The organism is Enterococcus sp. DIV0682 (assembly GCF_051712685.1).
Taxonomy (GTDB): Bacteria; Bacillota; Bacilli; order Lactobacillales; family Enterococcaceae; genus Enterococcus; species Enterococcus faecalis.
The window spans coordinates 683874-741544 of sequence record NZ_JBIOPK010000001.1; the positions used below are offsets into that span (position 1 = coordinate 683874).

General features: G+C 36.6%; 51 protein-coding genes, 1 riboswitch and 2 other annotated features (2 of these 54 cut by a window edge). Of the genes, 43 read left to right on the forward strand and 8 right to left on the reverse strand.

Annotated elements, in window-relative coordinates; translation table 11 throughout:
- A protein-coding gene (locus IGK96_RS03340) for a bacterial Ig-like domain-containing protein (RefSeq protein ID WP_438755829.1) crosses the window boundary here: on the forward strand, positions 1 to 1625 show its final stretch. The gene continues 1768 nt to the left of window position 1, outside the view; 1625 of the gene's 3393 nt are visible here — the last part of the coding sequence; its start codon lies off the left edge, out of view; its stop codon occupies positions 1623 to 1625.
- 351 nt (positions 1626 to 1976) lie between these two features.
- On the opposite strand, the gene IGK96_RS03345 is transcribed toward IGK96_RS03340, so the two are convergent.
- Both IGK96_RS03345 and IGK96_RS03350 read right to left on the reverse strand, forming a co-directional pair.
- Positions 1977 to 2303 carry an AzlD domain-containing protein gene (locus tag IGK96_RS03345; protein ID WP_002398013.1) on the reverse strand — a complete coding sequence of 109 codons (327 nt, stop codon included), beginning with the start codon at positions 2301 to 2303 and terminating at the stop codon, positions 1977 to 1979.
- Entirely contained in the window at positions 2290 to 2997 is a 708-nt protein-coding gene (locus IGK96_RS03350) for an AzlC family ABC transporter permease (protein WP_070415722.1), read from the reverse strand. Before IGK96_RS03350 ends, IGK96_RS03345 begins: the two co-directional genes overlap by 14 nt.
- 213 nt (positions 2998 to 3210) lie before the next feature.
- On the opposite strand from IGK96_RS03350, the gene IGK96_RS03355 reads away from it, so the two are divergent.
- The 16 genes from IGK96_RS03355 to IGK96_RS03430 all read left to right on the forward strand — a co-directional run bounded on the left by IGK96_RS03355 (position 3211) and on the right by IGK96_RS03430 (position 21689).
- Positions 3211 to 3762 carry a helix-turn-helix domain-containing protein gene (locus IGK96_RS03355; RefSeq protein WP_002374279.1) on the forward strand — a complete coding sequence of 184 codons (552 nt, stop codon included), beginning with the start codon at positions 3211 to 3213 and terminating at the stop codon, positions 3760 to 3762.
- Positions 3763 to 3874: 112 nt separating this feature from the next.
- A complete protein-coding gene (locus IGK96_RS03360) occupies positions 3875 to 5206 on the forward strand; it encodes a hypothetical protein (protein WP_002407190.1) in 1332 nt (443 codons plus the stop codon).
- Positions 5207 to 5381: 175 nt separating this feature from the next.
- The gene (locus IGK96_RS03365; protein ID WP_085443209.1) at positions 5382 to 9686 is read left to right on the forward strand and encodes a bacterial Ig-like domain-containing protein; all 4305 of its coding nucleotides are present in this window, start codon (positions 5382 to 5384) and stop codon (positions 9684 to 9686) included.
- A gap of 196 nt (positions 9687 to 9882) precedes the next feature.
- On the forward strand, positions 9883 to 10584 hold the full coding sequence (locus IGK96_RS03370) for a bacterial Ig-like domain-containing protein (protein ID WP_438755833.1): 702 nt from the start codon (positions 9883 to 9885) through the stop codon (positions 10582 to 10584).
- Complete coding sequence (locus IGK96_RS03375; protein ID WP_002356635.1) at positions 10585 to 12021, forward strand: helix-turn-helix domain-containing protein; 1437 nt, start codon at positions 10585 to 10587, stop codon at positions 12019 to 12021.
- 243 nt (positions 12022 to 12264) lie between these two features.
- Positions 12265 to 13452, forward strand: a complete 1188-nt coding sequence (locus IGK96_RS03380) for an FtsW/RodA/SpoVE family cell cycle protein (RefSeq protein WP_002367107.1) — start codon at positions 12265 to 12267, stop codon at positions 13450 to 13452.
- Between the two features lie 24 nt (positions 13453 to 13476).
- Positions 13477 to 13836 carry an arsenate reductase family protein gene (locus IGK96_RS03385; protein WP_002359675.1) on the forward strand — a complete coding sequence of 120 codons (360 nt, stop codon included), beginning with the start codon at positions 13477 to 13479 and terminating at the stop codon, positions 13834 to 13836.
- Positions 13837 to 13841: 5 nt separating this feature from the next.
- Complete coding sequence (locus IGK96_RS03390; RefSeq protein ID WP_011109554.1) at positions 13842 to 14156, forward strand: glycine cleavage system protein H; 315 nt, start codon at positions 13842 to 13844, stop codon at positions 14154 to 14156.
- 53 nt (positions 14157 to 14209) lie between these two features.
- Positions 14210 to 14457 (forward strand) — a binding site (T-box leader).
- Between the two features lie 113 nt (positions 14458 to 14570).
- Positions 14571 to 15608, forward strand: a complete 1038-nt coding sequence (locus IGK96_RS03395) for a methionine ABC transporter ATP-binding protein (RefSeq protein ID WP_002364465.1) — start codon at positions 14571 to 14573, stop codon at positions 15606 to 15608.
- Positions 15601 to 16287: a methionine ABC transporter permease gene (locus IGK96_RS03400; protein WP_002356640.1), complete on the forward strand. Its 687-nt coding sequence runs from the start codon at positions 15601 to 15603 to the stop codon at positions 16285 to 16287. Before IGK96_RS03395 ends, IGK96_RS03400 begins: the two co-directional genes overlap by 8 nt.
- 14 nt (positions 16288 to 16301) lie before the next feature.
- Positions 16302 to 17120, forward strand: coding sequence for a MetQ/NlpA family ABC transporter substrate-binding protein (locus IGK96_RS03405; RefSeq protein WP_002411086.1), 819 nt, complete (start codon positions 16302 to 16304; stop codon positions 17118 to 17120).
- A gap of 347 nt (positions 17121 to 17467) precedes the next feature.
- Entirely contained in the window at positions 17468 to 18283 is an 816-nt protein-coding gene (locus IGK96_RS03410; protein WP_010816669.1) for an isoprenyl transferase, read from the forward strand.
- Positions 18280 to 19080 carry a phosphatidate cytidylyltransferase gene (locus IGK96_RS03415; protein ID WP_002397120.1) on the forward strand — a complete coding sequence of 267 codons (801 nt, stop codon included), beginning with the start codon at positions 18280 to 18282 and terminating at the stop codon, positions 19078 to 19080. The genes IGK96_RS03410 and IGK96_RS03415 overlap by 4 nt, the downstream gene beginning before the upstream one ends.
- 763 nt (positions 19081 to 19843) lie before the next feature.
- Entirely contained in the window at positions 19844 to 20494 is a 651-nt protein-coding gene (locus IGK96_RS03420; RefSeq protein ID WP_070415969.1) for a diphthine--ammonia ligase, read from the forward strand.
- Positions 20495 to 20581: 87 nt separating this feature from the next.
- Positions 20582 to 20809 carry a hypothetical protein gene (locus tag IGK96_RS03425; protein WP_070415968.1) on the forward strand — a complete coding sequence of 76 codons (228 nt, stop codon included), beginning with the start codon at positions 20582 to 20584 and terminating at the stop codon, positions 20807 to 20809.
- Positions 20810 to 20957: 148 nt separating this feature from the next.
- The gene (locus IGK96_RS03430; protein ID WP_070415967.1) at positions 20958 to 21689 is read left to right on the forward strand and encodes an HAD family hydrolase; all 732 of its coding nucleotides are present in this window, start codon (positions 20958 to 20960) and stop codon (positions 21687 to 21689) included.
- A gap of 24 nt (positions 21690 to 21713) precedes the next feature.
- Here IGK96_RS03430 and IGK96_RS03435 read toward each other — a convergent pair whose 3' ends face one another.
- From IGK96_RS03435 to IGK96_RS03455, 5 genes are all read right to left on the reverse strand, one after another.
- Positions 21714 to 22826: an SHOCT domain-containing protein gene (locus IGK96_RS03435; protein WP_085443211.1), complete on the reverse strand. Its 1113-nt coding sequence runs from the start codon at positions 22824 to 22826 to the stop codon at positions 21714 to 21716.
- A 101-nt stretch (positions 22827 to 22927) separates the two neighbouring features.
- A complete protein-coding gene (locus IGK96_RS03440; protein WP_010707301.1) occupies positions 22928 to 23479 on the reverse strand; it encodes a DUF5067 domain-containing protein in 552 nt (183 codons plus the stop codon).
- Between the two features lie 222 nt (positions 23480 to 23701).
- Positions 23702 to 24493, reverse strand: a complete 792-nt coding sequence (locus IGK96_RS03445; RefSeq protein ID WP_085443212.1) for a TPM domain-containing protein — start codon at positions 24491 to 24493, stop codon at positions 23702 to 23704.
- Positions 24490 to 25635 carry an ATP-binding protein gene (locus IGK96_RS03450; RefSeq protein WP_085443213.1) on the reverse strand — a complete coding sequence of 382 codons (1146 nt, stop codon included), beginning with the start codon at positions 25633 to 25635 and terminating at the stop codon, positions 24490 to 24492. Before IGK96_RS03450 ends, IGK96_RS03445 begins: the two co-directional genes overlap by 4 nt.
- A gap of 103 nt (positions 25636 to 25738) precedes the next feature.
- Positions 25739 to 26971 carry an SPFH domain-containing protein gene (locus tag IGK96_RS03455; protein WP_002356656.1) on the reverse strand — a complete coding sequence of 411 codons (1233 nt, stop codon included), beginning with the start codon at positions 26969 to 26971 and terminating at the stop codon, positions 25739 to 25741.
- Positions 26972 to 27178: 207 nt separating this feature from the next.
- Between IGK96_RS03455 and pbp4 the strand changes: the two genes are divergently transcribed.
- From pbp4 to IGK96_RS03490, 7 genes are all read left to right on the forward strand, one after another.
- Positions 27179 to 29221 carry a penicillin-binding protein PBP4(5) gene (gene pbp4, locus IGK96_RS03460; protein ID WP_104846656.1) on the forward strand — a complete coding sequence of 681 codons (2043 nt, stop codon included), beginning with the start codon at positions 27179 to 27181 and terminating at the stop codon, positions 29219 to 29221.
- 115 nt (positions 29222 to 29336) lie between these two features.
- Positions 29337 to 30056 (forward strand): tRNA (adenosine(37)-N6)-threonylcarbamoyltransferase complex dimerization subunit type 1 TsaB, encoded by a 720-nt coding sequence (tsaB, locus tag IGK96_RS03465; RefSeq protein ID WP_002370459.1) that lies wholly within the window; start codon positions 29337 to 29339, stop codon positions 30054 to 30056.
- Positions 30028 to 30582 (forward strand): ribosomal protein S18-alanine N-acetyltransferase, encoded by a 555-nt coding sequence (gene rimI, locus IGK96_RS03470; RefSeq protein WP_002387121.1) that lies wholly within the window; start codon positions 30028 to 30030, stop codon positions 30580 to 30582. The genes tsaB and rimI (IGK96_RS03470) overlap by 29 nt, the downstream gene beginning before the upstream one ends.
- A gap of 8 nt (positions 30583 to 30590) precedes the next feature.
- Positions 30591 to 31055, forward strand: coding sequence for a ribosomal protein S18-alanine N-acetyltransferase (gene rimI / locus IGK96_RS03475; RefSeq protein ID WP_002359702.1), 465 nt, complete (start codon positions 30591 to 30593; stop codon positions 31053 to 31055).
- Complete coding sequence (gene tsaD / locus IGK96_RS03480) at positions 31052 to 32098, forward strand: tRNA (adenosine(37)-N6)-threonylcarbamoyltransferase complex transferase subunit TsaD (protein ID WP_002374298.1); 1047 nt, start codon at positions 31052 to 31054, stop codon at positions 32096 to 32098. The genes rimI (IGK96_RS03475) and tsaD overlap by 4 nt, the downstream gene beginning before the upstream one ends.
- Before the next feature lie 42 nt (positions 32099 to 32140).
- Positions 32141 to 32344, forward strand: a binding site (T-box leader).
- A gap of 72 nt (positions 32345 to 32416) precedes the next feature.
- Positions 32417 to 34108, forward strand: coding sequence for an arginine--tRNA ligase (gene argS, locus IGK96_RS03485; protein WP_002367081.1), 1692 nt, complete (start codon positions 32417 to 32419; stop codon positions 34106 to 34108).
- 155 nt (positions 34109 to 34263) lie between these two features.
- Positions 34264 to 34764: an HD domain-containing protein gene (locus tag IGK96_RS03490; RefSeq protein WP_002356666.1), complete on the forward strand. Its 501-nt coding sequence runs from the start codon at positions 34264 to 34266 to the stop codon at positions 34762 to 34764.
- A gap of 80 nt (positions 34765 to 34844) precedes the next feature.
- On the opposite strand, the gene IGK96_RS03495 is transcribed toward IGK96_RS03490, so the two are convergent.
- Positions 34845 to 35177, reverse strand: coding sequence for a helix-turn-helix domain-containing protein (locus tag IGK96_RS03495; RefSeq protein ID WP_016618386.1), 333 nt, complete (start codon positions 35175 to 35177; stop codon positions 34845 to 34847).
- Positions 35178 to 35355: 178 nt separating this feature from the next.
- Between IGK96_RS03495 and IGK96_RS03500 the strand changes: the two genes are divergently transcribed.
- The 19 genes from IGK96_RS03500 to IGK96_RS03590 all read left to right on the forward strand — a co-directional run.
- A complete protein-coding gene (locus IGK96_RS03500; RefSeq protein WP_010707303.1) occupies positions 35356 to 35634 on the forward strand; it encodes a hypothetical protein in 279 nt (92 codons plus the stop codon).
- Positions 35618 to 39868: a SpaA isopeptide-forming pilin-related protein gene (locus IGK96_RS03505; RefSeq protein WP_104674523.1), complete on the forward strand. Its 4251-nt coding sequence runs from the start codon at positions 35618 to 35620 to the stop codon at positions 39866 to 39868. Before IGK96_RS03500 ends, IGK96_RS03505 begins: the two co-directional genes overlap by 17 nt.
- 28 nt (positions 39869 to 39896) lie before the next feature.
- Positions 39897 to 40040, forward strand: coding sequence for a hypothetical protein (locus IGK96_RS03510; protein WP_002400869.1), 144 nt, complete (start codon positions 39897 to 39899; stop codon positions 40038 to 40040).
- Positions 40037 to 41287 (forward strand): glycosyltransferase family 2 protein, encoded by a 1251-nt coding sequence (locus tag IGK96_RS03515; RefSeq protein ID WP_002400868.1) that lies wholly within the window; start codon positions 40037 to 40039, stop codon positions 41285 to 41287. The genes IGK96_RS03510 and IGK96_RS03515 overlap by 4 nt, the downstream gene beginning before the upstream one ends.
- Positions 41288 to 41337: 50 nt before the next feature.
- A riboswitch (Fluoride riboswitch) is annotated at positions 41338 to 41407 on the forward strand.
- A 76-nt stretch (positions 41408 to 41483) separates the two neighbouring features.
- Positions 41484 to 42749 (forward strand): voltage-gated chloride channel family protein, encoded by a 1266-nt coding sequence (locus IGK96_RS03520; protein ID WP_064687312.1) that lies wholly within the window; start codon positions 41484 to 41486, stop codon positions 42747 to 42749.
- A gap of 49 nt (positions 42750 to 42798) precedes the next feature.
- Positions 42799 to 43077 (forward strand): UPF0223 family protein, encoded by a 279-nt coding sequence (locus IGK96_RS03525; RefSeq protein WP_070415964.1) that lies wholly within the window; start codon positions 42799 to 42801, stop codon positions 43075 to 43077.
- Positions 43078 to 43860 carry an inositol monophosphatase family protein gene (locus IGK96_RS03530; protein ID WP_002384205.1) on the forward strand — a complete coding sequence of 261 codons (783 nt, stop codon included), beginning with the start codon at positions 43078 to 43080 and terminating at the stop codon, positions 43858 to 43860. It abuts the gene before it with no gap.
- A 220-nt stretch (positions 43861 to 44080) separates the two neighbouring features.
- Positions 44081 to 45916: a translational GTPase TypA gene (gene typA, locus IGK96_RS03535; protein WP_002356682.1), complete on the forward strand. Its 1836-nt coding sequence runs from the start codon at positions 44081 to 44083 to the stop codon at positions 45914 to 45916.
- A 74-nt stretch (positions 45917 to 45990) separates the two neighbouring features.
- Complete coding sequence (locus tag IGK96_RS03540; protein ID WP_002400865.1) at positions 45991 to 46806, forward strand: glycerophosphodiester phosphodiesterase family protein; 816 nt, start codon at positions 45991 to 45993, stop codon at positions 46804 to 46806.
- Positions 46807 to 47124: 318 nt separating this feature from the next.
- Positions 47125 to 48894 carry a DNA helicase RecQ gene (recQ, locus tag IGK96_RS03545; RefSeq protein ID WP_002400864.1) on the forward strand — a complete coding sequence of 590 codons (1770 nt, stop codon included), beginning with the start codon at positions 47125 to 47127 and terminating at the stop codon, positions 48892 to 48894.
- A 226-nt stretch (positions 48895 to 49120) separates the two neighbouring features.
- Positions 49121 to 49426, forward strand: a complete 306-nt coding sequence (locus IGK96_RS03550; RefSeq protein WP_002356684.1) for a YlaN family protein — start codon at positions 49121 to 49123, stop codon at positions 49424 to 49426.
- Positions 49427 to 49429: 3 nt separating this feature from the next.
- Complete coding sequence (locus IGK96_RS03555) at positions 49430 to 50638, forward strand: FtsW/RodA/SpoVE family cell cycle protein (protein ID WP_002356686.1); 1209 nt, start codon at positions 49430 to 49432, stop codon at positions 50636 to 50638.
- A 32-nt stretch (positions 50639 to 50670) separates the two neighbouring features.
- Positions 50671 to 54099, forward strand: a complete 3429-nt coding sequence (locus IGK96_RS03560; protein ID WP_033626118.1) for a pyruvate carboxylase — start codon at positions 50671 to 50673, stop codon at positions 54097 to 54099.
- A gap of 16 nt (positions 54100 to 54115) precedes the next feature.
- Complete coding sequence (locus IGK96_RS03565) at positions 54116 to 55240, forward strand: CAP-associated domain-containing protein (protein ID WP_080474160.1); 1125 nt, start codon at positions 54116 to 54118, stop codon at positions 55238 to 55240.
- A complete protein-coding gene (locus IGK96_RS03570; protein ID WP_002356689.1) occupies positions 55237 to 55671 on the forward strand; it encodes a YlbF family regulator in 435 nt (144 codons plus the stop codon). The genes IGK96_RS03565 and IGK96_RS03570 overlap by 4 nt, the downstream gene beginning before the upstream one ends.
- A complete protein-coding gene (locus IGK96_RS03575; protein ID WP_002359714.1) occupies positions 55661 to 56011 on the forward strand; it encodes a YlbG family protein in 351 nt (116 codons plus the stop codon). The genes IGK96_RS03570 and IGK96_RS03575 overlap by 11 nt, the downstream gene beginning before the upstream one ends.
- 59 nt (positions 56012 to 56070) lie before the next feature.
- Entirely contained in the window at positions 56071 to 56664 is a 594-nt protein-coding gene (gene rsmD / locus IGK96_RS03580) for a 16S rRNA (guanine(966)-N(2))-methyltransferase RsmD (RefSeq protein WP_002414371.1), read from the forward strand.
- Between the two features lies 1 nt (position 56665).
- A complete protein-coding gene (gene coaD / locus IGK96_RS03585) occupies positions 56666 to 57157 on the forward strand; it encodes a pantetheine-phosphate adenylyltransferase (RefSeq protein WP_002356693.1) in 492 nt (163 codons plus the stop codon).
- Positions 57144 to 57671, forward strand: partial view of a SepM family pheromone-processing serine protease gene (locus IGK96_RS03590; protein WP_002399203.1) — the start only. It continues 543 nt past the right edge of the window; 528 of the gene's 1071 nt are visible here — the first part of the coding sequence; it begins with the start codon at positions 57144 to 57146; the stop codon falls past the right edge of the window. The genes coaD and IGK96_RS03590 overlap by 14 nt, the downstream gene beginning before the upstream one ends.

Sequence of the window (57671 nt, forward strand, 5' to 3'; positions counted from 1 at the left end):
ATGAAATAGACTTCAGTAAAATCACAGTAAGTGGCGAAGTAGATACGACTAAACCTGGGGAATATCCAATTACGTATAGTTATGAAGGAATTAGCACTGCAATTACAGTAACTGTAAAAGAAAACAAAAGCAGTATCAAAGGGCATGATTCAACAATTTATGTAGGCGAAAAATGGACGGCTTCAGATAACTTTGATAGCGCATTAGATAAAGATGGTAACGAAATAGACTTCAGTAAAATCACAGTAAGTGGCGAAGTAGATACAACTAAACCCGGGGAATATCCAATTACGTATAGTTATGAAGGAATTAGCACTACGATTACAGTAACTGTAAAAGAAAACAAGAGCAGTATCAAAGGGCATGATTCAACAATTTATGTAGGCGAAAAATGGACGGCCTCAGATAACTTTGATAGCGCATTAGATAAAGATGGTAACGAAATAGACTTCAGTAAAATCACAGTAAGTGGCGAAGTAGATACGACTAAACCTGGGGAATATCCAATTACGTATAGTTATGAAGGAATTAGCACTACGATTACAGTAACTGTAAAAGAAAACAAGAGCAGTATCAAAGGGCATGATTCAACAATTTATGTAGGCGAAAAATGGACGGCTTCAGATAACTTTGATAGCGCATTAGATAAAGATGGTAACGAAATAGACTTCAGTAAAATCACAGTAAGTGGCGAAGTAGATACAACTAAACCCGGGGAATATCCAATTACGTATAGTTATGAAGGAATTAGCACTACGATTACAGTAACTGTAAAAGAAAACAAGAGCAGTATCAAAGGGCATGATTCAACAATTTATGTAGGCGAAAAATGGACGGCCTCAGATAACTTTGATAGCGCATTAGATAAAGATGGTAACGAAATAGACTTCAGTAAAATCACAGTAAGTGGCGAAGTAGATACAACTAAACCCGGGGAATATCCAATTACGTATAGTTATGAAGGAATTAGCACTACGATCACAGTAACTGTAAAAGAAAACAAGAGCAGTATCAAAGGGCATGATTCAACAATTTATGTAGGCGAAAAATGGACGGCCTCAGATAACTTTGATAGCGCATTAGATAAAGATGGTAACGAAATAGACTTCAGTAAAATCACAGTAAGTGGCGAAGTAGATACAACTAAACCCGGGGAATATCCAATTACGTATAGTTATGAAGGAATTAGCACTACGATCACAGTAACTGTAAAAGAAAAAAAACATGACAATGAATCAATTATTATAGTTCAATATGTAGATGAAAAAGGAAATAAAATAGCAGATGATACTATTATACGTGGTAAAATTGGCGATAAGTATGAAACTAAAGCAAAAAAAATTGATGGTTATATTCTAAAAGAAGAACCGGAAAATAAGAATGGGAAATTTGTTAATACTTTAACTAATATAAAATATATATATACAAATAGAAGCGACGCAACTGACAAAAATAAAGACATAGACACGAATAAAAAAATATTTAAGAATGAAAAATTACATTCTAGCAAAACATATAAAACACTTCCTAAAACTAATGAAGATTATTCAGTTGGTTCAACTATTTTAGGTGTAGTAATATTATTAGGAACTACATTTGTATGGTTTTTTAGAAGTAAAAAGTAATTTTTTATAAAAGTACAGGTAAAAAGTCAGTAAAAAAGTATGCAAATTTAATCTTTGTATACTTTTTTACTTTTAGGCAAACCTCAGCTTAGTTTCTATGTATTAAGTTAGACGTACTAGGGGGCATAGAGTTAATAAGTAGTTATTTTTAGATGACTAAAAATTGCCTAAAATGTATTTTATTCGATGTAAATATTGGATTATTTGTAAAAAGAGATTAATAAAAAAGGATTTGACATCATGGTATTACTTTTTATTTACTCGTAACGCGTAGGTCACAGGTTTGATCCCTGCAGCTGGCATCTAAAAAAACAGACAGGCACTACCATCTGGTAGTGCCTGTCTGTTTTTTTAGATAAAATTTTGGATTAGTGCAAATGAAGCAATGCCTACCAGTACAATAATCAATAAGTTTTTAGAGAGTATTGCGGCTAAAATGGTAGGAAATGAAGCGAATAAATAAGGAAGATTGAGGCTTGGTAAATGCCCTATTCTTTGTTCAAATAAGCTACTAAACCATAAGGCGGACATAATCACAATGGGAACAAAACTTAGATATTCTAATAATTTCTGTGGCAGACTGATTTTTTTTAAAAGTAAAAATGGCAGTATTCTTGAAAGCCAGGTTGCAACGGTACAGCCTAAAATTGTTAAAAAGAGATACTCAGAAGAAGGCATGTTTTATCATCACTCCTATTCCACAACCGATTAACGTGACAACTAAGACAATTAAATTACTGGGAATAAAAATTAGACCAATAGACATCAACCCAAAAGTAATCAGGACCATGATGAGTTGTAAAGCGATTTTCATGGAACGATCACTAATTATCTGCAGATAGAGTAAACCAATGAACATAGCCACGACCGCAAACTCAAGACCTAATGCTTGAGGATTTGCAATAAAGCGCCCTAGATAGGCACCGATGATCGTCGAAAAAACCCAAGTCGCATAGGAAATCAAATTGGTAGCATTAAACCACTCAAAGCTTAAACGTCCTTTGGTGTGATTTAATTTATTCATTCCTAGTGCAAAACTTTCATCCGTCAGTAAGGTTCCCAACCAGAGATTTTTACCGAGAGATTCGGCTTTAAAGTAAGGCGCAATGGTCATTCCCATAAGAATCATACGCGCATTTACTAAGAAAGTCGCTAACACAATGGATAAAATAGGGCTGCCACCAGTCAACATACTAACCGTTACAAACTGAGCAGAGCCTGCAAAAATAAAAAACGACATCGCACTAACAATCAGAGGGGAAAAACCTGCTGCTTGTCCTACGATACCAAAAGCAATGCCAATACCAATATAGCCAAAAACCGTTGGCAAGGCTTCACGAATGCCAGTACATGCATCTAATTGGTGGTTCATTCTCTTTTTTTCCTTCTTTCTGTATAAAATTTAAACACGTGTGTCTGAAAATCTAGACCTTCGATAATAAGACACAACGAGCGAATGAGCGTTTTCATTATTAACCACTCCTTTTGAACAACTAAGATATATATTGTATAATACAATAAAGAATACTTTTGTTCAATATATTAAACTTTTGGATAATAAAAAGAAACAGAAGGAGCAACTATTTTGGAGATTAATACAATTATCGGCAATAATTTAAAAAAAATTAGACAAGAAAAAAAACTTACGTTGGATGAACTAGCTGGGATAACCGGAGTCAGTAAAGGGATGCTTTCGCAGATTGAAAAAGGAACCACCAATCCTACTATAAATACAATTTGGAAAATAAGTAATGGACTCAATGTTCCATATACGTATTTATTAGAAGATGACTATGTTAAAGAAAATCCCGTGGTTAAAAAAACTGAGACGGTAACACAACATTCTGAAGATCACTCCTATCGAGTCTTTAATTACTACTCAGACAACCAGGAAAGAAACTTTGAACTCTTTCAGTTTGAATTAGATCCAGGGAAAAAGTATCAAGCTGTTGGGCATTCAAAACGTTCGACAGAATATGTCATGGTTATTCAAGGAGCATTAGCTATTGAAGTGGGCGGTCAGAGATACCTTCTTCCAAAAGACGCCGCTATGTATTTTGATGCTAATCAAGTACACACGTATATAAATGACGGAACAGAGAAAGTCCAAGCAGTCGTCATTAACTATTATACGTAACACTGGAAAATAAACATTAGGAAATTGCTACATCTGTTATTTTATGGACAAAAAAAGTAAACAATGCTACCCTAAAAATAATAGAAAATGAAAGATAAAAGAAGAGGTCAAAATGAATAAAAAAATTGAAAGTCTTGGTAATACAGCATTAAGTTTACTAAGTAATACGATTATTGTTGTGCCTTATTTACTTTACATTCAATTGAGTGATGGACACAACCTTCTAACAATTTTACCATTTGTCTTATTTTATACATTGCGTATGACAGGCATTTTTCTGGTTCGAGGAATTAATTTGTCTTTGACTAGTCTAGGTCTACTAAAGATTTCTCTATTGTTAGGCTTGGCAGGCTCCTTAATTGGGATCGCCGGCGCTTTTTCTTTCCCGCTTTATAGTATTTCAGGAATGTTGTTAGGACTTAGTGGGGCGTTGTTGCCACCAAGTAATCAATCAATTCGCTTTTTCTTGAAAGAAGAAGGTCAAAAAATCAGTCATAGCAATCTTTTAACGACAGTCTTATTGACCGCTGTTTTATTTGGCGCTTTATTTTTTAAAGCGACTGAGATTGGACTGGCGTTATTGGTGTACGCGCTCTATTTTCTGGTTGCTTTAGTAGCAATCAAGAGCTATCCTGTTTCATTAAACGAGCTAGAAGAAGAATCAGCAGAAGTTTCACGAAAAGAATTAATTCTGTTTGTTATCTTTTTTGTGTTATTACTTTTATTAAGAAGTGGTCGCTTATTAACGAATGCGGTGGAATTTGATTATGCGATTGTTGGCGCCTGCTGTTTCTTTGTGGTGGCTGTCCTTTTCGTTAGTCATTATGGCAAACGCGGCGCGTATAAAGTATCGCTAGAAATGAATCTTGCGACCTTGATTAACGGGATTGTCGGGAACTATTTATTTTTATTTGGTTCCATTTATGTTGCAGGGGTTTATGGCAGAGCTCATATGGGCATCTATCTCTATTTACCTTATGTTTTAGGGATGATTTTTGCAATGATTGCAGCTAGTAAAACGAAACAATGGTCAAACAACATACCAATGGTTGGTCTGGCGGGAAGTTTGGGAATATTACTTCTTACCTCGTGGACTATTTTAGGCCTGTTTCTCTTGAGTTTTTTCAAAAGCACATTGAACAGCTTTTTAGCTAGGCGATATTATCAAGAGACAGATTTGCCAAAAGATAGCCGCATCCTTATCAAATATACAACACAAACAAAAGGGAGTTTATTCCATCAATTTATTTTGATGGCGCTTATGTTAGTCACTGTAGTAGGCAAAGGTGGCACGACACAATTTTTATTAGAATTGACTGGCGGCAAAGGCATTTCAATGCAAACAAGTCAATTTTTAACTTTCATTAAAAATAGTAACTCGCTCTTAGTGTTATTGTTTATTGCAGTTTATTTCGTGGTCGTTTTTCGTCAAAAGAAACGATAATTTACAAATATTAATAAAAAAATACTTGGAAAAACAGTGATTGTAGCTGATTTTCCAAGTGTTTTTTTATGAAAAGATGTTTTTTTTTTTCGAAGATTCAAAAAAAATTAATCAATTGTTTCATTTTTAACAAGCTATTATTAGGTTATATGAATTTTATTGAAAGGGGATTAGTATGAAGAAAAAAACTTTTTCTTTTGTGATGTTGAGTATACTTCTCGCACAAAATTTCGGGTTTGCCGTAAATGCCTATGCTGTAACAACGACAGAAGCACAAACAGAGACCACTGATACAGCAAAAAAAGAGGCAGAGTTATCGAACTCAACACCATCTTTACCTTTAGAAACAACGAATACTTCAGAAATGAATCAACCAACTGCAACAACTGAATCGCAAACCACAGAGGCGAGCACAACAGCTTCCAGTGGTGCTACACCATCTGAACAACAAACAACGGAGGACAAGGACACCTCACTTAATGAAAAAGCCCTACCAGATGTTCAAGCGCCAATTACAGATGAACTACTTGACAGTATGAGTCTTGCGCCGATTGGTGGAACAGAATACAGCCAAACAGAGGTTCACCGCGAATTAAATACAACACCGGTAACCGCTACGTTCCAATTTGCTGTTGGAAACACAGGTTATGCACCTGGATCAGTTTATACAGTTCAATTACCAGAACATTTAGGTTATTCAACTGTTAGCGGAGATGTGACGGGCATTGGCGCAACTTGGGCAGTCGATGCGGCAACCAAAACATTAAGTATTACGTTTAATCAACGAGTTTCAGATACTTCCTTTAAAGTAGAACTAAAAAGTTATCTAACAACAGAGGCGAAACCATTAATCAAAATTGAAACTCCAGGAAAAAATAAAAAAACCTACTCGTTTGATTTATATGAACAAGTGGAACCAATTCAATATAACGAACGAACCAGAACGACAGGGTTAGATGGCGAAATTTTTTATAATTTAGACCGGACGTTAACTGGCAATCAAACATTAGAATTATTAACAACAGAGACGCCAGGCGCTGTCTTTGGAAAACAAGATAACTTGGAACCTCAAGTTTTCAGTTACGATGTCGATATTAATGGTCAAATTTTACCAGAAACGCAAACCTTGTTAACACCTGGCAAAGATTATATATTAAGCGATAATTCGCTAGGGCGGATTGCTGTAACCGTTCCAAACATGAATCAACAAAAAGCCTATTCCTTATCGATTAATCGGACAATTTATTTAGAGAGTGTTTCGGACTACAGTTATTCATTTTATCAGCAATATCCAACAACCAAGTTAGGTTCTCTTTCGTTAAAAAATACGACAGGAACGAATAAAACAACCGATTTTACTGCTAAGACGAGTCAAACAAGTAAAGTAATTGCTGACCGTGAAATGCGTAGTATATCCTATATCAGTTTTCGAAGCAAAGGGAAATATTATGTAACAATTTATGGCACGTTAACAGAAACAAAAATGGGTCAACAAATCGTATTAGAAAGTACAAACGGTCAAGAAATTAAGAATCCTAAATTTATGGCGTATGGTCCTTTATATGAATATGTAAAATTGGAAGACTATTTTGATATTAAAACTGAAGGGGGCAAGCTTATCTTAACGGCCACAAAAGATAGCTATTTAAGAATAAATATTTCTGATTTAACAATGGATTTTGACAAGAAGGACATTAATCTATCATTAAGTACCCCTGTAATTGGTCCCAATAAAGCCATTCAATTAGTATCCGATCAATATATTGAACCAATCGCTATGTTAAATCCTACGAATGCGGAAGCGACATGGGGAAATTATGATCGAAACGGTGCTTATATGAGTGATACCGAAATAGCTGTAGCAGGTAGTAAGGCCAACCCCATTGAAAATTTAGAGATTAAAATAAAGCATCCGCAATATCTATCTGTTAGAGCCACAAAAGATATTTATTTTTCATATTATGTTTTAGGGAAAGATTATACAGTCACACCAACCTCAGATGGTTCGATCATTAAGTTCACTACGCCAATTACAAATGAACTTGAAATTCCAATTGGCTTTAATTACGTGCCAGATAGTTTACCAAAAGATAAAAGTATTCCTTTTGATAAAATTCCTGTGACAATGAGTGCTGATGGCATTTCCCCTATAGAAACAGAAGTAAATACCAATCGACACATTGGTTCTGAACGAACACTTCAAAGTAGTAAAAATCAATTCCTTGTCAATGCACGAAATGATTCTTTTGACTCACTAAGCGTCCGTACAAAAATTCCAGCTGGCGCCGATGTTCTTTTTGATATTTATGATGTTTCAAACGATCAGGTAGATTCAATTTATCCACAATACTGGGATCGTGGCTATTATTTTGATAAACCAATGTCACCAGACAGTCCTGGATACCCAACGATTACTTTTGACGAAAATACCAATAGTTACACGTTTGATTTTGGAAAAACCAACAAACGTTACATTATTGAGTATAAAAACGCCAATGGCTGGATCGACGTGCCAACTCTTTATATAACAGGGACAGCTAAAGAACCACAATCGAATAATAATGAAAGGTCTGCTTCGGTTTCTGTTCAAAATGAAGCGTTAGACATTTTGAGTGCAACACAAGCGGCGAATCCAACATTAAAAAATGTAACAAAAACGACAGTAACAACAAAAAATATTGATAATAAAACACATCGTGTGAAAAATCCAATGATTGAATTAACACCAAAAGGCACAACCAATGCTCAAATCGATTTGAATTCTATTACCGTGAAAGGTGTGCCAGAAGATGCTTATTCATTAGAGAAGACTACAAACGGTGCGAAAATTATTTTTAAAGACTATACATTGACAGAAAACATTACGATTGAATACAATACTGTCTCTGCAAACGCTGGCCAAATCTATACAGAAACAACAATCGACTCTGAAACATTGGACCAGATGTCTGCTAGCAAGAAAAAAGTCACCACTGCGCCAATCACATTGAAATTCTCAGAAGGTGATGCGGAAGGCATTGTTTATTTAGCAACTGCCACATTCTATACGCATAACATAGAGGATGAAAACCAAGCAATTGCGAAGGTTTCTTTTGAACTAATTGATAATGTCACGCATACAGCAACCGAATTTACAACAGATGAAAAAGGTCAATACTCCTTTGATGCCATCATGACAGGTGATTATACTTTGCGAGTAACGAATGTACCGCAGGAATATTCCGTGGATGAAGAGTACTTGACAGGAAAAGCCATTAAGCTGGTCAAAGGAGACAATCAACTAAAAATTCCATTAACGAAAACAATTGATCACAGTCGTTTACAAGTCAAAGATACAACGATTTATGTCGGCGATTCATGGAAACCAGAAGAGAACTTTGTTTCAGCAACAGATAAAACAGGCCAAGATGTCCCATTCGAAAAAATCACTGTTTCAGGTCAAGTTGATAACACCAAAGCAGGCGTTTATCCAATCGTATACAGTTACGAAGGTAAAGAAGAAACAGCTAATGTGACTGTCAAACCCGACCAATCTAAGTTAGAGGTTAAAGATACAACGATTTATGTTGGTGATAAATGGAAACCAGAAGATAATTTCGTTTCAGCAACAGACAAAACAGGCCAAGACGTTCCTTTTGAAAAAATTGACGTTCAGGGAACAGTGAATGTTGATAAAATAGGCGATTATGAAATTGTCTATAAAAATGGCACAAAAGAAGCGAAAGCAATCGTTCATGTCCGTGATGATAGTCAGTTAGAGGTCAAAGATACAACAATTTATGTGGGTGATAAATGGGAAGCAGAAGATAACTTCGTTTCCGCGACAGACAAAACAGGTCAAGACGTTCCGTTTGAAAAAATCACTGTTTCAGGTCAAGTTGATACTAGCAAAGCGGGCATTTACTCAATCATTTACAGTTACGAAGGTAAAAAAGAAACAGCTAATGTGACCGTCAAACCCGACCAATCTAAGTTAGAGGTTAAAGATACAACGATTTATGTTGGTGATTCATGGAAACCAGAAGATAATTTCGTTTCAGCAACAGATCGTGACGGTCATGCTATATCCTTTGATAAGGTTCAAGTAAAAGGGAAAGTTGATACAAAGAAAACAGGAGAGTACCAGATTTCCTATACCACTGAGCCAGTTAATGAAACCAAACCAGCTGTGCAGTCACGACTTTTCTCAATGTTTTCAAACGAAACACCTCGTCAATTAACGACAGTAGCAACTGTTCATGTGATTGATCGTAATCCTACACCGCTACCAGATAAAAATGAGAACAACCAGACTAGTTCCTCAACGAATCAAACCACGATAAAAAGTAGTCAGTATGTCACACACATTGTGAAACCTGACAAGCAAGGACGTTATCCAAAAACGGGAGAACAAACTAATGGTTTATATCGTGTGCTAGGACTTGTTGTATTACTTATTGTGATTATTAGTGGTATAGTCATCAAGAAGAAACGAAAATAATTAAATGAGCGTGGGGCAAAAGTTTAAAGTGACTTTTGTTCCACGCTTAAAAGATGAATAAGTGCATGAATGAGGGTAGCTGTTTCCTTGGAAAATAGGAAGTTTTACAAGTTACTTAGTTTAAGAACACCTATTAGCAGGTTTTTCTGTTAAGATAGTTGTTTTTATGAAATAGTTTGGAGGAATAATAAACGAGATGAACCAGCGAACTATTTATTATGGTAGTATCGGCACAGCCTTATTTCTTTCTTCAGGAATGTTAATTGCTTCAGTGAATAGCTATGCCAACGAAGTGACAACACCAGGCAAATACACCGTGACTTATGAAGTAGATGGCAAAATTGAAACAGCAACCATTACGGTCAAAGAAAATCAAACGGAACTTAAATTAAAAGACACGTTTGTAGGAGTTAATCAAGCATGGTCACCATTAGACAATGTTGTTTTTCTAAAAGATAAAGAGGGATGCCCTCTAAATTTAGAAAATGTAATTATAGAAAATAATGTAAATACTCAAAAAGTAGGCCTTTATTTTGTAACCTTCCGTTACGAGTCATACCTTTCTATTGCGAAGGTGTATGTCAACCCTACTAATTTTGCTGCAGAGGGGAATATGCTTGCAGAGCTTCCTTATAGTCAAGCAATGATTGGGCCAGAAAGACCAATTATTGCCTCAAGACAGGACAAGGAGCAACAAACAAAACAGGAGAAAAAGAAAAATAAAATTGAACAGGAACGAGTAAATAAAAAGGTGCTGTTAAATGATGAGTTGTTGAAAAAAATAGATACGATAGCCCCAGTGGAAATTACTGGAGGAGCGGCAAGTGGGTCCTCTCAATTTGGCACCACTTTAAGCTTCCTGTCAGGCTCACTTTTGTATGGAACAAGGAGAGTTTAAATGGAATTCTTGTTATTAGATGATCGGGAAAATTTAAAATTAGCGATTATTAGAAAGTTAGAGCAACAATATTCATTTTCTGAACGAAAAGATCGTTTATGTAAGCAATTAGCTATTTCTCCTTATTTGCTAGAACGGAACATAACAGAAATCAATGCAGATTTGCAACGCTTTGGTCTGATTAATGAGATGGAAATCAGTGAAAAAAATAATGAAATTTTGTTATCTCAAAGCCTTCGTATTTCTTCAAGTATTATTGAAGAATATTATTTAAAAGACTCGTTAGAATTTAATCTATTAAAAACGATTTTCTTTCATCAGTTTACCTCAATCAAAAAATACGGTGAAAAGCACGGGATGAGTCGAACGGTTGTATACAAAATTGTTGACCATATCCGGAAAGAATTAGGTCAATACGGTATTAAGTTATCCAAAAATTTACAACTTAGCGGCAATGAAATGGCGATTAGACAATATTTTACTATGCTTTATTACCGAATTTACAAAGATTCTGAAGAATTATATAATCAAACAGATCTTCGCGCAGTGAACCAATTATTGGCTCAATTGAAAGGCTCTTATGAAAATATCACTAATTTTCATTTATTTAAACATTATGTATTGGTGGCGTTAGAACGAACGCAGAGAAAAGCTAATTATTTTTTATCCCAAGAAGAAAATCCATTCGCTTTTGATGAAGAAAGTTCGATTTATCAAGAAATTCAAAGTTGGATCAACGAAGTGATGAAGGCGACTCATGCAGAGAAAAACGCAGAAATTCAAGGAATTATCGGCAATTTATCGGTCTATCAAAGTGAACTTATTTCGGAACATTTGCTGAGTTCTCACAATGAGGCAATTACGGCTACGAAAACATTATTCTTTTCTTATATGCCGTTTACAATTTCGGACGAAGAATTTTATCAAGAAATTGTTCCGATTATTTATCAACATCGTTTTATTACGCCGTTCATCGATATCACCTTACGAATTATGGATTTAGAATTTTTTCAGGAACGCTACCCAATTGTTTTTAATAGCTGTCGTCAGTTTTTATTTGCGTTGGATTGCTCGGCGTTTGAGTTTAGTAAGCTTTCTTTATTTTTTGATTTGCTATTAGTGTTATCCCGTCTTTATGACCAAAGGAATGAAAAAAGCACGATCAATCTTTATGTGAATTTTACGCAAGGAGAAAAATATACTCAGTTTATCAAAGAACAAATCAAAATATTCGAATCTTTCAGCATTCACTTTCATTCAGCGATTCGACCAGATACGGATTTAGTAGTTTCAGATTATTTACCAAAAACATTATTTTCAGTAAAATGTTTAATTTGGCTAGCGCCCCCGCGAGCCAGTGACTGGCAAAATTTTGGCAACGAAATTGTCCGAATTAATAAAGAGCTACAACAAACGAAACAAAGAAAAAGCGAATAAAAACAGTCGCAACGTGTTTTAGTTGCGACTGTTTTTTGTTACTGACTGTTTATAGTAAACTTTCTCATTATCACTGATGTAAAAAATTTTAAATAAAAGCAAAATAGGATTGAAGAAAAAGAAAAAATTGCTAGTGAAGGACCAATTCTCTAAAGTTTTTCTCAAATATAGTAGAATTCCTTTCTTTTCTTCTGTGAGAAAGATATAATAAAAAACGTATGAACAAAGGAAAAGGGATGACGAATGAATAGAAAAGAGAAAACAAATTTAGATAGTCGAATTGATTACGGCGTGATATTACCAGTGTTTCTTTTATCACTAATTGGTATGCTATCGCTTTACGTAGCGCTTTACAATGATCCAAGCAAACCTAAAATTGGTAGCTTGTTAATGAAACAAGGACTGTGGTATTTAGTCGGAGGATTAAGTATTGTCATTATTATGCATTTTAGCTCAAAATTACTCTGGCGGTTAACGCCCGTTTTTTATGCACTTGGATTAGTATTAATGGGATTACTACTGAAATTCTATGATCCCGTGCTAGCAGAGCAAACAGGTTCTAAAAACTGGATTCGCTTTGGTGGCACCACATTCCAACCATCGGAATTGATGAAGATTGCGTTTATTTTGATGTTGGCCTATATAGTGACCATGCATAATGTTAAATATGTGGACCGAACACTCAAAAGCGACTTTTGGCTAATCGCTAAAATGCTATTAGTGGCGATTCCGGTAATTGTTTTAGTACTTTTACAAAAAGACTTCGGGACGATGTTAGTTTTCTTAGCCATTTTTGGGGGAGTTTTCTTAATGTCTGGCATTACTTGGAAAATTATTGTGCCCGCCTTTATCATAGCTGCTCTAGTCGGAGCTGGAACCATCTACTTGGTAACAACAGAAACAGGAAGAGACTTATTGTCTAAAATTGGCATTAAAGCTTATCAATTTGATCGGATTGATTTATGGCTAAATCCTTTCCATACAGATCCAGATCGCTCATTCCAACCAGCGCTAGCATTAACAGCAATTGGTTCTGGGGGCCTTTTCGGAAAAGGCTTTAACGTGAGTGATGTGTATGTCCCTGTTCGTGAGTCAGATATGATTTTTACAGTTGTTGGTGAAAACTTTGGCTTTATTGGTGGCTGTTTCATTATTTTGTTGTATTTTATTTTAATCTACCGCATGATTCGCGTTTGTTTTGATACAAATAATGAATTCTATGCCTACATTGCCACAGGAATTATCATGATGATTTTGTTCCATGTTTTTGAAAACATTGGAGCAAATATTGGTTTACTACCATTAACTGGGATTCCATTACCGTTTATTAGTCAAGGTGGTTCTTCCATTTTAGGTAACATGATTGGGGTGGGCTTAATTATGTCCATGCGTTACCAACAAGAAACGGTTCGTACCAGAAGTGGCCGTTAAAGAAAGAAGAAAGAAGGGGTAGAAATGTACACACTTTATGAATATCCTAAATGCTCAACTTGTAAAAAAGCGAAAGCGTGGTTAGACCAACAAGGCGTTAAATACCAAGCAATTGATATTAAAGCAACACCGCCTAGTAGTGAACAATTAGCAAAATGGATGAAAGAGACCGGCTTGCCTGTTCGTCGTTTTTTTAACACAAGCGGGGTTTTATATAGAGAACAAGGCTTAAAAGATCTGGTTGACAGTTTTTCTATTGAAGAAGCAAGTCAGCGTTTAGCTGCGGATGGCATGTTGATTAAGCGTCCAATTCTCTTAAAAGACAATACATTTCTAACGAATGGTTTTAAAGAAGCAGATTACGAAGGAGTGCTTGGAAAATGAGTGAAATGAAACAAATCGATCAATTATGGATTTTACCAACAGAAGCAGGTTATAAAATTGGTTTAACTGCCGAAGCCCAAGAGGATTTAGGGAAGATTACTTTTGCAACATTTCCAAAAGTCGGACAAACATTAGCTAAAGGTGATTCTTTAATTGAATTAGAAGCAGAAAAAGCAGTCAGTGAATTCAGTAGTCCATTATCTGGTAAGGTAGTTGCGATTAATGAAGCGGCTGATCAAGAGCCAAGTGCATTAGATGAAGAAAATGCCTGGATTGCTGTTTTAGCAGATGTTGAACCAACAGAATTTGAAAATCTTTAGTCTTACGTTGACAAGGTCAATGTTTATTGCTATAATTTTCTCAATCTAATCAAAAGAAAGCTTTGAAAAGAAGAGTACATGTTAAGGACGTTTGAAGAGAGCCCTGTTTGCTGAGAATGGGTAACAGATTTAAGATGGAAGATGGTCTTTGAGCAGAGTAAGTGAGCGAAGCAGTGAACTTACTACGGGGCGCCCGTTACAGCCAACGGTATGCGAAGAATCAAGTACCGTATGAGGTTATTATTGAGAAATAATAGCGAATTAAGGTGGTATCACGAAATGACAAACTTTCGTCCTTTTTGCTGTAATAGCAAAAGGATGGAAGTTTTTTTGTTTTTATTAAGCAAATTCGTTTCATAAAAAGTGCGAAACCTTCAAAATAAGAAAGTAGAACAGAAAGAAGAGGAGAACAAAATGGCATTAATTGAATTACGTCATGTAAAAAAAGAGTTTTCCGGTAAAGCGGGTAAAGTCACGGCTTTAAAAGATATTGATTTAACGGTTGAATCAGGAGATATTTATGGCATTATTGGCTATTCAGGTGCAGGAAAAAGTACGTTGGTTCGCCTATTGAATGGACTTGAAACACCTACAGAAGGTGAAGTAGAAATTCAAGGACAAGATATTGCATTGTTGCCAAATAAAGAACTACGAAACTTCCGTAAAAAAATTGGGATGATCTTTCAACATTTTAATTTATTATGGTCACGGACGGTCCTAGAAAATATCATGCTCCCATTGGAAATTGCTGGCGTTCCAAAACAAAATCGGAAAAGCCGCGCAGAAGAGTTAATCAAGTTGGTTGGTTTAGAAGGACGGGAAAATGCCTACCCAAGTCAACTCTCTGGTGGGCAAAAGCAACGAGTGGGGATTGCCCGTGCCTTAGCTAACAATCCTGACATTTTGCTTTGTGATGAAGCAACAAGTGCTTTGGATCCGCAGACAACCGATGAAGTGCTAGAATTACTACTAAAAATCAACCAAGAATTAAATTTAACGGTTGTATTAATTACCCACGAAATGCACGTGATTCGTAAAATTTGTAATCGCGTAGCCGTGATGGAATATGGTGAAATTGTTGAAGAAGGTAAAGTAATCGATATTTTCAAAAAGCCTCAAACAGAAATTGCGAAACGCTTTATCCAACAAGAAGCGGATAAAAACATTGAAGAAACGGAACTGGTTGTTGAAGAAATGTTGGAACAATATCCGAATGGAAAAATTGTTCGCCTACTTTTCCACGGCGAACAAGCGAAATTGCCAATTATCTCGCATATTGTCCAAGAATATCAAGTAGAAGTCAGTATTATTCAAGGGAACATTCAGCAAACAAAGCAGGGTGCAGTGGGTTCTCTTTATATTCAATTATTAGGCGAAGAGCAAAATATTCTAGCAGCCATTGAAGGATTACGTAAACTTCGTGTAGAAACAGAGGTGATTGGAAATGAATAATCGTGGCTTAGCAAGTTTCTTTGATTTTTCCCAAATTGATATAAGTAAACTACAAGAAAAAACGATTGAAACACTCTATATGACAGGGATTTCAATCATAGTGGTCGCCATTTTAGGGCTGATTTTAGGACTACTACTTTTTGAAACGTCAGGCAGAAAAGGGATTTTGAGCCGATTACTGTATTGGCTAGTGGCCATTTTTGTAAATATTTTCCGTTCGATTCCGTTTATTATCTTAATCGTTCTGTTAATTCCTTTTACAAAAATTATTTTAGGGAGTATGTCTGGTGTCAAAGGCTCCTTACCAGCATTGATTATTTCCGCAGCACCTTTTTATGCTCGCATGGTCGAAATTGCTTTTCGTGAAGTCGATAAAGGCGTGATTGAAGCAGCCAAAGCAATGGGGGCCAATCGTTTCCAAATAATTTGGAAAGTTCTATTACCAGAAAGTCTGCCAGCACTTGTTTCTGGCTTAACCGTTACAACCATTTCCTTAGTGGGCTACACTGCAATGGCAGCTGCTATTGGAGCGGGCGGTTTAGGAAGTTTGGCGTATCAAGATGGCTTCCAACGTGGTCAAAATACAGTTACCTTAGTAGCAACGATTTGTATCTTAATTATTGTCTTTGCGATTCAATGGCTTGGGGATACAGTCGCTAAAAAAATAGATAAACGATAAATGGAGGGAATAAGATGAAAAAACGTACATTATGGTCAGTAATTACTGTAGCAGCAGCTGTCTTAATTTTAGGGGCTTGCGGCAATAAAAAGAGTGATGACTCGGTCTTGAAAGTTGGGGCTTCACCGGTTCCACATGCAGAGATTTTAGAACATGTAAAACCTTTATTAGAAAAAGAAGGCGTAAAACTAGAAGTGACGACTTATACAGATTACGTGCTACCTAACAAGGCGTTGGAAAGTGGCGATATCGATGCCAACTATTTCCAACATGTGCCGTTCTTTAATGAAGCGGTTAAAGAAAATGATTATGACTTTGTGAATGCAGGTGCGATTCATTTAGAACCAGTTGGGCTTTACTCGAAAAAATACAAATCGTTACAAGAAATTCCTGATGGTTCAACGATTTACGTTAGCTCTTCCGTTTCAGATTGGCCACGTGTTTTAACGATTTTAGAAGATGCTGGTTTAATCACGCTGAAAGAAGGGGTAGACCGGACAACTGCTACTTTCGATGATATTGATAAAAATACTAAAAAGTTGAAATTCAATCATGAAAGTGATCCAGCAATCATGACCACTCTTTATGACAATGAAGAAGGGGCTGCGGTTTTAATTAACTCAAACTTTGCCGTGGATCAAGGATTAAATCCGAAAAAAGATGCGATTGCCTTAGAAAAAGAAAGTTCACCTTATGCCAATATTATTGCGGTTCGTAAAGAAGACGAAAACAACGAAAATGTAAAAAAATTAGTCAAAGTGTTACGTAGCAAAGAAGTCCAAGATTGGATTACGAAAAAATGGAACGGTGCCATTGTTCCAGTCAATGAATAAAGAGAAAAAGACAATAGAATAAAAACTTGAGGTCGGGACAGGCGTGTTAAGCTTCAAGAAATAAGAAGAAAGTTCTGAAAGATGCTTTTTGTCTCTCAAGGACGTTCAGCTTATTTCCGAAGAAGCTGCTCCTGTCCCGTTGTTTATTTAAAATTTTAGAGCTAGGCAGATACATCATGTTGATTTACCTGCCAAGTCTAAGTTTTTTTCTTTTAAAAAAGGACCATAAATGATAAAGTTACAAGGAATTTCTTAATTATCAGGAAAATTCAGGGACTATGCATAGGCATTTGCATTAGTTATTGTTATAATAATTAAGATAGATTTTTTGGAATGGAGGGAAAAAGATGTTACGTTTTTTTCCGCAAAAAAATAAATATGTAGAAGAAGCAAGCCAGTACGCCTTTGATAAAGAAGGCCAAATTCCGCAGCACATTGCCATTATTATGGACGGAAATGGCCGGTGGGCACAGAATCGAAGACTGCCGAGAATTGCTGGACATAAAGAAGGCATGGATACGGTTAAAAAAATAACGAAGCATGCTAGTCATTTAGGCGTTAAAGTTTTAACACTTTATGCATTTTCAACGGAAAATTGGAAGAGACCAACAGATGAAGTCAATTTCTTAATGCAATTGCCTGTTGATTTTTTTGATACATTCGTGCCTGAATTAATTAAGGAAAATGTTAAAGTCAATGTAATGGGCTACCAAGAGTTTCTACCAAGCCATACGCAAGATGCTGTTAAGCGGGCCATTGAGCAAACCAAAGACAATACGGGCATGGTTTTGAACTTTGCTTTAAATTATGGGGCGCGTGCGGAGCTACTAACTGCCATGAAACAGATTGCTACAGAGGTTTCAGAAAAAGCATATACGGCAGATGAGATTACAGAAGAAACGATCGCAGATCACTTAATGACTGGCTTTTTACCCACGGAACTTCGCGATCCAGAATTGTTGATTCGAACAAGTGGGGAAGAGAGAATTAGTAATTTCTTGCTATGGCAAATTGCTTATAGCGAGTTGTTTTTTACAAAAGCATTATGGCCTGATTTTTCAGGAGACACTTTAGAAACCGCGATTGCTTCTTTCCAAAATCGTAATCGTCGTTTTGGAGGTCTAAAAGAAACTACAGAAACAGAAGGGAGCGATCCGCAGTGAGACAACGTGTCATCACAGCTATCGTCGCATTAATCATCTTTATTCCAATTATCTGGTATGGTGGTTTTGCAATTGAGATTGCCGCTGTTGCTTTGGCAGTAGTCGGCGTGTACGAGTTATTCCGTATGAAAGGATTAACGTTATTAAGTTTTGAAGGTATTTTATCAGCATTAGGGGCCGTTTTTTTAGTTATCCCAACAATTAAATGGTTAAACTTTTTGCCGGAAATGCAAACAAATTTCATTTTATTTTATGTCACTGTAATGTTGTTGTTAGGTGCTTCGGTAATTTCTAAAAATACATATACGATTGAAGAAGCTGGCTTTCCAGTTATTGTCAGTTTATATGTAGGGATGGGGTTCCAGAACTTTATTAGTGCCCGTTCCGCAGGTTTTGAAGTCTTGTTATTTGCTTTATTCATTGTCTGGGCAACGGATATTGGTGCATATCTATTTGGACGCCGATTTGGTCGTCATAAATTGATGCCAGATGTTTCACCCAACAAGACAATAGAAGGTGCACTTGGTGGTATTTTATCAGCCGTCGTTGTAGCAGCGTTGTTTTTAGTTTTCACAGCTAATAAAGGGCTATTTCCTTATCCGATGCCGGTGATGCTTGTATTGACGGTTCTATTTTCTATAGTAGGTCAATTCGGTGATTTGGTTGAATCTTCTATCAAACGTCATTATGGCGTGAAAGACTCTGGTAACATCTTGCCAGGACATGGTGGTATTTTAGATCGTTTTGATAGTTTATTATTTGTTTTCCCAATTATGCACTTATGTGGATTATTTTAAATTGATTAACAAAATTTAAAAAAGTATCGTCAAATAAGCAAAAATCCAGAAGAGTCTCTCTTCTGGATTTTTGCTGTTTATTGAGATAATGCGTGAAACACTGACAGGGTATGTTTGAGATAAGTTTAATTTTAAACATGCGGTGGTTTTACTCTTTAATTGACAATAGCCTTCTCTTTAAAGAGAAGGCTATCTAACGAATCAATATTATTATTTTAAAGTTGGATCAGACTATTTCTAGTATTCAAGTATTTTTCATTTAAGCGATGTATTCCCTACCTCTAATACATCCTTGTGTCTCTCTAGACACGCCAGTTTTGAATAAAATCATCAAAACAATTGAATGGTTCGTTTAAAAATATTTTTCGTGTTCTAATTATTATAACATAAAACTCGTCAACTGACCACTAGCTGACGAGTTCATAATTTTTCCAGATAAATAGACAGCCGTTTTCCGCCGACTGTCTAAGATTAAGATAGATTTGTAAAGAAGTGAATAAATGCTTCCTACCCTCTCTTTATAACATGAGGAAAAGAAAACTGCAAAAGATAGCTGTGTTTTTTGAAAAAAAGATCAGCTGGTTTCCGCCAGCTGATCATCCGTTGAAAAGAGATATAAAGAAGTGAATAAAGCTTGCTTTACCTCTATTTTATACCATGTTTTGATTCAAATAACTATTCAGTATTAGTTATACTTAAATAATAAATATGTATACGGATGTATTGTTTTGAGGTATAGTCATAGAGAAAAGAGGGAACGTTTATGAAAAAATTTTGTTTAAGTTATAGCTCTGGTAAAGATTGTTTATTGGCGATGGATCGATTGATACAAGCAGGAAATCAGCCAGTAGCGTTAGTGACAACACTAAGTGATGAAATTAATCGTTCTTGGTTTCACGGGATACCAATCTCCGTCTTAGAAGCAGCGGCCGAAGCGTTAGATTTACCACTTGTTATATCACATAACAATGAAACAAATTACACAGAAAAAGTGGTTGAGGCACTGCATGAAACTAAAAAATTGGGTGCAGAAACGGTTTGTTTTGGCGATATAGATATTGAACAAAATGGTGCTTGGGATCGCCAAGTTGCATTAAGTGCTGGGCTTGAGCCACAATTACCTCTTTGGCAGGAGAATCGCGAAGCACTTGTCAAAGAATTCTTGGCAAAAGGGTACACAGCAATTATCAAAACGGTCAGCAAAGAGGCAGGCATTCCAATAAAATTTTTAGGAGAACCGTTAGATGAAACATTTATCACGTACCTTAAAGAGCATCAATTAGATATTTGCGGAGAAAACGGGGAGTACCATACGTTGGTAATTGACGGCCCGCTATTTAAAAAGAGGCTCAATTATTATACTTCAGGAATTTATGAAAGTACTTATGCTTATTCTTTGATTATTGATGCTTAAATGAAAGTAAAAGGACACAAGCTGCCACTTTTTCTAGTGATATGCTATAATTGACTTAAGAAAAGTAGAGAAAGTGAGTGGTTAATTATGGAAGAAACTGTCTTTTTTAATTTAGGAAATGCCCTTGCTTCAAAAAGAGATCAAAAAGAATTAATTAAAGAAGCCCAAATTGCGAAAGATACTCGAAAGATTCCAGGAAAACTGATTATCGTTGAAGATGAAGAAAATGGTACCCATATTTTATTTGAATTAGCTGATCAAACAGAACCGTCTACTGAAACAAAAGGATTCAAAGTGAAAAAAGTGATTGATTAATAAAAAAGCAACGAATTTTTCTAAATTCGTTGCTTTTTTATATTTTTTTTACACAAATGATACAAAAAGAATATCAAAATCAAATAAATGATTAGTATACTTGAAGAAACAAATAGGAAGCAAAGTAAACGTTTTGAGGTGTTCTTTCATGGAAAATCGAGGAATTTTATTTGATAAAGATGGTACGTGTATTCGTTTTGATACTCTTTGGCAAGCAGGTTTGCAAGCTTGTTTTGAAACACTAAGTATGTTAGCCCCTCATCATTCAGCAGAAATAAAAAAGATATTAGCTATTCAGGAGCAACGTTTTTTGCAAAAACATTTACTTGATGAAGTCCTTTATCAGGAACTTTATCAGGAATTGGCGCAATTTGAGGAATTAGTCGAACAGGGAATCAGCAGTCGATGGCTGGAGCAATTTTTTTATGATTATTTACGAAAAAATCTGAAAAAGATTGAACCAATTGGTGATTTAAAACAGTTATTTCTTGAGCTAAAACGGAAGAACTATAAAATTGGATTAGCAACTTCAGATACTTTGCCAGCGACTATGTTGATTATGGAATATCTTGGTTTAACAGTAATGTTTGATTTTATTGCGACAGGAGATCGTTACTTACCGAAACCAGATGCGGACATGCTCCAAGCCTTTTGTCAGTCATGTCAATTGAAGTCGACAGAAGTAATTATGGTGGGGGATTCGCTCGTGGATGTTTTCATGGGAACTTGTCATGGCAAAGCAGGAATTGGTGTTTTAACAGGCAACTGCCAGTCAACTGATTTTGAAAAGTTTGAAGTAGCCTATTTCCGTGATATCCATGAAATACCTTATCAAGAATTATGGGAAAATACCAAGAAGAAAAAAATCCTGAAAAGATGACGAGTCTTTTCAGGATTTTTTTTATTAATCTAATTGAAGCAATTGCCGTTTCTTTTGTTGAAATTCTTCTTCTGTTAGAATTCCTTCATCTACTAACAGTTTTAAATTTCTTAACGCAGCCATTACGTCTTCAATAGCGCTAGATGAGTTTTTTTGTGAATCAGATAGCTTTGGTTCAATCGGTTGGTTTTCATCACTCTTTATAGGAGTTGGTATTTCTTTTTCTTTTATTCGACGAACAATAGTGTCTAATGATGAAAGGGCTCGTTCGGCGTTGAAACGGGCTCTATCGATCGCTAATTGACGATCAAATTCAGTGGTTTGCTCACTAAGTGTCTTTAAAAAGGAAATAGTGATGGTTGGGCGTTGCAAATCATCTAGATTAATCAAAATATAGACACTACTGACGCGATCATAAGGTACGTTTTCTTCGGTGAAATGGGTATTTTTTTTCTCTAAAATTTTGTAATCAGCGATAATGCTTACTGGCAAAATTTTTGATGAACCAACCAGTCGAAATTTTTTTTCAGGTTCATCGAATTCAATCGAGCCAGCAATAGTTGTTGTAGGATTGAATAGCCGGTTGTCTTCTTGGACATTTCTTAAATCCGTCAATGTCCAAGTTTGGGTATATCCTTGTGCCTGGACACCGAGTTGACCTGCACATTTCTTACAGATTTGGTAATTATCTGAAGTTAAATATTTTCCTTTATTATCCTGACAAAGAGCACATAGATTTCCATAAACTTCAGCATTTTTTTCATTTGCTTTTGCGATTTCAGACTGCTTGTTTATTAACTCTTGCATTTGTTGTAAATCAGCTAAACTTTTTTTATCAACGGACCAAGTGGATACTTTAAGTTTTTTTAAACAGCTTTTTCCTACGCGATAAAAATCACTCGTAAAGTACTTGCCAGTTTCCTCTTCGCAAAGATAACATAAATTTCCCTTTGCTTGCATTGCTTGATCCTTTTTTATAATTTCTTCTTGACGTTTTATAATACTTTCCATTGTTCGATCTTTAATTTCTTTTGGTTTTAACTCTAAATGTTCTGCACAATGTTTACAGATACCGTGATTATCAAAGGTGATGATTTTACCAGGATTTAGATCACACAGTTCGCACATACTTTTCATGGGATGACTCCTTTTTGTTAAGATAAATTAATTTTACCATTCAACTCTATGAAGAACAAACCAAAAAAGCAAGTAGAACTAAGTGCCTACTTGCTTACAGACTATTTAATTGTAATTTCTTCAACAGCGATAGAATCTCCCATGCTGAACATACTGTCTCTGAAAGTAAAAGTTACAGGTTTTGTTTCATCAGCAAATTCATAAGGGTATGCTGCTTGGACAGTTGCGCCAGGATTAACTTTTTTATTTAACATGTCAATTCTATCTTTAATCGGAGAATCATTAACAATTCCATAAGTTAAATCTTCTGTTGTATCGCCGGTATTTTGTGATACGCTAACAAAACTAGAGTATAACATTTGTACATCTTGTGCTTCCTTAGTGTTATTAGTCAAATCAAATAGTACATAAAAGATTGGTTTACCATCGAAACTTGTACCTTTTTGGAATTCGGTGATTTTTAATACACCATCAGGAACAGTCAATGTTCGATCTTTATAAGTCCCTTTATCTTCTTTAGCTTTTGTTTCAGTTGTTGCGGTAGCAGTACTTGAGGTTTTTTTAGTTTTATTAGTGTTGTTTGTTCCAGAACCACATGCACCTAAAATCAGAGTACTAATTAAAACTAATCCTAACATAGAAAATTTTTTCATTTTCACTTTCCCTCCCATAGTTTAGTTAATGATTTGTAGCGCTTACTAAATAGTTGAAAACAATCCCCAATTAAATAACTTTGGACTACAAATCACTTAGTTTAAATGAAAATAAGTATACCGTCCTGTGTAAAAATAACACACCACAGTATACTTATTTTATCATTATTTCATAAAAATAACACCATTATTTTTATGAAATAATTAAAAAAGATAAAAAATCTAAAAACTTCGACCGCCGCCACCGAATGTGCCGCCGCCAGTTGAGTGGGTGGTGCTGCCACCACCGCCATTGTTTTTAGGAATACGACGCGTAGTGATGAAAGAGTTGGTTAACTGATCTGTGCGGGAGGTTAAGTTTAAAGTTGTTTTTTCCCTAAAGGGATATTGATAACTTGAAAATTTTAATTGATATTTAGAAATATTAATGCCTAAGAAGACCAAACTGAGTATCAGAGCAGCAGCAAAAGCAATTACCATTTCCAGCGGGGTAATGGCTTTATAACGGGTGATTTTACCTGTTTCGCTGTCCACACGATAGTGCCCCCCAGGAACCCCTTTATTAACAAATGCTTGAGTTTCCTGAACAAAGGTTTGAGCAGCCGCGAAATAATTTCCTTGACTCATCCCATCCATTACTTTATCTAAGGTATCATCAATTCGTGCATCCGTCATATAATCAATCATGTTTCCAGAAGTAGAGATGTAGACTTTCCGTAAGTCCATATCAATGAGAAAAAGAATCGCATTTTGGTCCTTGCCAACTTTATTTAAAAGATAATGATCTGCATATTCTTGTTCATCGCCATAGGTATTATTATTTGTGGTCACAATAAAGACAGAGGCTTTTGTTTTTTCTTCTAAAGGTTGTATCTCTTGCTTTAGTTGGTTGATTTGATCAGGTGTCAGTAATTGTGCGCCATCATCAATTGAATTTTCAGCCGCCGAAACGGGTAGGGCAAGGCCAAAGGTAAGAAGTATTAGGAAAAAAATAGGTAAAAGTCGTTTTTTCATAGGAAATAACCTCCTAATAAAAAGAGTGCTAAGAGTCCAGCGAAAATGCCTAACGTTGCTAGTCCTAAACGAGTGTAACTAATTGGAAGCACACCGCTTACTTTACCTGTTTGTCCATTCATGGCATAATAATAAACTTTTTTTGATTGTTCCTGACTGCGATAGGTGACTAACCAAATTGGCAAAAGCATATAGTGATTATTTTCTTGGTTTAGAGAAATATCCGTGCGAACATTTGTCAACGTAGTATAACCAGAAGCAGAGTCCCGTAACAATGATTCCGAATAATCTTGTAATTCTTGTTGGACGTGTTTTTTGATTGCTTCATATTCAATATCGCGTTTTTCTGCTTGGAAACCTGCTAGGTATTGGCTTTTGAAAGGCACTGCTTGATCAATTAAAAATGGTTGAACGCCTTCCAACATTTTTTGTTGGACGTTTTTTGACAAGGCATTTTTAACTAATTCTTTAAACGATAATTTTCCTGAACGTCCCACATTGAAACGTTTTGTTTCGGTGTATTCAATATCACCTACGCGCCAAATGCGAATACTTGTGCCAGTAGCTTGGAGTTGTCCATCGACTTCTGCATCAACGACCCAATAGGGGAAGTAAACCCCAGTTAATTTATCGATTTGATTTTTGCTGAAAAAATCTCGGGGAATGAACCATTTTTTCTTGGTCCAAGCGAGAAATTTTTCAATCGCTTCGTCTTTTTCAATTGTAAAGGGTAAGACGTTTTCTGGTAAAAATTCGCCACTTAATCGACCAGCCAAGACAACAGGATTATGGCAATAATAACAGTATGTGGCAGCCGTTGTTGCATCGGTGACAATTTGAGCGCCACAGCTTGGACAATTAAAAATTTCCATTGTGCCTGCATCTGCAGCTGCTTCATTCTCAGTGGTCTCTGTTTGTTGCGTAGCGGAGGATTCTTCTTCCGCCGTGAAAGTCAAATTTTCCTCGGCAGTCGTTGTTGAGGGATTCTCTAAATGCGCCTCATGTTGCTGTTGCTCATAACGAGTCACTTCTTCTTCCGTGTAAATATTTAAACAATATTCACAATGAAATTTTTGATCTTTGGGATTAAATAAGAGCGGGCCGCCACAGTTGGGGCATTTATGGGTAAATGTTGTTTCCATTGCAACCGTCCTTTCTAATAGAGTGAGTAAATAACAGGAATCTGATTCAAAGAAAAAGGGTAGACTTGTGCCTGACCCTTTTCTTTAATTGTTCACTACTTGCTTATAAAGGAACCCCTTGGAATGGTTTACCACAATGTGGACAGAACTTAGGAATACCATTACTTAAGTCAACAATTTCGCTACATTCACTACATTTCATTTCTAATTTTGGTTTTTCGTTTGTTGGTTTTGGTGTACCACAGTTTGAGCAAAACTTCCCAGTGTTTTCAGTCCCACATTGTGGGCAAGTCCAAGTGTCTGTAGCCCCTTGTGCGTTTTGCTGGTTTTGTTTTTCTTGCATTTGTTGTTGGTTTGTTTGAGACGCTTGCGCAAAGTAGTTGCCATTCGCATTCATGCCCATACCAACGCCCATAAAGCCGCTCATAGCGCCACCTTCATTTTTACCAGCAGCCTCCATACCACGAGCCAAGGAACCTTGAACATAGCCTTCGCGAACACCTGGATCGCTGAGCATAGCTCCTTCATTTCGCATGTTGATTAATTTTGTTGAATCATCTGTATAAGAAATGCTCGCAACTGCTACAGAAACAATTTCCATGCCGCGATTGGTGCGCCAATCCTCATCAAGTGCAGTTTGCATATATTTGCTTAATTCAACACTTTTTGAGGGAACATAAGAAATACGTTGCCCATCAGCAGACATTTGATTGATTGCTGCTTGCAATGCTGTAATGAACTCTGCCAAATATTGTTCATTAATATCATTAATATCTACTTGCGTTTGATTTTTAGGAATCGCATTAGTATAAAATAGTAAAGGATCTGTAATTTTAATTGAGTAATTTCCGTGTGCACGTAAGAAAAGTTCGGCATTATAAAAATTATCAAAATAGTTTAATGGCGCAGGTGTTCCAAATTTAATGCCTTTAATTTCTTGCAAGTTAATATAAAAAACTTGTTGTTTTTGTGGAGTTACGCCACCAAATTTGAAACGACTGAAGGTCTCTGCAATCGCATCTTTTAAAGAACCGTTAAACATTGAAGGCGCAGAATCATTTTTGACTGTATAATAGCCTTCTTCAGCAGTGTAATCGATGATTTTGCCCCCATCGACAAGAAGCATCATCATGTTGGGATAGACATGTACAACAGAACCATCTGTTAAAACATCGTCCGTTCCTTTACGATTAGAACCACGTTTATCATCTTTACGCACAAAAACACCTTTTGTCATGACGGTTGTGTCCCCCATATTATCAGGTTCAATAACCTCTAGCCATTGATCGGCCAAGCCACCGCCAACTGAACTTGTTGCTGCTTTAATAAGTCCCATGTTCATTCCTCCTAATAAAAAACTAATTGTTACAGCTAGTATACCACACAATGAATGCAGAGAAATCCAACGAAAGCCTGATGAAATGGAAAAAATTGATCAAACTTTATTAAGAAATTAAAAAAAGTATAGGTGAAACACAAGCATTTTAAAAAAAGTTACGTATAATAGAAGAAAAGACATATTATATAGTTAGGGGATTATTGAATGGAACGAAGCAATCGTAATAAAAAATCTTCAAAAAAACCACTTATTCTTGGTGTTTCTGCCTTGGTTCTAATCGCTGCTGCCGGTGGCGGGTATTATGCTTATAGTCAATGGCAAGCCAAACAAGAATTAGCCGAAGCGAAGAAAACAGCTACTACATTTTTAAACGTATTGACAAAACAGAAATTTGATAAGTTACCGTCCGTTGTTCAAGAAGCTAGCTTAAAGAAAAATGGCTATGATACTAAATCTGTTGTTGAAAAATACCAAGCAATTTATTCAGGGATTCAAGCAGAAGGAGTCAAAGCTAGTGATGTTCAAGTCAAAAAAGCGAAAGACAATCAATACACATTTAACTATAAATTATCGATGAGTACCCCTTTAGGCGAAATGAAAGATTTGTCTTATCAATCAAGTATCGCCAAAAAAGGCGATACCTACCAAATCGCTTGGAAGCCGTCTTTAATTTTTCCAGATATGTCAGGAAATGATAAAATTTCGATTCAAGTAGATAATGCCAAACGTGGAGAAATTGTCGATCGTAATGGTAGTGGGCTAGCAATTAACAAAGTGTTTGACGAAGTGGGCGTAGTGCCTGGCAAACTCGGTTCTGGCGCAGAAAAAACAGCCAATATCAAAGCTTTTAGTGATAAGTTCGGCGTTTCTGTTGATGAAATCAATCAAAAGTTAAGCCAAGGGTGGGTCCAAGCAGACTCCTTTGTACCAATCACAGTCGCTTCTGAACCAGTGACAGAATTACCAACAGGGGCTGCGACAAAAGATACAGAGTCACGTTATTATCCGCTGGGGGAAGCAGCTGCGCAATTAATCGGGTATACAGGCACCATTACTGCAGAAGATATTAAAAAAAATCCAGAGTTAAGTAGTACGGGCGTAATTGGTAAAACTGGCTTAGAACGAGCGTTTGATAAAGAATTAAGAGGGCAAGATGGTGGCTCACTAGTTATTTTAGATGACAAAGAGAATGTCAAAAAAGCTTTACAAACCAAAGAGAAAAAAGATGGTCAAACGATTAAATTAACGATTGACAGTGGCGTACAACAACAAGCCTTCGCTATATTTGACAAACGCCCTGGTAGTGCGGTCATTACCGATCCTCAAAAAGGCGATTTATTAGCAACGGTTAGTTCACCTTCGTATGATCCTAATAAAATGGCCAATGGTATTTCTCAAAAAGAATATGATGCTTACAATAACAACAAAGATTTACCATTCACAGCACGTTTTGCGACAGGCTATGCACCAGGTTCTACCTTTAAAACAATTACCGGTGCCATTGGTTTAGATGCAGGGACATTGAAGCCAGATGAAGAGCTAGAAATTAATGGCTTGAAATGGCAAAAAGATAAATCTTGGGGCGGCTATTTTGCAACACGTGTAAAAGAAGCAAGTCCAGTCAATCTGCGTACCGCTTTAGTTAATTCAGATAATATTTATTTTGCCCAACAAACATTACGGATGGGAGAAGACAAATTTAGAGCGGGTCTTAATAAATTCATTTTCGGTGAGGAACTAGATTTACCAATTGCCATGACGCCTGCTCAAATTTCAAATGAAGATAAATTTAATTCTGAAATTCTTTTGGCAGATACGGGCTACGGCCAAGGCCAATTGTTAATTTCGCCAATCCAGCAAGCTACCATGTATAGTGTTTTCCAAAATAATGGGACATTAGTCTATCCAAAATTAGTTTTAGACAAAGAAACGAAGAAAAAAGACAATGTAATCAGCGCCAACGCAGCGAATACAATTGCCACAGATCTTTTAGGTAGTGTGGAAGATCCTTCAGGTTATGTTTATAATATGTACAATCCGAACTTCTCATTGGCTGCCAAAACAGGAACAGCTGAAATAAAAGATAAACAAGATACAGATGGCAAAGAAAACAGTTTCCTTCTAACGTTAGATCGTAGTAACAATAAATTCTTAACAATGATTATGGTTGAAAATTCAGGAGAAAATGGTTCTGCAACAGATATCAGTAAACCATTAATTGATTACTTAGAAGCAACCATTAAATAAAAAGAGAAAATGAACGAAACGAGGTTTCTGTAAAAAGAAACCTCGTTTTCCCTTTTTAGAAAAAGGAAAGTGTGCTACAATGAAGCGACTAAATTGTAGAAGGAAAGGGATTCGTGTGCGAATTTTAGCAATAGATACATCTAACCAAACATTGAGTATTGCTGTGTGTGAAAATCAAAAAATTCTGGGAAGTTATACAGCAACGGTTAAAAGAAATCATAGCTTAACATTAATGCCGGCAATTGACTATTTGATGAGTCAATTGAACTTGGCGCCAACGGCAATTGATCGTTTTGTCGTAGCAGAAGGACCTGGATCATACACTGGTTTACGTTTAGGCGTGACGACTGCCAAAACATTGGCCTATACTTTAAAGAAAGAGCTAGTAGGCATTTCCAGTCTACAAACGTTAGCTGCCAATTGTGTTGGACAAACCGGTTTAGTTGTGCCTCTTTTTGATGCGCGTCGTAAAAACGTCTATGCTGGTGCTTATCGGTTTGTCAATGGCGTGTGGCAAAATGAGTTACCGGACCAACATATTTCCCTGCGGGAGTTATTAGAACAACTAAAAAATGAACCAAATCTTTTTTTTGTTGGTGAAGATGTTGAAAAATTCACTGAAGAAATAGCTCAAATCATTCCTCATGGAGAAATTTGTGATGTCCCGCAATGGCAAATTCCTAATGCCGCAGTTTTGGCTGCGTTAGGTAGTGTGGCTGAACCTGTTGAAAATGTTCATGGGTTCTTACCTGCGTATTTGAAAAAAGTAGAAGCGGAAGAAAATTGGTTGAAGACACACACGCCTAATGGAGAAAGCTATGTGGAAAAACTTTAATTTTGTGACAAAATACTTTACAAAAAGACGGCAACGGTATATAACTAAAACCATTGCAATGAACCAGCAAGAATTTCAATTGCGTGAAATCACCTACCAAGATATTAAGGATTTACTAGCAATTGAACGTGAAGTTTACGCTGGGGAACTTCCTTGGACGATGTCTGCTTTCATGGCAGAACTTGGCTCAAAAGCGCCGCATCTCTATTTGTTAGCGGCAATTAACGGAAAAACAGTTGGCTTTATTGGTTGTCGGATTCAAGGAACGGATGCACACATTACGAATGTCGCTGTCCATACAGCATACCAAGGCTTAGGTTTAGGTCGTTCTTTAATAGAAGAAACGCGAATTTTTGCCAAGAAAAATCGTTGTGAAACCTTATCGCTAGAAGTACGAATGAGTAATGTTAAAGCCCAACGTTTATATCGAAAAATTGGCTTTGTCTCACAGACGGTAAAAAAAGGCTATTATGACGAAAATAATGAAGACGCACTAGAAATGATAATTGATTTAAAAGAAGAGTGAAGAAAAAAATGTTAGTAACAAAAAAAGAAATATCTGTAGCAAATATTGGTGAAGAATTATGGCGTTTTAGTAATTCTTCTTATACAACTGGCTCCCCTTGGACAGAAACACAATTCGCGGAAGATTTTGCTCAGGAAAATAGCGAATATCTTTTTTTAGTTGAAAATGGCCAGTGGTTAGGTTATATTGCCTATCATTTTATTTTAGATGAAGCAGAAATTAGTCACGTTGTTGTGAATGGTCAGAAACAACACCAAGGAATTGGTTGTCAATTAATGAAAGCTTTTAAAGAATATGTTAAAAGTCGTGACATTACACAAATTTTCTTAGAGGTCAGAGAATCGAATACACTAGCTCAAAAACTTTATGAGAAAACAGGTTTTCGGAAAGTAGCTGTTCGAAAAAATTATTATAAAGAACCGCAAGAAAATGCCTTTGTAATGTGTGCGAAATTAAGGAAGGAAGCCCAATGACAATTTTTACAAAAGAACGTAAATTATTATTAGCTGTGGAAAGTAGCTGTGATGAAACAAGTGTGGCTGTCATTGAAGATGGCGACAAAATTCTTTCCAATATCGTAGCTTCGCAAATTAAGAGCCATCAACGTTTTGGCGGAGTCGTTCCAGAAGTTGCGAGTCGTCATCATGTTGAACAAGTGACGATCTGTATTGAAGAAGCATTAACAGAAGCAAAAGTCACACCAGAAGAGCTTAGTGGCGTTGCTGTGACCTATGGGCCTGGGTTAGTCGGTGCTTTATTAATAGGACTTTCTGCAGCAAAAGCATTTGCTTGGGCGCACCAATTACCACTTATTCCAGTCAATCATATGGCTGGGCACATTTATGCTGCCCGTTTTGTGGCACCGCTCGAATTTCCATTGATGGCCTTACTCGTTAGTGGAGGACATACGGAATTGGTCTACATGAAAGAAGATGGCTCTTTCGAAATTGTTGGTGAAACACGTGATGATGCAGCTGGTGAAGCGTATGATAAAGTCGGACGTGTGTTAGGGTTGCCTTATCCTAGTGGCAAAGAGATTGATGCTTTGGCCCATGAAGGCACAGATACCTATCAATTTCCACGGGCGATGCTAAAAGAGGATAACTATGACTTTAGTTTTAGTGGCTTAAAAAGTGCATTTATTAACACGGTTCATAATGCAGAGCAACGTGGTGAAGTACTGTCTACAAAGGATTTAGCCGCAAGTTTTCAGGCGAGTGTGGTAGAAGTATTAGTGACTAAAACCATTCGTGCTTGTCAAGAATATCCTGTTAAACAATTGCTAATTGCTGGGGGCGTTGCTGCGAATCAAGGATTACGAGAAGCAATGAGACATGCAATCAGTGAACAATTACCAGAAGTGACATTACTTATTCCGCCATTAAAACTTTGTGGGGATAACGCGGCGATGATTGGCGCTGCCGCCTTTATCGAAGCTGAAAAGAATCACTTTGCTTCGTATAACTTAAATGCAGAACCTGGCGTTAGTTTTATGACAATTAGTGAAGAAGGCTAGCCAGCTAGACAAAAATTTGCTATAATGAAGCCAGTTTAACAATGACATTCGATGATAAAGAGAGTACTTATTTCAACGTCAGCTTAGCGATCTTGGGAAGGTGGGAGCCAAGAGTGATCGGAATGAGGAAGCGCACTTTTAGAATTCTGCTGAAAGCAGACGGCAATCACCGTTATCGATGAAGCAGGTCTATCCAAGTAGTATAGACAATTAGAGTGGTACCGCGGGTAAATTCTCGTCTCTGACAAAACAAATCATTTTGTTTTGTCAGAGACGTTTTTGTTTTTTTATACTTACAAATTAATCAGGAGGGTTCTTATGAACAACAAAGAAATCGTAGCAAAAGCGTTACATGATGTTTTAAATGAAGAATTAACGATGGATCAAATCGAACAATTATTGGAAAATCCTAAATCTGTTGATCATGGAGATGTTGCTTTTCCAGCCTTTTCATTAGCTAAAATTTATCGTAAAGCACCACAACAAATTGCAGCAGAATTAGCAGAAAAAATTGATGGCACAAATTTTGAAAAAATTGAAGTGGTAGGACCTTATTTAAACTTTTTCATGAATAAAGAAGCAGTCAGTCAAGCTGTCATTGGCGCAGTAGTCAAAGAAAAAAACAACTACGGAAACAGTACCTTTGGCAATAATGGCAATGTTCCTATTGATATGTCTTCACCAAACATTGCTAAACCAATTTCTATGGGGCACTTACGTTCTACGGTAATCGGGAATTCAATTGCCTTTATTTTAGAAAAAATTGGGTATCAGCCAATTCGGATTAACCACTTAGGTGACTGGGGTACACAGTTTGGTAAGTTAATTGTAGCTTATAAAAAATGGGGTTCTGAAGAAGCAGTCCGCCAACAACCAATTAATGAATTATTGCGCTTATATGTGCAATTTCATGAAGAAGCAGAAGAAAAACCAGAATTAGAAGACGAAGCACGTGCTTGGTTTAAAAAATTAGAAGAAGGAGACCAAGAAGCCAATGAATTATGGAAATGGTTCCGTAGCGAGTCTCTAAAAGAATTTGATAAAATCTATTCCATGTTAGAAGTTGAATTTGATTCTTATAATGGCGAAGCCTTTTATAATGATAAAATGGATGAAATTGTTACTTTATTAGAAGAAAAACATTTATTAACAGAAAATCAAGGTGCAGAAATTGTTGATTTGACAGAATATAATTTAAATCCAGCACTTATTCGTAAATCAGATGGTGCGACCTTATATATCACACGGGATTTAGCTGCTGCGCTTTACCGTAAACGGACGTATGATTTTGCCAAATCACTTTATGTAGTCGGCAACGAACAAAGCAATCACTTCAAACAATTAAAAGCAGTCTTGAAAGAACTAGGATTTGACTGGTCAGATGATATGGAACACATTCCGTTTGGTTTAATTACTCAAGGCGGTAAAAAATTATCCACACGTAAAGGGAAAATTGTTTTATTAGAAGAAGTATTGAATGAAGCTGTTACTTTAGCAGGAAATCAAATTAACGAGAAAAATCCAGACTTAGCAAATCGTGAAGAAGTGGCGAAACAAGTTGGTGTAGGTGCAGTTATTTTCCATGACCTTAAAAATGATCGTCTAAATAATTTCGATTTTGTATTAGATGAAGTTGTTCGTTTTGAAGGCGAAACTGGCCCATATGTTCAATATACACATGCTCGTGCGATGAGTATTTTACGTAAAGCAAACTTTACACCAGACGCTACACAACGTTATGCACTAAATGACAAGGATAGCTGGGAAGTCGTGAAGTTGTTACAAAAATTCCCTGAAACTGTGATGCAAGCTGCTGAAAAATATGAACCATCTGTTATTGCGAAACATAGCATTCATTTAGCACAAGCGTTCAATAAATATTATGCCCATGTTCGGATTTTGGATGAAGATGCTCAAAAAGAGGCACGCTTAGCGTTAGTTTATGCAGTAGCTACTGTTTTAAAAGAAGATTTACGTTTACTAGGATTACATGCACCAGAAGAAATGTAGAAGTTTTTGTGAAAATTTTACTGCGTTGAACGCTAAACTTATTAAGCAAATATTAAAGTTAAGTTACAGATTGAGAAATTCATAGTAATTAAATAGCTGGGGTGCTATACTCGAGTCAAGTTATAAAAGGATTAGAAAAGGTGGCACCCAATTATATGACAGAAAAATGGCGTGAAGACGAAGAATATCTTTCTTATGTAGAAGATTTATTAGCAACCGAAGAAGTCCAAAAATTAGCAGAATACACACAACATATGCATTCAACTCGTTTAGAACATTCAATTAGTGTTTCCTATCATAGCTATAAATTAGCAAAGCGTTGGAACGGCAATGCTCGTGCAACAGCTCGTGCTGGTTTATTGCATGATTTGTTTTACTATGATTGGCGCACAACAAAGTTTGACGAAGGCTCTCATGCCTATGTTCATCCACGAATTGCAGCCAAAAATGCTGAAAAAATTACAGAGTTGTCTGATTTAGAACGAGACATTATTATTAAACATATGTGGGGCGCAACTATTGCACCACCAAAATACAAAGAAAGTTACATTGTAACCTTTGTTGACAAATATTGTGCTGTCAAAGAAGCAGCGTTGCCGATGACGACAGCCATGAAAACCAAATGGCGTCAGTATTTTGGCCAACAGTCAATCTAAAAAAAGCTTATCCGGAAGGATAAGCTTTTTTTGTTTGACGTTGACTAAAAAGTCTAACATTCATCTATTTAAAATAAATATTAAAAGTAATTTTGTTCTGTTAATTTCTTTTGAGCATATCGATAGACTGCTTCTTGATTTTCAGTTGTCAATTGTTTGTAAACATTCATAATATTGGTCGGGACAACAAGTGGCGTTTCTTCCGTTTCAGGAATACCTAAGATTTCAAGAGGTGATACATCTAAAACTTTAGATAAGGCGACAATTTTATCCCTCCCCATATTTTCAATCATTCCAGTTTCCCATTTCCTGACGGTACTTTTTCCAACACCAACAAAATTTCCAACTTGTTCTAATGTAAGATTTTTCTCCATCCGTTTTTGCTTCAAAAAATTTTCTTTCAAAAAAACCACCTCCGTAAAAACATTCTAGCACAAAAAGTGTCGCAAAAGAAACATGTTTTTTTGAAAGTAGATATAACAAATATAACAAAAAAGTTATTTGATTTTAATGATATTGACGTTTTTTTCACAAAATGATATAATTTCTGTGTCTTATTAGACACGAAGAGTGGAAAAGGGGGAGAGTAAAATGGAATCAAATTTAATTCACTCAAAATTGAGAATGAAAGGAAAAAATGTTGAATGGTTGGCAAATGAAATGACTGCATACGGGCAGCCCGTATCCGCTTCAACGATTTACAAAAAATTAAAAGGAGAAGTTGTTTTCAAAGCAGCGGATATTAAATTGATTTCACAGTTGTTGGATTTGAAGAATGAAGAAATTATGACTATTTTTTTTAGTGAGTTAGTGTCTAAAAAGACACATATTGATGTTGAAAGGATTGTGATGAATGAAAAAAATTATTAATAAGTTATTTTCGCTTTGTTTAATTATTTTTATTATTTTAGGATCTAATACAAGTATTATTTCTTATGCGATAGATAATGAAAGTGGACCGCAAATTCGGTCTGTATCTGTGGAGTATCCAGAAAATAAGACGGAAATTGTTGCGACAAAAGATTGGGCAACTGTTTCCTTGGCGTTATCAATTTCCGAATTAGCAATTGGAGAGACGATTACATTAAGAATGGATAGCGAAAAATATTCCTATTCAATGACACCTTTTGAAATCAGTGATGGGCTTCGAGTGACTCCAAATGATGATGGAACTTGGACGATTAAAGCGTTGCAAAATATTGTAGACTATTCAGCTGATTTAGAATTAAAATTACGATATAACCAAAATTTGTCAGAAAATTTTGAAGATAAAGTGACTTTTACTTTTGGAGATTCACAAAAAGTTGCAATGATTAACATTGGGCAATATGTTGAGAAAGTTCCAGAAACTGAGCTCGTTCGGAAAGTTCCTTTAGGTTTTACGCCAGAAGGAAGAGTTGCTTGGGTCATCTATTTTAACTATAACCAAGCAGGACTTTCAGGTTCAGAAAAAACAACCTTTAAATTTTTAGATAATGTAGGTCCAAACCAAACATTAGCTGTTGACAGTATTGCCGCGTATCTCACCAAGCAGCCTATTTTAGAAGTAAATGGTGAAATGATTCGGAATTTAGAGCATGATGAATACAGTTACGATGCTAGTCAATTTTTCCAAAAACATGCTTCTAAAAGCGGACTTAATTATGAAGCGGAGAAATTTGAAGGAATACCAACGGCTACGGGCAGTTATCTTTCTAACAAAAACGCCTATTATATTTATTTAGAAACAATTCCAAATGAAAATATTCCAAGTGATGCCTTACTATCAAATTACACCTATATGCGTATTTCTAATGAGGGATTCGATGCTTGGGAAGATGAAGACATCGCTTATATCACTGCGGATGAAAATAGTGGAGGAACAGGTCAAGGTGGTGTTATTTTAGAAAAAATAGACGCAGAGACAGCTGAAGTTCTGCAAGGCGCTATTTTCAAACTTGTGAATAAAAAAACACAACAAGTTATTCAAGAGAATTTAAGGACCAATCAATCTGGACAAATCCGTTTAGCTGGTTTAGAACCTGATCAATATGAATTAATTGAGGTTAAAGCACCACCCGGCTATAAATTAGATGCAACGCCAGTATCATTTGAAATTAAATCAGGCCAAACTCAGACGATTCGTCTGAAAAAAGAAAATACACGTTTAGAAAATCAATTAAAAGTAGAAAAAGTAGATGAAAATAATGAGGCGAAGCGTTTAGCGGGTGCTGAATTTTCGTTGTATGACCAAAAAAATAATCTAATAGAAAAAGGTGTCACGAATGAAAATGGCGAGCTGTTATTTTCAAATTTATCACCTGATGGAGAATATTATTTAGTTGAAACGAAGGCACCTAATGGCTATGAATTAGACGATACTAAACATCCTATTTCATTTGCTGGAAAAGCCGACTACACTTTAACATATCGGGTGAAGAATAAGCAGCAAGTACAAATTGGTTCCATCAAAATTGTTAAACAAGATAAAGACAGTAAAAAACGTTTAACAGGCGCAGAATTTCAGTGGAAAGATACGGTGACAGGAAAAACAGGAACAGTGACAGTTGGAATCGATGGAACCATCACAATTCCCAATTTAGCAGTCAATCGTACGTATGAAATCACAGAAACGAAAGCACCCACAGGTTATGTACTAGACAAAACCGTGCATAAAGTCACTTTAACAACTGCACAAGCCAATAAAGTAGTGACTGTAACTGTTGACAATGTAGCGCAAAAAGGGTCTATCAAAATTGTTAAACAAGACAAAGACAGTAAAAAACGTTTAACAGGCGCAGAATTTCAGTGGAAAGATACGGTGACAGGAAAAACAGGAACAGTGACAGTTGGAACCGATGGAACGGTCACAATTCCCAACTTATCCGTCAATCGTACGTATGAAATCACAGAAACGAAAGCACCCACAGGTTATGTACTAGACAAAACCGTGCATAAAGTCACTTTAACAACTGCACAGGCAAATAAAGTAGTGACAGTAATCATTGAAAATACAGCGCAAAAAGGTAGTCTAGCAATAATCAAAGTAGACAAAGATTCAAGAAAACGTCTAGCAGGTGCAGAGTTCAAATGGCGTGATACGGTGACGGGAAAAGAAGGAACAGTTGTAGCCGACAAAAATGGACAAGCACTGATAACAGATTTGCCAGTCAATCGTGTATACGAAATTACGGAAATTAAAGCACCAAACGGCTATATCTTAAATAACAAGACTTACCGAGTTACCCTAACGACTAATTTTGCAGATAAAATTGGTTATTATACCATTGAAAATACAGCGCAAGAAGGTAGTCTAGCAATAATCAAAGTAGACAAAGATTCAAGAAAACGTCTAGCAGGTGCAGAGTTCAAATGGCGTGATACGGTGACAGGAAAAGAAGGAACAGTTGTAGCTGACAAAAACGGACAAGCCCTGATAACGAATTTGCCAGTCAATCGTGTATACGAAATTACAGAAATTAAAGCACCAAACGGCTATATCTTAAATAACAAGACTTACCGAGTTACCCTAACGACTAATTTTGCTGACAAGATTGGTTATTATACCATTGAAAATGTTGCGCTACGTGGCAATTTAAAATTAATTAAACAAGATAGTTATTCAAAACAACGTTTAGCAGGTGCACAATTTAGATGGCGTGACACAGTGAACGGGAATACAGGCGTAGTAACTGCTAATGCTAATGGTGAAGCAACTTTATATAATTTTTCCGTCAACCGGATTTATGAAATTACAGAAATAAAAGCACCAAATGGTTATATACTTGACAAAACGGTGCATAGAGTTCTTTTACCTTCGAATTATGCTGGCAAAACCTACACGTTTACCAAAAATAATCAAGCACAAAAAGGCGCCATCAAAATTGTTAAGCAAGATGGATATACGAAACAACGTTTAGCAGGCGCACAATTTAAATTCCGAGACACAACCAATAATTATACTGCAACGTTTACAGCGAATAGGAACGGTGAAGTACTGATTACTGGATTAGCCGGTGATCGTATCTATGAGATTACAGAAATCAAAGCGCCGAATGGCTATATCATAGATAGACGTGTTCATAAAGTTGATTTACGTGGACAAGGTGGTAAAACCTATACATTAGTCTTAAATAATCAAGCACAAAAAAGTGCCATCAAAATTATTAAGCAAGATGGATATACGAAACAACGTTTAGCAGGCGCACAATTTAAATTCCGAGACACAACCAATAATTATACTGCAACGTTTACAGCGAATAGGAACGGTGAAGTACTGATTACTGGATTAGCCGGTGATCGTATCTATGAGATCACAGAAATTAAAGCACCAAACGGCTATACCATAGATAGACGTGTTCATAAAGTTGATTTACGTGGACAAGGTGGTAAAACCTATACACTAGTCTTGAATAATACATCACAACAGGGCGCTATCAAAATTATTAAGCAAGATACGGATACAAAACAACGTTTAGCAGGCGCAAAATTTAGATTCCGCGATACCACCAATAACTATACGGCAACATTTACAGCAAATGGAAATGGTGAAGTACTGATTCCAGGATTATCGTCAGATCGTATTTATGAAATCACCGAGATTCAAGCGCCAACTGGGTATGCGTTGGATAGTAGGGTCCATCGGATTGACTTACGAGGCCAAGGCGCAAAAACGTATACGTTAGTGTTAAACAATAAAGCAAACTATGGTGCTATTAAAATTATTAAACAAGATGTTGAAACAAAAGTACGTTTAGCAGGCGCTGTTTTTGAATGGAAAGATACAACTAACGGCTATACACAAAGAGTGACAACTGGGGGAGATGGTACAGTTACTATCAGTGGACTATCCGTAAACCGAGTGTATGAAATTAGAGAAGTTCAAGCGCCAGCTGGTTATTCACGAAATACTACGCCAACACGTGTCAGTCTGATGCAAAATCATGCGGGGCAAACAATTGCAATTGTTCGAGAAAATCGCAGAATACCAGTTTATAATCCACCGCCACCAACAGTTTGGCCCTATGTGCCACCCATCACTAACTATAATCCACCTGTGTACTATAATCCGCCAAGATATTATTATGGGGGATGTGTCATGGTTATCGTGGTGGTGTGTTGGTAAAAAACAAATAGAGAGAAAGGAGTATCTAATGAGTCAATCCGCTTTACCGAAACTTGGGGTAATTTCAACGGGCGCCCTTTTCGTGACTGATTTAATTGGTGTTATTCTAGTTTCAATTGTCACTGCCTACATTCTATATCGTTATTTTTTGAAAAGAGGACAAATTACATGATTTATTTGTATCAGTTATACAAAGTAATTATGTTCATTTTCTTAACCTATTTATTTACAAGTTTATTTCTCAGTTTTCGAACAAGAAAAAAAACAAGAAGAGAAGTCGAAGTAGCAGAAGAATTTTTCTGCTACTTTCTTGTACCGTGTGTAAACGAGGAGAAAGTCATCGGAGAAACATTAAAAAAACTGGTTGCTTTACCAATTAAGAAAAAAATAATTGCGATTGATGATGGATCAACGGACCAAACCAAAGCAATGATGGACAGTATTGCTGGTCCAATCCAAGTTCTGTCTCGTCAATTTCCTAATGCGCAACAAGGCAAAGGCGCCGCTTTGAACCATGCTTTCCAAATTGTATTAGCAGATGCAGAAAAAAAAGACTACTCACGAAATCAAATATTGGTGGGAGTAGTGGATGCAGATGGTTTTTTTAGTGAGAATATTATCAATGAACTAACTGCTGTTTTCGCAGATACAACAGTCTGTGCTGCGCAAACAAGAATCAAAATGAAAGATGTTACAAGTTTTATGTTTATTGCACAAGATGTTGAGTTTTTTACGATTAATAATTTTATTCAAAAGGCACGTCGGGCAACAAAAACCATCGGACTTGGTGGCAATGGTCAGTTTTTTCGGTTATCAATGATTACCGAACACTTAGGTTATCAGCCTTGGGGAAATGCTTTATTGGATGACTATGAGTTAACCATTAAATTAATGCTGAAAGAGTTATCGATTGCTTATATTGACGAGGCCTTTATGGCTCAAGAAGCACTGAGAGATGTGAAACGTTTTATTCGGCAACGAAGCCGTTGGGTTCAAGGGAATTTAGATTGTCTAGCGTATTTACCCAGGGTGATTAAATCAAAGTCATTAACGCTAAGGCAGAAGTGCGGCATCTATTATTTTTTAGCGCAACCCTTTATTAATCTCGTCGCAGGAATCCTCGTTTTTGTTTTAACTGGGCTTCAACTTCAACACTTGTATAGGTTAGGTTTTTCGTTATCTCTAGGTATTAGTTTTGCTTTGGCTGTCAGTATTTCGCTAGTTTTCGGCATTTTTTTTACAATCAACTATTATCGCGAGTTGAAAAATTTTCAATTAGAAGTACCGGCAAAATTGGGGCTAATTAGTTTACCTTTTACTATTTCCTACATGTACTTAATTTTATTCGTTAGTGTGGTAATGGCTTATTATCGGTTTATTAAAGGGAATAGCACGTGGATAAAAACGGAACGCAATTGATTTTTTATTGCACTTTCCAGAGTTGCGTGGTATTATTTTTAATAGTTTAATAGCAACATGGTGATGGTGTTCACCACGAACTATTTATCGGACGAATAAATTAATGACGCCTACCAAACGGGAGAAGTGTACCCTTTGGTAGGCTTTTTCTGTACGCTAGGATTGGCGATAAGAAAATTGTAAAGGAGCATGTAAAGTGAAAAAAGAAACAAAGCAACTACTATCAATCGGCGGTTATATGGCAAAATGGTTGCTCATTACCGCAATTATTGGTTTATTTATGGGGGCGTTATCCGCCTTTTTCTTAAAGAGTCTCACTTATGTAACAGATGTTCGTTTAGCAAATCCTTGGTTACTCTTTATCCTCCCCATTAGCGGTGTCGTTTTTACGTATTTCTATACGCGTTTTGGGAAAAATGCTAGCCGAGGAAATAACTTAGTGATTGAACAAGGCAATGGCGGGGAAGAAGATATTCCCTTGCGCTTAATTCCTTTAACATTGTTTGGCACGATTACTACGCACTTATTTGGTGGTTCTGTTGGTCGTGAAGGGACGGCGGTGCAAATGGGGGGCGCAATCGCAAATGCTGTAGGAAAAGTCTTTAAACTGTCCGCTTTGGAACGACAAGTAATTATTATTAGCGGAATTAGTGCAGGTTTTAGTTCTGTTTTTGGCACACCATTAGCGGGAACGGTTTTCGGATTAGAAGTTTTGGCGATTGGAAAAGTTCGTGCAGAGGCACTTTTCCCAAGTTTTTTTGCAGGCTTATTTGCTAATTTTGTGACTGAAAGTTTTGGTGTAACACATACGCATTATCCGATGGGCAAAATTCCGACTTGGTCGGTTGATCTATTTGTAAAATTATTTTTGGCATCGATTTGTTTTGGTTTGGCAGGTTGGGTTTTTAGTCGTTCCATTGTCTTTTTAAAAAAGACCTACGCAAATTGGTTTGCTAATGTCTACCTTCGTGCGTTTCTTGGGGCGTCCATTGTCGTTCTGTTTGTGCTCGTCTTAAACAACCAGCGTTATTTAGGCTTGAGTTTACCTTTATTAGAAGATGCTTTTGCAGGCAATGCGCAGCCTTTTGATTTTGTTGGGAAATTATTCTTTACGGTGTTATCCCTGGGTGCTGGGTTCCAAGGAGGGGAAGTAACGCCATTGTTTGAAATTGGGGCTACGTTAGGTAGTTCTTTGGCCCCTTTGTTACATCTATCAATTCCTTTTTTAGCAGGTTTAGGATTTATTGGTGTTTTTTCTGGCGCCACGAATACGCCGATTGCTTGTTTCATTATGGGCATTGAACTATTTGGTAGTGAAGCGGCAGTCTATTTTTTCATGGTCTGCTTAATCAGTTTTATGTGTTCTGGAAATAGTGGTATTTATGCTTCACAACAAAGTTTGTATCGCAAAGGAACAGCAGAATATCCTCTCTTTACTGCATTAAAAAATCGACGTAAATAAGATGTTTTTTTACGAAAATATGCTAAACTAGAGAAGATGAGGTGAAGACATGAAAGACTATCAATATCCATTAGATTTAGATTGGACGACAGAAGAAATGGTGATTGTCACTAATATGTGGACAGCAGTTGAGCAAGCCAACGAAACAGGCTTGCCTGTTGACAAATTTTTAACAACCTATCAACAATTTAAAACGGTCGTTAAAAGTATCGGCGAAGAAAAACGCTTAGGTCGTGAATTTGAAAGTGCTTCAGGATATTCGTTATATCGTACGCTTCAACAAGCTAAAAAACAGGGAAGCGGTAAATTAAAGCTGGGGGATGATTAGATGACTGAAACGCAAAAATTTGTTCAAACAATTCAAAGTTGGCTTTTTGAAGCAGCCGATGTGATTCGAATGAACTTGGAATCAGAGTTAACCGTTCAACAGAAAAATGGCCGCACCGATTTAGTGACAAATATGGATGAACAAACCCAAGAATTTTTAATGAATAAAATTCAAACAAATTTTCCCGAAGATCAAATTTTAGGGGAAGAAAAAGGCTACAATACTTTAAAAAGTTTTGCTGGTCGCGTGTGGATCATCGATCCGATTGATGGCACAATGAATTTCGTGATGGAAAGAGAAAATTTTTGTATTATGTTAGCTGTTTATGAAGACGGCATTGGTAAATTAGGTTTTATCTATGATGTGATGCGAGAAGAACTTTATTGGGGTGGCAAAGGGCTTGGCGTTTATCGGAATAATCAATTATTAAAAGCGCCTACTATGAAAGCCTTGGCAGATGGATTATGGGGCATGAATGCTTACATGCATGGAAAAAATATTCATCACGCAACGGAAATCGGACAAGCAAGCATGGGCGTGCGTATTAGCGGTTGTGCAGGTTTGGAAATTATTGCTATGTTAAAAGGCAACCATCATGGCTATTTATCTAATCTAAGTCCTTGGGATTATGCAGCTGGCTTAGTACTTTTGGAAGAATTTGGGTTTAAATACTCTGGTATTACAGGAAAACCATTAACTTTTACGGGTCGTGAATACTTTATTGCAGCAACTCCTGAAACCTATGATGAAGTATTTACCCGATATTTAAATGAATCGGAATAATCAAAGAAGAGCGTTGCTGAAAGGTAAGGCTCTTCCTCTTTTAAAAGAGAAAAATTTGTAAAAAAATGTCCTTGTTTTCAGAAAAAGCCGAATAATTTCTAAAACTTTCATTATTTTTGCAGGCGAAAGCCTTTTTTTAATGAAAAAAGTTTGCTATAATAAGCAGTCGGCTTTTATGGACTTAAGTAACATAAGCGTATATAGATAAGGAGCAATTAAATTGAAATACAGAGATGATATTCGTAACGTGGCAATTATCGCCCACGTTGACCATGGTAAAACAACCTTAGTAGATGAACTTTTAAAACAATCTGACACTTTAGATGGACACACACAATTACAAGAACGTGCAATGGATTCCAATGCACTTGAAAGTGAACGTGGAATTACTATCTTAGCAAAAAATACAGCCGTAGATTATAACGGTACACGTATCAACATTCTAGATACACCAGGACACGCGGACTTCGGTGGTGAAGTAGAACGTATCATGAAAATGGTAGACGGTGTTGTTTTAGTTGTCGATGCGTATGAAGGAACAATGCCTCAAACACGTTTCGTATTGAAAAAAGCATTAGAACAAAAAGTAACACCAATCGTGGTTGTTAATAAAATTGACAAACCTTCTGCTCGTCCTGAACACGTAGTAGATGAAGTTTTAGAGTTATTCATCGAATTAGGCGCAGACGACGATCAATTAGATTTCCCAGTTGTTTATGCTTCTGCTTTAAACGGAACTTCAAGTGAATCAGATGATCCAGCAGATCAAGAGCCAACAATGGCCCCAATTTTTGATAAAATTATTGAACATGTGCCAGCTCCAGTTGACAATTCAGACGAACCACTTCAATTCCAAGTCTCATTACTAGACTACAACGATTACGTTGGACGTATTGGGATTGGCCGTGTGTTCCGTGGCACAATGAAAGTCGGCGACCAAGTTGCGTTGATGAAATTAGATGGCAGCGTGAAAAATTTCCGTGTAACGAAAATTTTAGGTTTCTTTGGCTTACAACGTGTGGAAATTGATGAAGCAAAAGCGGGTGATTTAATTGCCGTTTCTGGAATGGAAGACATTTTCGTTGGGGAAACAGTTGTAGATGTTCACAATCAAGAAGCATTACCAATTCTACACATTGATGAGCCAACCTTACAAATGACTTTCTTAGTTAACAATTCTCCATTTGCGGGACGTGAAGGAAAATACATTACCGCTCGTAAAATCGAAGAACGTTTAATGGCTGAGTTACAAACAGACGTATCTTTACGTGTTGATCCAATTGGCCCAGATTCTTGGACTGTATCAGGCCGCGGCGAATTGCATTTATCAATTTTAATTGAAAACATGCGTCGTGAAGGCTATGAATTACAAGTTTCTCGTCCAGAAGTTATTGAACGTGAAATTGATGGGGTTAAATGTGAACCATTTGAACGTGTTCAAATTGACACACCTGAAGAATACATGGGTAGCGTGATTGAATCCCTAAGTTTACGTAAAGGCGAAATGCAAGATATGATTAATGCCGGTAACGGACAAATGCGTTTAATCTTCTTGGCACCAGCTCGTGGCTTAATTGGTTATTCAACAGAATTCTTATCAATGACTCGTGGTTATGGTATTATGAACCACACCTTCGATCAATACTTACCAATGATTCAAGGAACGATTGGTGGCCGTCATCAAGGAGCGCTAGTTTCAATCGATACTGGTAAAGCAACGACTTACTCAATCATGAGTATTGAAGAACGTGGTACAGTTTTCGTTGAACCAACGACAGAAGTTTACGAAGGAATGATTGTTGGGGAAAACAACCGCGACAACGATTTAACTGTGAACATCACAAAAGCTAAACAAATGACTAACGTTCGTTCGGCAACGAAAGACCAAACATCAGTCATCAAAAAACCGAAAAAATTAACGTTAGAAGAATCATTAGAATTCTTGAATGAAGATGAATACTGTGAAGTAACACCAGAAAGCATCCGTTTAAGAAAACAAATTCTTAACAAAAACGAACGCGAAAAAGCAAGCAAGAAAAAGAAAAAAGCTGAATAATTTTTTTGAAAAGTACAAAATGCCAATGGCTATTGTACTTTTTCTTTTAATAAGTAAGGGAGTTGTGTGGATAAGTGAATAAAATCGCAAAATCTCTGATAGTAGGGGTATTTCTATTAACTGGGTGTGCTAATAGTTCTGTTGAACGTTTATTACCTAAAAACCAGACACAAATTATAGCTCATCGTGGAGATCATAATAAAGCTCCAGAAAATACTGTTGAAGCAATTAATGAAGCAGCTAACCAGAATTATAATGGTGTAGAAATTGATGTTCGTAGCAATAAAGATGGTCAATTATATTTAATGCATGACAATACATTGGATAGAACAACGAATGGACAGGGAAAATCAGAAAAATTTACCATGAAACAATTAAAAAAATTAAGTATAAAAACGGCTAGTTATCCTAAATATGAAAACACATCAATAAAAATTCCAACGTTTGAAGAAGCAATTGAAGCAGCTGCAAATAATGGATTGATGGTTAATGTTGATGGATCTAAAGGAAACTGGTTAGATGGACACTTTGTTAAAAATGTTATGGACATCTTAAAAAAATATGAAATTTATGATCGAAGCTTTTTTGTGATTAGTGATGAGCCAAGTCGGAATTTTGTGATTCAAAAGTATCCAGATGCTACTGTCTCATGGTTATGTGATAAAAAAGAAGATATTCCTAAAGAGATAAAAAAAATTAAATCATATAAAAACGCATTATTATCTGTCGCTAATGATATTGCGGATGAAGCGGTCATTGAGAAACTCAATGTTTCTGGAATTCGTTATCAAGTATACGGTGTTCAAACTTCAGAGCGATATCAAGAATTGAAAAAAATGAAAGTACCTTTAATTGAAACAGATAAAGTTGTACCAGATAAAGCTGAATAATTTTTCGACAAATAAACATTTAAACCAACTATGCTCGTTTTACTACGAAAATAGTTGGTTTTTTTTATGAAAAAAACGGATTAATGCGTATTTTTAAGATAAGGTTATTTTTTTATGTGTGGATAACTACTCGTTATCCACAACAAGCAAATGTCGTTATTTTTGAAAGCTTTTGATAGCAAGCTTTCACAATTTTTCATTCTTTTTGATGTTTCACGTTAACTGGTGTTTCACGATTGTGTCTTGGTTTAACACACCTTGTTCCTGTTAGATTAGCGTGTTAAAATGACTTGTAGAACAAAGATTGGAGCGCAATAAATGAGTGCATTACAAGAATTATTAAAAGATACATTTGGCTATGATGATTTTCGGCCAGGACAAGAAACGATTATTCGTCATGTATTGCGACAAGAAAATGTCTTAGGCATTATGCCAACAGGTGGAGGCAAATCGATTTGTTATCAGTTGCCAGCCTTACTTCTGGATAATTTAACATTGGTGATTTCACCATTAATTTCTTTAATGAAAGATCAAGTAGATGCCCTGAATTTAATGGGGATTCCAGCTACATATATCAATAGTACCATTTCCTATCAAGAAATGAATCATCGTATTCAATTAGCGGTTAACAAAGAAGTCAAGCTATTGTATGTTGCGCCAGAGCGATTAGAATCTTATGATTTTCAACAGATGCTGACACATGTACCGATTGATTTATTGGCAGTAGATGAGGCACACTGTATTTCACAATGGGGGCATGATTTTCGTCCAAGCTATTTGCGTTTAGCAGAGATTATCGATCAATTTCAACAACAACCAACCGTGATTGCACTAACAGCTACAGCAACGCCACAAGTAGCGGAGGATATTGTCAAGCAATTAAGCATTCCACCAGAAAATGAAATCAAAACAGGATTCGCTCGAGAAAATCTATCTTTTCAAGTCGTGAAAGATCAAAACAGAGACGTTTTTCTTTTGGAATATTTAAAGATGAATACTGGGCAATCAGGTATTATTTATGCAAGCACGCGGAAGGAAGTTGAACGAATTTATCATTTATTAGAGAATAAAAAAATTGCGGCTGGGATGTATCATGGGGGCATGAGTGAACAGTTACGTAGTGAAAATCAAGAAGCATTCTTGTATGATCAAGTGCAAGTGATGGTAGCAACAAATGCCTTTGGTATGGGGATTAATAAGAGTAATGTTCGTTTTGTCATTCACGCACAAGTACCAGGGAATATTGAATCTTATTATCAAGAAGCCGGCCGAGCTGGTCGTGACGGTCTGCCTAGTGATGCTGTGTTAATGTTTGCTCCACAAGACTTGCAAATTCAACAATACTTTATTGAACAATCTGAAATGACCATTGATTATAAGCAGAAAGAGTACTTGAAATTACGGGAAATGTCACAATATGCGAATGCACAAATGTGTTTACAAAAATATATTTTACGCTATTTTGGTGAAGAAGGGACGGACTGCGGTCGCTGCTCGAATTGTCTGGATAATCGAGAATTAGTCGATATTACGGTCGATGCCCAAAAAGTCTTGTCTTGTGTAAAACGTATGGGAGAACGTTTCGGTAAGGGCTTAGTTGGTAAAGTCTTGACTGGTTCAAAAGATCAAAAAATTGATCAATGGCATTTTGATCGTTTGCCAACATACGGACTAATGAAAGGTCGCACACAAAAAGAAGTCACACAGCTGATTGATTATTTGACAGCAGAACGTTATTTAATTCCTTCTGATGGGCAATTTCCGTTGTTATCAGTCTCGACAGAAGGTGTTCAGGTGCTTTTAGGGGAACGGAAAGTCTTCCGAAAAGAAGACCAAAAAGTTCGAAAAGTAGCAGTGGATGATGCCTTGTTTGAACGATTACGCGAATTACGTATGGACATGGCTCAAGAGGCAGGCGTGCCGCCATATGTAGTCTTTTCCGATAGTACACTTAAAGAAATGTGTGAAAAATTACCGCAAACAACGATTCAATTATTGCAAATAAAAGGGGTCGGCCAAAATAAATTAGATAAATATGGCACCGCCTTTTTAGAAGTAATTAAAGAATATCAAGAGACGAAAAAATGATATAGTTTGTTATTTTATTTAAAATTAAAAGCAGAAAATAAGAAAAAAGTCTTTTAATGTATTTGTTGTTGTATTGATAAAATAAGCTTGTTATATAAAGAGATTTCTTACTTAATATATCGCTTGGTTTTAGAAAATTTCTTAAAGGAAATTTTCTGAAATCATCATGTATCTAACTGAGAATTATGTTATAATTATTTAATTAAGATAGGGAGGTTCTGTACAAATGGACGAAGGAATTTCAAAGAAATTTGCCATTCAATTATTAGAAGACGATGCAGAACGCATTAAAATGCTTATTCGTAATCAAAAAAACAGTTTGTGCATTTCTCAATGTAAAGCATTTGAAGAAGTGGTGGATACACAAATGTATGGTTTTTCAAGACAAGTGACCTATGCGACCCGTTTGGGGATTTTAACTAATGATGAAGGACATCGCTTACTAAGTGATTTAGAACGCGAATTGAATCAATTATATACAGATGTTTATGAAGAAACACAAGAAAAAAACGAGATTGGCAAGGAGGGTTAAGCTTTGCCAAACAAAGTAAAGAAACGGCATTTGCTAGACTATAGTATTTTTATTCCATATTTAATTTTAAGTATCGTGGGATTGATTATGGTATATAGTTCCACATCCGCATTACAAGTAATGAAAGGTTTTTCACCTACGTCATTCGTTATTAACCAGGTTGCCTTTTGGGTAGTAGGGTTAGTTGCAATGTTTTTTATTTATAAGATGAAAACATCCGTTTTCCAGAATCGAAGTTTTATCATGTTTGCCATTGCAGTAATTACGGTTATGGTTTTAGCCGTTCGGATTCCTGGTATCGGGAAAGAAATTAACGGCGCACGTGGTTGGATTGAGATTGGTGGATTTTCGATGCAACCAGCTGAGTATTTAAAAATCATGGTTGTCTGGTATTTGTCTTATATTTTAGCACGGCGACAAAAGACAATTAATGGAGGCATGGATCAATTTAAACAAGCTGCCGGGCGACCGTTGATGCTCGTTTTTGTATTAATTGCTCTAGTTGCAATCCAGCCTGACTTCGGGAATGCGGCCATTCTAACATTAATTACCATCGTGATGGTTTTAGCAAGTGGGATTAATTATATGTATACCTACTTGGTCGGTGGCTTGGGCATTTTAGGTAGTATCACGGCTATTCAGTTATTAATTATGTCTAAAGGAAAAATTTTCCCAGCGCGTTACCAATATATTTATAATCGTTTTGCTGTTTTTAAAAATCCATTTTTAGATGAACGGAACTTAGGCCATCAGTTAGCTAATTCTTATTATGCAATCAGTAATGGCGGCTGGTTTGGCAAAGGTCTAGGGAATAGTGTTCAGAAAAAAGGCTTTTTACCAGAAGCACATACGGACTTTATCTTTGCGATTACTTTAGAAGAGTTAGGCATTATCGGCGGTCTAGCGATTTTAGGATTGTTGATGTTTATGATTGCGCGAATTATTTTAGTCGGTGTACGCTCGAAGAAACCTTTTAATTCACTAATGTGTATTGGAATTGGTACAATGTTATTAATTCAAGTCTTTATTAATGTTGGTGGGATTACTGGGATTATTCCATTAACAGGAATTACTTTCCCGTTCTTGAGTCAAGGTGGGAATAGTTTGCTGATTATTTCGATTGCTGTGGCCTTTGTCCTGAATATCAGTGCAGATGAAACACGTCAGAAATTAGAAAATGAGTACTATTTATCTTTAGAACAGAACCAATAAATTTGAAGGAAATTGATGGTAGGAGTGACGTTATGAAAAAGGTATTAGTTGCCAATCGTGGCGAAATTGCGATTCGAATTTTTAGAGCTTGTACAGAATTAGATATCCGTACAGTAGCGATTTATGCTGCAGAAGATGAGTATTCTGTTCATCGTTTCAAAGCAGATGAAGCGTATTTAGTTGGTAAGGGGAAAAAACCAATTGAAGCCTATTTAGACATTGAAAATATTATCCAAATTGCCAAAAAATCGGGAGCAGATGCCATTCATCCTGGTTATGGCTTTTTATCTGAGAACTTACGCTTCGCCGAACGTTGTGAAGAAGAAGGAATCATTTTTGTCGGACCTAAAACACATCATTTAGATATTTTTGGCGATAAAATTAAAGCGAAAGAAGCAGCTGTAGCTGCGGGGATTGCTTCGATTCCAGGCTCAGACGGGCCAGTAGCAACGGTGGAAGAGGTCGTAGCTTTTGGTGAAACGCATGGCTTTCCTATCATGATTAAAGCTGCTTTAGGTGGCGGCGGTCGCGGGATGCGCGTTGCCCACGATGCCAAAGAAGCACGAGAAGGTTACGAAAGAGCAAAAAGTGAAGCGAAAGCAGCCTTTGGTTCTGACGAGGTTTATGTTGAAAAGTATATTTCTAATCCTAAACATATCGAAGTACAAATTTTAGGCGATCACCATGGGAATGTCTTGCATTTATTTGAACGTGATTGTTCCGTTCAACGGCGCCACCAAAAAGTGGTAGAAGTCGCACCCTGTGTATCAATGAATGAAGAACAACGAGCAGCCATTTGTTCGGCTGCTGTGCAGTTAATGGCGCATGTCGGCTACGTGAATGCGGGAACGGTTGAGTTTTTAGTAGAAGGGGATCAGTTTTATTTTATTGAAGTGAATCCTCGTGTTCAGGTAGAACATACTATCACAGAAATGATTACAGATATTGATATTGTGATCTCTCAATTACAAATTGCGCAAGGGCTTGATTTGCATAAAGATATGCATTTGCCAAAACAAAACGAATTGACATTAAAAGGCGCGGCTATTCAATGTCGGATTACGACTGAAGATCCCTTGAACCAATTTATGCCAGATACAGGGAAAATTGATACGTATCGTTCACCAGGTGGGTTTGGTGTGCGTTTAGATGTAGGAAATGCTTATTCTGGCTACGCTGTGACGCCTTACTTTGATTCTTTATTGGTTAAAGTCTGTACGCATGGTTTCTCTTTTGAACAGGCAATCAGTAAAATGCAACGCTGCTTAAAAGAATTTCGGATTCGTGGCGTGAAAACAAATATTCCGTTTTTACAAAATGTTGTGAGCTATCCAGCGTTTCAATCTGGGGAAGCCAAAACAACCTTTATTGATAATACACCTGAATTATTTGAATTTCCTCGTATGCGCGATCGTGGCAATAAAACGATGAAATACATTGGAGAAGTAACGGTCAATGGGTTCCCTGGCATTGAACGAACGGAGAAAAAATATTTTGAAGCTCCGCGCGTGCCGACAGATGTTGAAGTTCCAGAAAAAGTGATCACAGCTAAAAATATTCTAGACGCTCAAGGAGCAACCGCCGTCATCGATTGGGTTAAGAATCAAGAAAGTGTGTTAATGACAGATACCACGTTCCGTGATGCGCACCAAAGTTTATTAGCTACTCGTGTGAGAACACAAGATTTTAAAGCAATTGCTGGTCTAACTGATGCAGCCCTGCCTGAGCTGTTTTCTAGTGAAATGTGGGGTGGCGCTACGTTCGATGTTGCCTATCGCTTCTTAACCGAAGACCCATGGCAACGTTTAAGAAAAATTCGTCAGTTGATGCCAAACACACTTTTACAAATGCTGTTCAGAGGATCTAATGCGGTAGGCTATCAAAATTATCCTGATAATGTTATTGAAGAATTTATTAAAGAATCCGCTCGCCAAGGAGTCGATGTTTTCCGAATTTTTGATAGCTTAAACTGGATTCCTCAAATGGAAAAAAGTATTCAAGTCGTTCGGGATACCGGAAAAATTGCGGAAGCAGCAATTTGTTATACTGGGGACATCAATGATCCAGCCCGAGCAAAATATAATGTTCAATATTACCTTGATATGGCTAAAGAATTGGAAAATTTAGGGGCACAAATCATTGCGATTAAAGATATGGCTGGCTTATTGAAACCACAAGCTGCTTATCGTTTAATTAGTGAATTAAAGGCAGCCACGGATTTACCAATTCATCTCCACACCCACGATACTAGTGGCAATGGGATCATCACATATTCAGCAGCTACTAAAGCAGGCGTTGATATTGTTGACGTCGCAATGAGTGCGATGAGTGGTGCAACTAGCCAGCCAAGTATGAACAGTCTATATTATGCTTTAGTCAATGGTGAACGGACGCCAACTATTAACATTGATAATGCACAGAAAATCAATCATTATTGGGAAGATGTGCGCATGTATTATCAACCATTTGAAAATGGCTTAAATGCCCCGCAAACAGAAGTCTATATGCATGAAATGCCTGGTGGTCAATACTCTAATCTGCAGCAGCAAGCAAAAGCGGTAGGCTTAGGGCACCGTTGGGATGAAATCAAAAAAATGTATCACACAGTGAATTTGATGTTTGGCGATATTGTAAAAGTGACGCCATCTTCAAAAGTCGTGGGAGACATGGCACTCTTCATGGTTCAAAATAATCTGACAGAACAAGATGTTTATGCGCGTGGCGAAGAACTAAGTTTTCCTGAATCCGTTGTGACTTTTTTCCAAGGTGATTTAGGTCAACCAGTTGGTGGGTTCCCGAAAGAGCTCCAACGAATTATTCTAAAAGGTCGACCAGCCTTCACAGAGCGGCCAGGTGACTTAGCAGCACCTGTTGATTTTGCAAAAGTACAAGAAGAATTAGCCGAAAAAATTGGGTATCAACCTAAATTGGAAGAAGTTTTAAGTTATTTAATGTATCCACAAGTATTTTTAGAGTATCGTCAAAAATACGAAACCTTTGGAGATATAACCTTATTAGATACGCCAACATTCTTTAATGGTATTCGTCAAGGAGAGACATTGGAAGTTCAAATTGAACGAGGAAAAACGTTAATTATTCGTTTAGATGAAATTGGCGAACCTGATATTGACGGAAACCGTGTCTTGTTCTTCAATTTGAATGGGCAACGTCGTGAGGTTTTAGTTAAAGATGCCTCCATTAAGTCTGCTGTTCAAGTAAAACAAAAGGCGGAACCAACTAATAAAGAACAAATCGGCGCAACGATGTCTGGTTCTGTTCTACAAGTATTGGTCAAACGTGGCGATAAAGTAGAAAAAGGTCAGCCGTTGCTGATTACAGAAGCCATGAAAATGGAAACGACTATCGAAGCACGTTTTGCGGGCACGGTAGATCACATTTATGTTGAAGAAGGCGAAGCAATCAGCTCAGGTGATTTGTTATTAGAAGTGAAAGAAAAATAAGATGAGAGGGGAAAAAATGAAGCGATTTTGGACCTTTACTGCTGTTTTTTTAACAGTTCTGCTCATTGGATATTTAGAGCCAGTTTTTTTCCCTGCTGAAAAACCAACCGAAACAGCTCAAAGTGGGCGCTTATCCAGCGCTCACACCGCTGTTCCTCATGAAGAATTGCCAGCTTCTGGCTACGCAGCATACATAGGGAAAGATGTGGAAACCTTTATCCGCCAGTTTGGCAATCCTAAAGAAAAAATTAAAACAGGTCGTACGTATGAATTATGGACGTTCGGTTTGACGATGAATGATTACTTAGAAGTCAACGTTCGAGAAAATAAAGTCATCGCAATTAAGGCCTTTAACAATGACAAAATGATAGAACCGTTTAAGATAGATATGAAGCTTGCTGACTTGTCTGATTTAATGACGATTTATTCGAATTTTGCATTTAATTTTCATCATGAAGCTTACGATGTCGAGCTGATGGAAGAAGATATGAACTATCGACCACTGGTTGCTTTTGATAATGGCAGTTTTGCGGTGTTATTTTTTAATCAGCGTACAGGTGGTTTAATGGCAGTTAATTATGTCAATAAAGAAACGTTGCTCACGGAAATGCCGTATCAATTAAATGAAGGTTCTCCTTTGCCAGTTGATATAACGCAGTCAATGACCTTCGATCCTGTTCAAAGTAACCAAGCGATTTATGTCATGAATCTGGTTAAACAGCAAGAAAATCAAGCTGCTTTTTCAGTTTCTACACAAAGCCAAAAAGATGCCCAAACATTGTATCAAACGATGGCTAACCATACACCAACAATTTTGTCGGCAAATCGACAAGCAGAATTGTTACAAACGAGAGAGGAACATACAGCCATTCATCCCTTTCATTTGACTAAGGACGAATTTTCTTTATTAGTTAAAACGAGCAAACTTTCGTTGAGAGAACCAGCAGGTATTTTCCAAGAACCTGTTTATGATAGTACCTTTACTATCTTGTCATGGTTTTCGGACCCGCAATATGATAGCTATTTTGCTGAGTCAGAAACGACAGAATTGGGCGTTGCCTTTTCCAATGAAGGTGTGTTAGTCTTATTAGAGAAACGACCAGAAAATAGGCAAATCACGGAGAGTAGTGAAAAGTTATGATTGTAACAGAACATTTATTTGCAATTGAAGATCAAACAGAATGCTTAATTTCAGCACTTTTAGAAAGTGATGCTGTTCAAAACTATAAAGAAACAAAAAAAGCTATGTATGCTTCGGCGGAAGTTGCTCAGTTACAAAAAGCATTTTTAGAAGCTAAGTCAGCCTTTGAACGAGTAGAGGCTTATGGAATTCATGCACCCGATTTTCGGGAGAAACAGCGAGCCCTACGTAAAGCGAAGCGGGCGCTTGATTTAAATGAAATCGTTGCAAATTATCGTTTTGCTGAGACAAACGTTCAAACGTTGCTAGATACAATTGGTTTAAAGATTGCGCAACTAATTTCTGAAGATATTAAAGTAGATGCTGGAAATCCTTTCTTTGAACGAGGAAAGAAACATTCAGGTTGTGGAGGAAGCTGCCATGCAAGCTAAAGAAGAAAAAGAATTTACGCTTCAAGAGCGTCGTTGCCTAATTGTTTGGGTATACACATTAAAACCGTTAAAACAGTTACGCCGATATGGACTGATTCACTATGTTTCACGAAAAATGAAATATGTGGTGATTTACATGAATGAAGAAAATATTGAAAGTAACATGGAAAAAATTAATCAGTTACATTTTGTTCGTAGTGTCGATAAATCGTATCGACCAGATGTCGAAATGAATTTTGCTGAAAAAATTGGTACCAAAGCGGCTTATCAAGAACAAGAAGACGATGGCTATGTAGTAGAGGAATTATCTACAGAGATTCGCTTAGCAGAGAATGTCTAATGCAAAAGAGTGAGAAATGTTATGAGAAATTTCAAACATTTTTCACTCTTTTTGTTATAATGAATTATAAAAGAATGATTGATAAAGGAGTCGAAACAATGCGTGTTATTTCTGGAGAATATGGTGGCCGACGCTTGAAAGCGTTAGATGGCGACAATACTAGGCCCACAACAGATAAAGTAAAAGAATCTATTTTTAATATGATTGGTCCATATTTCGATGGTGGAATGGCGCTGGATTTATATTCAGGAAGTGGCGGGTTAGCGATTGAAGCCGTTTCTCGTGGAATGGACAAAAGTATTTGTATTGAAAAGAATTTTGCTGCACTAAAAGTAATTAAAGAAAATATTGCGATTACAAAAGAACCAGAAAAATTTGAAGTTAGAAAAATGGATGCTAATCGTGCCTTAGAACAGTTTTATGAAGAGAAGTTACAATTTGATTTGGTCTTATTGGATCCGCCCTATGCCAAACAAGAAATTGTTTCACAATTAGAAAAGATGTTAGAACGGCAGTTATTAACAAACGAAGCCGTTATCGTTTGTGAAACAGATAAAACTGTCAAGTTACCAGAAACGATTGGTACACTAGAAAAAACAAGAGAAACCGTTTACGGAATCACTCAAGTAACGATTTATCGTCAGGAGGCGTAAGATGCGTAAAATTGCTCTATTTCCCGGAAGTTTTGATCCGATGACAAATGGTCATTTAAATTTGATTGAACGCAGTGCGAAGTTATTTGACGAAGTCATTATTGGCGTTTTTATAAATACAAGTAAGCAAACATTATTTACGCCAGAAGAGAAAAAATATTTAATTGAAGAAGCAACTAAAGAAATGCCAAATGTGCGTGTTATCATGCAAGAAACCCAGTTAACTGTGGAAAGTGCAAAATCATTAGGGGCTAATTTTTTGATTCGTGGCATTAGAAACGTCAAAGACTACGAGTACGAGAAAGACATTGCTAAAATGAATCAACATCTGGCGCCAGAAATTGAAACGGTTTTTCTATTAGCAGAAGAACCATATGCACATGTAAGTTCCAGTTTACTAAAAGAAGTTTTACGTTTTGGGGGCGATGTGTCTGACTATCTTCCTCCCAATATTTATCATGCGTTAAAACAAAAGAAGAATGACTGGAGCTAAAATAATGAATAAAAAAACAGAAAAATTTTCGTTTAAATCACTCATTCCAATGGTATTGGCATTGCTGCTAATTGGTTTGTTTATCGTCCCAATTCCTTATTATATTGAAGGACCAGGAACGACAGAAAATTTAAAAGAGTTTGTAACTGTTGATGGAAAAAAAGATACGCAGTCAGGTGCTTTTTATTTAACAACGGTGGGCATTCGTTCGGCCACTATTTTTTCTGCCATAAAAGCAAACTTTTCGGATTTTCAAGAAGTCATGTCTAAAAAAGAATTAATGGGGGATAGTAGTAATAGCGAATATAATCGAATTCAACAATACTATATGGATTCCTCAAAAAACGCCGCAATTGAGCAAGCCTTAAAATTAGCGAAGGTTCCATATGAGATGAAATTTAAAGGCGTCTATGTGTTAGCGATGGAAGACAACTCAAGTTTTAAAGGAAAAATTGAAGTTGGCGATACCGTGACAGGCGTGGATGGTAAATCTTTTAAAAGCAGTGAAGAATTA

Coding starts and splice junctions, on each gene's coding strand:
- IGK96_RS03435 (WP_085443211.1), bottom strand. CDS start 22,826: ATGAAAAGTATGTGCGAACTGTGTGATCTAAATCCTGGTAAAATCATC.
- IGK96_RS03505 (WP_104674523.1), top strand. CDS start 35,618: ATGAAAAAAATTATTAATAAGTTATTTTCGCTTTGTTTAATTATTTTT.
- IGK96_RS03380 (WP_002367107.1), top strand. CDS start 12,265: ATGAATAGAAAAGAGAAAACAAATTTAGATAGTCGAATTGATTACGGC.
- IGK96_RS03570 (WP_002356689.1), top strand. CDS start 55,237: ATGATTGTAACAGAACATTTATTTGCAATTGAAGATCAAACAGAATGC.
- argS (WP_002367081.1), top strand. CDS start 32,417: ATGAACAACAAAGAAATCGTAGCAAAAGCGTTACATGATGTTTTAAAT.
- IGK96_RS03530 (WP_002384205.1), top strand. CDS start 43,078: ATGACTGAAACGCAAAAATTTGTTCAAACAATTCAAAGTTGGCTTTTT.
- IGK96_RS03390 (WP_011109554.1), top strand. CDS start 13,842: ATGAAACAAATCGATCAATTATGGATTTTACCAACAGAAGCAGGTTAT.
- IGK96_RS03430 (WP_070415967.1), top strand. CDS start 20,958: ATGGAAAATCGAGGAATTTTATTTGATAAAGATGGTACGTGTATTCGT.
- IGK96_RS03400 (WP_002356640.1), top strand. CDS start 15,601: ATGAATAATCGTGGCTTAGCAAGTTTCTTTGATTTTTCCCAAATTGAT.
- IGK96_RS03510 (WP_002400869.1), top strand. CDS start 39,897: ATGAGTCAATCCGCTTTACCGAAACTTGGGGTAATTTCAACGGGCGCC.
- rimI (WP_002387121.1), top strand. CDS start 30,028: ATGGAGAAAGCTATGTGGAAAAACTTTAATTTTGTGACAAAATACTTT.
- IGK96_RS03575 (WP_002359714.1), top strand. CDS start 55,661: ATGCAAGCTAAAGAAGAAAAAGAATTTACGCTTCAAGAGCGTCGTTGC.
- IGK96_RS03385 (WP_002359675.1), top strand. CDS start 13,477: ATGTACACACTTTATGAATATCCTAAATGCTCAACTTGTAAAAAAGCG.
- IGK96_RS03550 (WP_002356684.1), top strand. CDS start 49,121: ATGGACGAAGGAATTTCAAAGAAATTTGCCATTCAATTATTAGAAGAC.
- IGK96_RS03395 (WP_002364465.1), top strand. CDS start 14,571: ATGGCATTAATTGAATTACGTCATGTAAAAAAAGAGTTTTCCGGTAAA.
- IGK96_RS03455 (WP_002356656.1), bottom strand. CDS start 26,971: ATGGGACTTATTAAAGCAGCAACAAGTTCAGTTGGCGGTGGCTTGGCC.
- recQ (WP_002400864.1), top strand. CDS start 47,125: ATGAGTGCATTACAAGAATTATTAAAAGATACATTTGGCTATGATGAT.
- IGK96_RS03350 (WP_070415722.1), bottom strand. CDS start 2,997: ATGAACCACCAATTAGATGCATGTACTGGCATTCGTGAAGCCTTGCCA.
- IGK96_RS03370 (WP_438755833.1), top strand. CDS start 9,883: ATGAACCAGCGAACTATTTATTATGGTAGTATCGGCACAGCCTTATTT.
- IGK96_RS03375 (WP_002356635.1), top strand. CDS start 10,585: ATGGAATTCTTGTTATTAGATGATCGGGAAAATTTAAAATTAGCGATT.
- pbp4 (WP_104846656.1), top strand. CDS start 27,179: ATGGAACGAAGCAATCGTAATAAAAAATCTTCAAAAAAACCACTTATT.
- IGK96_RS03500 (WP_010707303.1), top strand. CDS start 35,356: ATGGAATCAAATTTAATTCACTCAAAATTGAGAATGAAAGGAAAAAAT.
- rimI (WP_002359702.1), top strand. CDS start 30,591: ATGTTAGTAACAAAAAAAGAAATATCTGTAGCAAATATTGGTGAAGAA.
- IGK96_RS03360 (WP_002407190.1), top strand. CDS start 3,875: ATGAATAAAAAAATTGAAAGTCTTGGTAATACAGCATTAAGTTTACTA.
- IGK96_RS03515 (WP_002400868.1), top strand. CDS start 40,037: ATGATTTATTTGTATCAGTTATACAAAGTAATTATGTTCATTTTCTTA.
- IGK96_RS03490 (WP_002356666.1), top strand. CDS start 34,264: ATGACAGAAAAATGGCGTGAAGACGAAGAATATCTTTCTTATGTAGAA.
- IGK96_RS03560 (WP_033626118.1), top strand. CDS start 50,671: ATGAAAAAGGTATTAGTTGCCAATCGTGGCGAAATTGCGATTCGAATT.
- IGK96_RS03450 (WP_085443213.1), bottom strand. CDS start 25,635: ATGGAAACAACATTTACCCATAAATGCCCCAACTGTGGCGGCCCGCTC.
- tsaD (WP_002374298.1), top strand. CDS start 31,052: ATGACAATTTTTACAAAAGAACGTAAATTATTATTAGCTGTGGAAAGT.
- coaD (WP_002356693.1), top strand. CDS start 56,666: ATGCGTAAAATTGCTCTATTTCCCGGAAGTTTTGATCCGATGACAAAT.
- IGK96_RS03425 (WP_070415968.1), top strand. CDS start 20,582: ATGGAAGAAACTGTCTTTTTTAATTTAGGAAATGCCCTTGCTTCAAAA.
- IGK96_RS03410 (WP_010816669.1), top strand. CDS start 17,468: ATGTTACGTTTTTTTCCGCAAAAAAATAAATATGTAGAAGAAGCAAGC.
- IGK96_RS03525 (WP_070415964.1), top strand. CDS start 42,799: ATGAAAGACTATCAATATCCATTAGATTTAGATTGGACGACAGAAGAA.
- IGK96_RS03445 (WP_085443212.1), bottom strand. CDS start 24,493: ATGAAAAAACGACTTTTACCTATTTTTTTCCTAATACTTCTTACCTTT.
- IGK96_RS03365 (WP_085443209.1), top strand. CDS start 5,382: ATGAAGAAAAAAACTTTTTCTTTTGTGATGTTGAGTATACTTCTCGCA.
- IGK96_RS03345 (WP_002398013.1), bottom strand. CDS start 2,303: ATGCCTTCTTCTGAGTATCTCTTTTTAACAATTTTAGGCTGTACCGTT.
- IGK96_RS03405 (WP_002411086.1), top strand. CDS start 16,302: ATGAAAAAACGTACATTATGGTCAGTAATTACTGTAGCAGCAGCTGTC.
- IGK96_RS03420 (WP_070415969.1), top strand. CDS start 19,844: ATGAAAAAATTTTGTTTAAGTTATAGCTCTGGTAAAGATTGTTTATTG.
- rsmD (WP_002414371.1), top strand. CDS start 56,071: ATGAATTATAAAAGAATGATTGATAAAGGAGTCGAAACAATGCGTGTT.
- IGK96_RS03565 (WP_080474160.1), top strand. CDS start 54,116: ATGAAGCGATTTTGGACCTTTACTGCTGTTTTTTTAACAGTTCTGCTC.
- IGK96_RS03440 (WP_010707301.1), bottom strand. CDS start 23,479: ATGAAAAAATTTTCTATGTTAGGATTAGTTTTAATTAGTACTCTGATT.